The sequence below is a fragment of the Bacillus cereus group sp. MYBK195-1 genome (assembly GCF_051916605.1).
GTDB classification, from domain to species: domain Bacteria; phylum Bacillota; class Bacilli; order Bacillales; family Bacillaceae_G; genus Bacillus_A; species Bacillus_A cereus.
Genome location: NZ_JBQAGZ010000002.1, coordinates 1 through 57671 on the forward strand (window position 1 = coordinate 1; position 57671 = coordinate 57671).

Consider the following 57671-nt stretch of genomic DNA (forward strand, 5'->3'; position numbering starts at 1 on the left):
ATGGGCAGTAAAAGGTATGGGGAAAAGCTTGAAACGGGTAATAGAAAACATATTCAATTAAATTCTATTCTTTCATAATTTCCTCATACGATCGATAATTTCCAATAAATTCGTTTTATATAATGGAGTGTGAATACAACAGTTGATACAGCAATGGCTATAATACCTATATGTGCGTAAAAATTGAAGTAATCATATTTCTGGAAGAAAAATTCAAGGACAGGAAATAAAAGAGTAAGACTAGCAATTAATATTAATTGTTCTTTTTTCATTATCATGCCTCCTTCTTTGTATAATTCAGCATTGATAGAAACAATTTCTATATGAATATCCTATACATGATCAGTTAACATAACGTCCTATTATCGGTAGCAAGGAAAAAGGAGGAACCCTACTCTCACAAGGGAACCTTCTTTTTTTGTTCTATCAATCTATGCAATTTTTTATACATTCCTATTCTGGTGCGGTTTTAGGGTTCTTGTCTGTTATTGGATTAACGAAAAAACTGTATAAAATCTCGCATACTCTTAGCGTGTTTTTTTCAAAAATGCTGGCGATATCTCACATCCATCAACTTATGAATTTTATAATGTCCTCAAACCAAGAATTTCTCGTGTTTTTAGTCCAAAATGTTATTTAATAAAAAAATATCTCGAATTTGAGATAAATTACTTGCTTTTTAATCACTTGAGTTGTAAAGTGATAGTAACGAAAGCGATTGAGTCATATGAAAAACATATACTCAGTTGCTTTCGATTAAAAAACGAAGTAACTTATTTAGTAAAAACTAAGATGAATTTACAAAAACATAATGAGAATAAATTGAACAGCTAAAAAGCATATTATTTTTTTATCATCACTTGACTAGTAAAACGAAGCGGAGGAATTAAAAATGTATAAAATTAAAGGGCATCATCACATTTCAATGGTTACGAAAAATGCAAATGAAAATAATCACTTTTATAAAAATGTGCTTGGATTACGTCGTGTGAAAATGACAGTGAACCAAGATGATCCGTCAATGTACCATTTATTTTACGGAGATAAAACAGGAAGTCCGGGTACAGAGTTATCATTTTTTGAAATTCCTTTAGTAGGAAGAACATATCGCGGTACAAATGCGATTACTCGAATTGGATTACTCGTTCCTTCAGAGGAAAGCTTACATTACTGGAAAGAACGATTTGAGAAATTTGATGTGAAACATAGTGAGATGACAACATATGCAAATCGTCCTGCTTTACAATTTGAGGATGCTGAAGGTCTTCGCTTAGTACTACTCGTTTCAAACGGAGAAAAAGTAGAGCACTGGGAAACTTGGGAGAAATCAGAAGTTCCTGCAAAGCATCAAATTCAAGGAATGGGTTCTGTAGAAATGACAGTTCGTAGACTTGATAAAATGGCGAGTACACTTACAGAGATGTTTGGTTATACAGAGGTTAGCCGCAGCGAAGAGGAAGCAATTTTTCAGTCCATTAAAGGAGAGGCTTTTGGAGAAATCGTTGTGAAATATTTAGATGGTCCTACTGAAAAACCAGGTCGCGGTAGCATTCACCACTTAGCAATTCGTGTGAAAAACGATGCAGAGCTTGCCTATTGGGAAGAACAAGTGAAACAAAGAGGCTTCCATTCTTCAGGAATCATTGACCGTTTCTACTTTAAAAGCTTATATTTCCGTGAATCAAACGGAATCCTTTTTGAAATTGCGACAGATGGACCAGGGTTTACAGTTGATGGAGATGTAGAACATTTAGGAGAAAAACTTGATTTACCACCGTTCTTAGAAAATCAGCGTGCAGAGATTGAAGCAAATTTAGCACCTATTGAAGAGAAAATATAAAATTTAAAACCATTGGAGGAATATAAAATGAACCAATTAAAAGGAATTCACCACGTTACAGCGATTACAAGTAGTGCAGAAAAAAACTATGAGTTTTTCACTCACGTTTTAGGAATGCGTTTAGTTAAAAAAACAGTAAACCAAGATGACATTCAAACGTATCATTTATTCTTTGCAGATGATAAAGGTAGTGCAGGAACAGATATGACATTCTTTGACTTCCCAGGTATTCCAAAAGGAGTACACGGTACGAATGAAATTTCAAAAACTTCATTCCGTGTTCCAACTGATGCAGCATTAGAGTATTGGGTGAAACGCTTTGACCGTCTTGAAGTAGAACATACAGGAATTAAAGAGCAATTTGGTAAGAAAACTCTTTCTTTCGTTGACTTTGATGACCAACACTATCAATTAATCTCAGATGAACTTGATAAAGGGATCGAATCAGGTACACCATGGCAAAACGGGCCAGTTCCATTAGAATATGCAATTACTGGTTTAGGCCCTGTATTCATCCGTATTGCAAACTTTAGTTTCTTCAAAGAAGTGTTAGAAAAAGTTTTATTATTTAAAGAGGTTGCGCAAGAAGGAGAATTCTATTTATTTGAAGTGAATAAAGGTGGAAACGGTGCTTCTGTCATTGTAGAACATAATACAGTTCTTCCTGAAGCACAACAAGGTTTTGGTACAGTGCACCATGCGGCATTCCGCGTAGAAGATCGCGCTGTATTAGAAGAATGGATTGAGAGAATCAGTAGCGTTGGACTTCCTTCATCTGGCTATGTAAACCGTCACTTCTTCGAATCATTATACGCAAGAGTTGCACCACAAATCTTATTTGAATTTGCAACAGACGGCCCAGGGTTTATGGGAGATGAGCCATACGAAACACTTGGCGAAAAATTATCTTTACCTCCATTCCTAGAGCCAAAACGTGAAGAAATTGAAAAATTAGTTCGTCCAATTGATACAGTGAGAAGTACGAAGGAATTTATTAAAGAGTAAAAATAGAGATAGTAAGTAGGAGAGCAGGTAGTTTTAGCGGAGTGCTGGAACTGCTTGCTTTTTATTTGTCCTGTTAAGTTTCTGACAATTGTTTCTCAAGTTATTAAAAAGGAAAAGTTTGGTATAATTAATTAAAATATTTAATTTTCTGATAATTATTTTTCAATACATAGAAAAGGAGTGGTAATATACAATTTTGATAATTGTATAAAAATCCTAATTTTGTAATTTTGGAGAAAAGGGGATGCGAGTGTATGGGAGCAGATGTAGTAACGCGGGAGCAAATGAGACACTTATTGGATGATTGGTATCATTCAATGTTAAAACAAGATGTGGTTAAAGCGAAAGTACTAAATGAGGAAATAGAGTCCAAGGTTATTTATATTAAAGAAGATCAGTATGCGGCATTTTATCACGCATTATTAAAATTCCGTTATCATGTGCTAATTGATAGTTTGAGTATTACAGAGAATAGTTTTGATGAAATTAATACCTTTATAATTCCTGATGACGCACTTTTAACACATTATTATCACTTATTTAAAGGTATTCATGCAATGTATATATCAAATTACATTGAGTCAAAAAATCACTTTGAAGAGGCTGGGAAATTACTTAAATATATAACATCTTCGTTGGAACATGCTGAATTCAATTATAGATTTGCATATTTGTCTTATCAAACGTATAAACCATTGATGGCGATTGATCAAATACGTTTAGCAAAAGATGAATATGAAAAACATCCTGGCTATGAAGTTTGTATTGCTTTGTGTGAGAATATTTTTGCAATGGCTTGTATTGATTTAAAGCAATACAAGCCGAAGAGAAGTTGAATTTGGCATTAGATGTATTTCAAAAGATAGATAATGAAAGATTTATTACAATGGTTCGTCATAATTTAGCATGGTTATATGCAAGTCAAAACCTTTCGAGTTTAGCAATTCGACATTTAGTAGAAGTAATAAAAAGTAATCCCAAACATTTCAAAGCAATGTTTGTATTAGCACGTGAATATTACAAAATTGGAAAAATCGATACTGCCGCTGAATTAATTGAAAAAGGATTAGATATATGTAATAAGATACAAAATAAAGAATTTCAGCACCGTTTTGTAATTTTAAAGGAAATGAATCAAAAGACGTCTAGTGTATTATTAGAATCCACTATTTTAAATGGGATTTTATATTTTGAGAAAGAAGGTTTGTTGGATTGTATTCAAGAATATACTGAGATTTTAGCTATGCAATTTTATAAAGAAGAAAACCATGTAAAGGCAAGTAAATATTTTTATATAAATAATCAAGCACAGAAAAAACATTTAGAAAAAGGGGCGTTGAAATAATGAAAAAAGTAGGCGTAATAGCAAAAGGATTAATTTTTGTAGGGATTCTTTCATTGGGACTTAATTTTTCTTCTACTACACAGCAAGCAGTTAATATTGGTGACGGAGGAGCACCAGCAAGACCAGACTACGTTAACATTGGAGACACAGGAGGAGCACCAGCAGATAATAAAGGCGACGGCGGAGTAAGCCAACTATAATAACAAAGAAAGGGACTTCAACATGAAGTCCCTTTTTCTATTTTCAGGTCATTTTTTCTATTTTCAGGTCATGTAGAGAAAAGAATTGACTTACTTTAAATATGTAACTATAATGGTTACAGAATAACCATTAGTAACAGAAATGAGTTATATTTTTTTAGTATAATTGTAACTGTTTTAGTTACAATTAAAAAGAGAACATAAAATAACCAAAAAATGTAAAAACTTTAAATAACAACAAGAGAAAGGAGACGGGAATGTTGAAACGGTTTAAGTTTTATTTGATTAGCGGTATTGTGCTTATTTTGCTTATCGTATGTAACTTCGTTGATAAGCCGATTGCGAAGGTTGAAGAAGTGAAAGATACTGTTATGATGAAGCTGAATACGAAAGAGAGTATGGCACAAATTGATGGGCAGACGATTTATTTTAAGCAAATTGGTGAGGGAAAACCGCCGTTACTCATGTTGCATGGGTTTGGTGGTTCTTCTGATGGGTTTAGTGATATTTATCCGGAACTAGCGCGAGACCATACGATTATTGCGGTTGATATTTTAGGGTTCGGGCGTTCTTCTAAGCCGGTTGATTTTCAGTATTCGTTTCCTGCGCAAGTGAATTTATATTATAAGTTAATGAAGAAGCTCGGATACGATCAGTTTGCGGTGCTCGGCCATTCAATGGGCGGAGAGATGTCCCTCAATTTAGCGTATTTATATCCGGATGCAGTGACGCATCTCATCTTGGCGGATGCTACAGGGATAGAGTCTTTCCAGCAAAAAGAAAGTTATGAAGTACCACCGCTATCGACGGACTTACAAACTGTAACCGAGATTACGAAGTATAATAAAAATGAAGTGAAAAATAGTCGTGATGATAAAGAGCATTATGATCAGCTTACGAAAATGAGAGAGCGCCGCATCGCGATGGAAGCCGATAAGATTAAGGTGCCGACTTTAATTATATGGGGACGACACGATAAGAGCGTTTCTTGGAAAAATGGTGAACTGTATCATGGGCTATTTGCAAATAGTACGTTTCATATTATTGAAAAAGGATACCACGCACCGTTTCGTCAAGAACCAATTGAGTTTATGGAATATGTACAAGCATTTTTCGCGAAGCATCCACAATAAAAATTTTAAGCATAAATCCACTTCTTTCCTCATAAAGTGAAACTAATAAGGCTTGTCTAAGGAAAGGAATGAAGTGATTTGGAAACTTTACCATGGTGGGTGTATCTTGTAATTGTCGGGATTGTACTAAGTGGCTACATGGTTTTATATACTTCGAAAAAAGAGCAAGATATGGATAATGAGTTTATCGAAAAAGAAGGCGAAGTATATATGAAGCGTTTAGAAGAAGAGCGTGAGAAACGTAATCAGGAAAGTGATAAAGATTCGGTATTGCTTTGATAGAAATTTTGAAAGGTTACCACCTAGTAGGATTTTACATCTCGGTGGTAGCTTTTTTCTTCTGCGGGAGCAGTATATGTTCATCAAGCTAAGTTTATATTAGTTTAATTTTACATGTATAAGAGAGTCATCATAAACTTTTATTGATGGTATTTATATATATTTTTACTCATAAGAATGGAACTAGTGGGGATTTTACTGGGGGGGGATTAACAATGCATAGGGATGAAACTTCATTACATCCGGATACAGGTGTTACATCTGTAATGTTTGTTGAGCGTTCATTAAATGAAATTCGTTTTTGGTCTAGAATCATGAAGGAGCATTCTTTTTTTCTTCGTTTAGGATTTAGGTGCGAGGATACTCAACTAATCGAAGAGGCGAATCAATTTTATCGATTGTTTGAACATATTGAACAAATAGCGCATTCCTATACAAATGAAACAGATCCTGAGCAAATAAAAAGATTTAATGCAGAAGTACAACAAGCCGCAACTAATATTTGGGGATTTAAACGAAAAATTTTAGGGTTAATTCTCACATGTAAATTGCCAGGACAAAATAACTTTCCACTTTTAGTTGACCATACAAGTAGGGAAGCTGATTATTTTAGAAAACGTTTAATACAATTAAATGAAGGTAAATTAGATGCTCTTCCTGATGCTATTATTAAAGAAAATGTTTTCTTTTTACGGATTATGGCAGACCATGCTAAATTTATTGGCCATCTTCTTGATCCATCGGAAAGAAAGCTTGTAGATACAGCACGGAATTTTAGCAATGATTTTGATGAATTGATGTATCAAGCAATTGACTTAGAATCTATGAAACCACAATCCCAAACAGCCCCTCTTTTAGATCAATTTTTAGATCAAAATCGTGTGTCGGTTGCATCTCTTCGGGATTTTAAGAAAACAGCACGTGATTTAATTGAGCAATGTAAAATAAAGAGTATCATTCATCCGTTATTAGCAGACCATGTTTTCCGTGAAGCTGATAGATTTCTTGAAATCATTGATATGTATGATGTTCATCTTACAAATATTCAATCACAACCTAGATATTAGAAGATAAGGAAAGATAGTATTTTACTTTCGATTGAGAAGTTAACAATTTATTGTTAGCTTCTTTTCTTTGGGATTAAAATTTTCTTTTAAGGACTACATAAATCCCTTTGACCAAATATGTAATTCTTTGTAAAATGATATATATGGAAAGATTATGAATATACAGGAAATCTATGGATAGTAGATTTTAATAAATTATTCGGGGGAAATTTATTAGTTAAGTATATTAACTTGTTTGCACTACATTTTACAAATAAAGGGGTATTAGTAATCATGAAAGCAAAGAAATTAGTAAGTTTAGCGTTACCAGTTATGTTATTGAGTGGTTGTATTACAATTGAAACTGATGGTAAGAAAGCTGAGCCAAAGAAAGAAGAAACGCAAAAGGTAGAGAAAGAGAATAAGACTTCTGAAAAAGAGAGTAAGTCAACTGATAGCAAGAAAGAGGATAGCTTATCTGTAGCGAAAGGTGAAGGTACAAACAGTAGTTCATCAAGTAGTCAATCAAGTTCTTCTTCAAATAATTCAACTTCTTCTAGTTCTTCAACTGGTAAGGTAACTGGTTCAGATGTTGAAAGGTACAAGGCAGATATCATAAATAGTGCTACTCAAATTGAAGATACAATGAAATTAATTGAAGGAATAGCAGATTCAGACGTAAAATCATACAAACAAAAGAAAAGTGAAGTACAACTGAGTTTAGGTGGAGCAAAGGCAACTGCAACGAAACTGAAGAATCTACAAGCGCCTCCTGAGTTACAGGGAGAACAGGCGAAGATAAAGCAGTCGATGGAACTGTATGCGGATTGTTTTCAACTTCTATTTGATGCATTGGACCAAGAAGACGAAAGTAAAATGCATCAATCATTAAGTAAAGCACAAGAAGGTTCGAAACTGTTTGAAGAGGCAGCGAAGAGTATCGGTAGTAAAACCAACTGAGAATAAATTATTTTAAGGGGTACTTGTGGGTGCAGTTGGTGCAAGTGAAGAGTTAGGAATTAGTTATGGAAACACATTACAAATTTATCAAATGGACGATAATGTTCGTATTCGATATGTAAAACAATAAATAATTGGTGAAAAACTCTGTAATAAATTTTACAGGGTTTTTTATTTGATGGGGAATATTGAATTTCCGATAAAAAATAACAATAGTAGACGCGTTTTTTCACGGTTTAAACCATAGTAACTGTAACCATCCAAAGCCCAATTCATACACTATGATGGAGGTTTTTTACTTACTAATCGGATGAAAAAGGAGTGTAATCATGAAGAAACGTACTGTTAATGAAGCGGGAGGGAATGTGCCACAACCAATCCGCAGTGACGGAGCAGGTGCGATTGATTCTGGACCTCGTAATGTTATGCGGGATATTCAAAATCCGAATATGCTTGTTCCGCCTATAACGGATGCAGGGTTAGTTCCTAACTTGAAGTTTTCATTCTCGGACACTTCTATGATTTTGAAACAAGGCGGGTGGTCTCGGGAGATTACTGCTCGGGAACTACCGGTTTCGACGACGATTGCGGGAGTAAATATGAGTTTAACGGCCGGTGGAGTACGAGAACTACATTGGCATAAAGAAGCGGAATGGGCGTATATGCTTTTAGGACGGGCGCGCATAACGGCTGTTGATCAAAATGGGCGTAATTTTATTGCTGATGTTGGGCCAGGTGATCTTTGGTATTTTCCTCCTGGTATTCCGCATTCCATTCAAGGATTGGAACATTGTGAATTTCTACTCGTTTTCGATGATGGGCATTTTTCTGATTTATCTACTTTAGCTATTTCTGATTGGTTTGCGCATACGCCAAAAGAAGTGTTGTCGGCTAATTTCGGAGTACCTGAGAGTGCTTTTCGTTCTATTCCTTCAGATCAAGTTTATATTTATCAAGGAGAGGTGCCAGGTTCGCTTGAAAGTCAGGAAATTCAATCGCCGAAAGGAGAAGTTCCTTTAACATTTAAACATGAATTGTTAAAACAACAGCCGATTAAGACGCCTGGTGGTAGCGTTCGAATTGTAGATTCTACAAATTTCCCTATTTCCAAAACAATCGCAGCAGCGCTCGTTGAGGTTGAGCCTGGCGGAATGAGAGAACTTCATTGGCACCCGAATAATGATGAATGGCAATATTATTTGACAGGGGAAGCGAGAATGACTGTGTTTCTTGGAAATGGTACCGCTCGTACATTTGATTATAGAGCTGGCGATGTCGGGTATGTACCGTTTGCGACAGGGCATTATATTCAAAATACAGGTACCGAAACATTATGGTTTTTAGAGATGTTCAGAAGCAATCGTTTTGAAGATGTATCGTTAAATCAATGGATGGCACTGACTCCTAAAGAAATAGTGGAGAGTAATATACATGTTGGCCCGCAAGTAATGGATTCCCTGCGCAAGGAGAAGTGGCCTGTTGTGAAATATCCGGGGTTTTCATATAGTCCGAAAAATGATGAGTAAAAATTGAAAATTTGCGTTATTCTTTCTGGAGACTGATAAGAAGGGATGGCGTATTTTTTATGCCTAATCTAGTCTTAACTAGTATCTGTTCGTTGTATTATTGTTCGGGAAATTATTATAGAAGAAAAATATATGAAATCGACATACTACATAGCTTTATTTTCAGGTGTAACGCACAAGTTGCACAGCTAACGCAACGACAACTCGCTTTACTCTTCATTATGTATTTGTCCATACTAGACGTAGAGAGGTGATATACACAGTATGATTTTTAGCGAACGTTTAAAAGAAGAACGAGAAAAACGAAATTGGTCGCAACATGATTTGGCTGAAAAAATTCATGTAAGTAGGCAGTCGGTTTCGAAATGGGAGACGGGAAAGAACTATCCGAGCATTGAAATTATTATTCATTTAAGCGATTTATTCAGTATTACGATTGATGAATTGTTAAGGAGTGACGAAGAGTTGACGCAAAAAGTAATTGAAGATAGTAAACAATTAGCATATCCAAAATGGAAGGTGTTTTTCGATAGTCTATTCACGCTTGGAGTATTTTTGTTTCTTATCAAAATCGTTGTATGGATGCTAAATAAGTTTGCAGGAGCAAGTATTACAATTGTAGCAGATGCGCCATATGTAATGAATCTTTTGCCCCTTGCATTCATGATTATAGGTGGTATGGGATCGGATAAGTTGAAGAAAATATATAGATAGAGGAAAGATTTGAAAGAAATCCCCAACACTAGCTGTTCTTTTCACTTAAATTGTGTACTATAAAGGATAGGATGACATAAAGAAGGGGACATATAGAATGGAATTTCATGAACAGAAGATTTTGCCGGCAGTGAGGCAAATTAAAGATTTGGAAAAGCTATTACATAGTTCGTATGAATATATCGTTATTTTAGATATTCATGTCGGTCAATTGAAAAGTGTTATATCACTTGCGAAGCAATATTGTAAAAAGGTGTTTTTACATGTGGATTTAATTCATGGTTTGCAGAGTGATGGGCATGCGACGGAATATTTATGTCAGGAGTTTAGACCGTACGGGTTACTTTCAACAAAGGCGAGCGTTATTATGAAGGCGAAGCAAAAAGGTGTTGTGGCAATACAACGCATCTTTTTAATCGATTCGAGTGCGATGGAGAAGAGCTGCAATCTTTTAGATAAGACGAAACCGGATTATATTGAGGTACTTCCTGGAGCATTAACGGATGTTATTGCTGAAGTGAAAGAGCGTACTGGTGTACCGATTTTAGCGGGTGGTTTTATTCGTACTGTAGAAGATGTGGAAAGAGCTTTAAACGCTGGTGCGACAGCAATTACGACATCAAAACGCGAACTATGGAAACATTACCAAAAAAAGTGACGAAAATGTGAATTTTTTCGTTGACACCGCTTTCATTTACGGTTAACATTATAGACAAGTTAATAAACGTGACGGAGAAAAGTAGAGATCCACATTTCATTGTTTCTATATAAATTTATATAGAAGCGTGCAAGCTGTGGGTCTTTTTCTTTTTACAAAAACGAATGGCCATTCATTTTACCTCTATCACATTTGGAAGCGTTTAAATTGATTGTGGAGGGATACTATGTCAGCATTTTTAGGAGAGTTAATAGGGACTGCGTTGTTAATCGTACTTGGTGGCGGCGTTTGTGCTGGTGTAAGTTTAAAGAAGTCGTTTGCGAAAGATTCTGGTTGGATTGTTATTACAATGGGCTGGGGCTTAGCAGTAGCGGTAGCAGCGTATGCGGTTGGATCAATTAGTGGGGCACATTTGAATCCAGCTTTAACAATAGGATTAGCATTTAAGGGAGCGTTCCCATGGAGTGACGTACCTGGTTATATCGCAGCACAAATGATTGGGGCAATTATCGGGGCAGTTATCGTATATTTACATTACTTACCACACTGGAAAGAAACAGAAGATCCAGGAACAAAGTTAGGTGTATTTGCAACAGGTCCAGCAATTCCGAACACATTTGCAAACCTTTTAAGTGAAATGATTGGAACATTCGTTTTAGTATTTGGTATATTAGCAATTGGTGCAAATAAATTTGCAGATGGATTAAATCCATTTATCGTAGGTTTCTTAATTGTAAGTATTGGTTTATCATTAGGTGGGACAACAGGATACGCAATTAACCCAGCACGTGATTTAGGTCCGCGTATCGCACACTTCTTCCTTCCGATTGCAGGAAAAGGCAGTTCAAACTGGAAGTATGCATGGATTCCAGTAGTTGGTCCAATTTTAGGTGGATCACTTGCAGGTTTATTCCATCAAGTTGTATTTGAAGGAAAACAAAATTCAGCACTTATTTATGTGATTATCGCAACTGTGATTGTACTAGCAATCTCTTATATGACAAGTAAAAAAAGCGGAAGCAATACAAATAGTAGAAAAGTAGCATAAGGGGGAAACCGATATGAAAAAATATATTCTTTCATTAGACCAAGGAACAACAAGCTCACGCGCAATTCTTTTCAATAAAAAAGGTGAAATTGTTCATTCAGCTCAAAAAGAGTTTACACAACATTTTCCAAAGCCGGGCTGGGTAGAGCATAATGCGCAAGAAATTTGGGGATCTATTTTAGCAGTTATCGCAACTTGCTTAAGCGAAGCAGATGTAAAACCAGAACAAATCGCAGGTATCGGTATTACGAACCAACGTGAAACAACGGTTGTCTGGGATAAAACAACTAGTAAACCAATTTACAACGCAATCGTATGGCAATCTCGCCAAACAGCTGAAATTTGTGATGAGTTAAAAGAAAAAGGTTATAGCGAAATGGTTCGCGAAAAAACAGGTCTTTTAATTGATGCATACTTCTCTGGTACGAAAGTAAAGTGGATTTTAGATAACGTTGAAGGTGCAAGAGAGAAAGCAGAAAACGGCGATCTATTATTCGGAACAATTGATTCGTGGCTTGTATGGAAACTATCTGGTGGTAAAGCACACGTAACAGATTATTCAAATGCATCACGTACGTTAATGTTTAATATTCACGACTTACAGTGGGATGATGAGCTTCTAGAAATGTTAACAGTACCAAAGAGCATGCTTCCAGAAGTACGTCCATCATCTGAAATTTACGGAGAAACAATTGATTACCACTTCTTCGGTCAAAATGTACCGATTGCAGGTGTAGCTGGTGACCAACAAGCAGCATTATTTGGACAAGCTTGTTTCGGTGAAGGTATGGCGAAAAATACTTACGGAACTGGTTGCTTCATGTTAATGAACACAGGTGAAAAAGCAGTAGCTTCTGAGCACGGTCTATTAACAACAATTGCATGGGGAATAGATGGTAAAGTAAACTACGCATTAGAAGGAAGTATTTTCGTAGCAGGTTCTGCAATTCAGTGGTTACGTGACGGAATGCGCATGTTTAAAGATGCAAGTGAGAGTGAAGTGTATGCGAGTCGCGTTGAATCAACTGATGGTGTATACGTTGTACCAGCATTCGTTGGACTAGGAACACCTTATTGGGATAGTGAAGTACGCGGCGCTATGTTTGGTGTAACACGCGGTACGACGAAAGAGCACTTCATTCGTGCAACGCTAGAATCTTTAGCTTACCAAACGAAAGATGTATTATGCGCAATGGAAGCAGATTCAGGTATTGAACTGAAAACATTACGCGTTGATGGCGGAGCGGTTAAAAATAACTTCTTAATGAAGTTCCAAAGTGATATTTTAGATGTTCCTGTAGAGCGTCCAGTGATCAACGAAACAACGGCTCTAGGTGCAGCATACTTAGCTGGTCTTGCGGTTGGATATTGGAAAAACCAAGATGAAATTAAAGAACAGTGGCATATGGACAAACGCTTTGAACCAACGATGGAAGCGAAAACAAGCGAAGAGCTATATGCTGGATGGAAAAAAGCAATTGAAGCAACAAAAGCTTTCAAATAATCATAAACAGTGTTATAATGGTGACAAGTTAATAATTCGGTAGGAGATTTGGAGAGACCACAACGCGCTATAGAGGTGAAATCTATAGCGGAGTTTGTGGTCTCTTTTTTCGTTATCAAAGGGAGGAATTACCATGAAATTTTCAAGTAAACAACGTAAAGACGTATTAAACGGAGTAAATAAACAAGAGTTAGATGTGATCGTAATTGGTGGAGGTATTACTGGTTCTGGTATTGCATTAGATGGAGCAACACGCGGGTTATCAACAATTGTTTTTGAAATGCAGGACTTTGCAGCAGGTACATCAAGTCGTTCAACGAAGCTTGTACACGGTGGTCTACGTTATTTAAAACAACTTGAAGTGAAAATGGTAGCAGAGGTGGGTAAAGAGCGTGCGATCGTATATGAGAACGGTCCCCATGTAACAACACCAGAGTGGATGTTACTTCCGTTCCATACAGGCGGTACGTTCGGATCATTTAGTACATCAATTGGTCTTCGTGTATACGACTTCTTAGCAGGTGTAAAACGAAGCGAGCGCAGAAAGATGTTTAACCGTGAAGAAACATTAAACAAAGAGCCTCTTGTAAAAAAAGAAGGATTAAAAGGCGGCGGTTACTACGTAGAATATCGTACAGATGATGCGCGTCTTACAATTGAAGTAATGAAAGAAGCAATTGAGCACGGCGCAAAAGCGGTTAACTATGCAAAAGTAGACAGTTTCTTATATAAAGATGGAAAAGTATGCGGTGTACGTGTAATCGATTTACTAGACGGTGAAGTATATGAAGTGTACGGTAAGAAAATTGTAAACGCAGCTGGCCCTTGGGTAGATACACTTCGTGAAAAAGATAACTCGAAAAAAGGAAAAGTACTTCAGTTATCAAAAGGTGTTCACTTAGTAATTGATCAAAAACGTTTCCCATTAGGTCAAGCGATTTACTTCGATACACCAGATAAACGTATGGTGTTCGCGATTCCTCGCGGCGGAAAAACATACGTAGGTACAACAGATACGTTCTATGATAAAGACGCAGCTGTACCACAAATGACAACAGAAGATCGCACATACATCATTAATGCGATTAACTACATGTTCCCAAGCGTGAAAATTACAGAGAAAGACATTGAATCAAGCTGGGCTGGTGTACGTCCGTTAATTTATGAAGAAGGTAAGAGTGCATCTGAAATTTCTCGTAAAGACGAAATTTGGACTTCTGAATCTGGTTTAATTACAATCGCAGGTGGTAAATTAACAGGATACCGCAAAATGGCTGAAATGGTAGTAGACTACGTAACGAACTTACTACAAAAAGAAGGTCATAGCGCATATCCGAAGAGCGACACGAAACATATGCCAATCTCTGGTGGACATGTAGATGGTTCACACGGATTCCCAGCATTCGTTGCGAAAAAAGCTGGCGAAGGTACGAAATATGGTTTAACAACAGCACAAGCAGAAGAATTCGCGAAATTCTATGGTTCTAACGTTGACGTACTATTTGACTTAGCGAAAAAACATAAAGACGAAGCGAAAGAATACAACATGCCGCTTGACGTTCTAATCCCGCTTGTATATGCAATGGATTACGAAATGACAGCAAAACCAGTTGACTTCTTCGTACGCCGCAGAGGCGCTGTATTCTTCAACATCCACTGGGTATACGAGTGGAAAGAAGCAGTAATCAACTACATGGCTGCGAAACTAGGCTGGAGCAAAGAAGAACAAATGAAATATACAGCAGAACTAGAAAAAGCATTAACAGACGCTGTAATTCCTGTAGATCAACAAGAACAGGCAGCTGCGTTAGCGTAAAATAGATATGTTTTTGGAAGAAAGAATTGTGTAGGTATAAAAATACACAATTCTTTCTTTATTGTAGGGGATAAATTATGAGTATTTGGTGTTAAAAAGACTCTTATCATTAATGGAGAGAGTCTTTTTATTTTGCGTGCCCAGCTAAGCTGGGCACTGCTTGCTGGTGAAAGTCCAGCCTAGGTAAGAGCCAAGTCGTCTAGTAGCTAACAGGCAACTGGTGGAGAAATCCTAAGGTTGAAGCTCTGTGACAAAGTGACTTCTATTTAGAAGTGCGAGCGAATCAACAAACCGTAACATAAAGTGAACCTTGCCGCCTCGTTAAAAGAAACCTAGCAATAGGACAAAGGGAAGTTGAGCCTGATGAATATAGGAGAAAACCATGGAAGACGTGAAGAACTTGGAAATACAGCATCGAAGAATCCTTCGGGGTACGGAGGATGGTATGTTGAGAAAGTAGTGTCTGGAACTAGGGAGACCCTCCTTTGCCCTTTCTTTCAGAAAGGAGAGAGAAAGCCTATAAGCATATGCGAAATGGTGGACTGTAAAGAGGGAGTCGGAGGAGATCATAGTACTGAATATCATAACCACAACACAACGTTATGTAGGGAAGGACCTCTACTTTGTTCATAAGTTGGAAGGAGGTACGAGTGAGTGAATACTGGAAAACTTGCTAACTACACTGATGTAAAAGCTCAAGAACTTTGGAAGACTTTATATCTTTGTGCCAAAGAAAATTCAAGCCGAAGATTTCATGCGTTGTATGATAAGATTTATCGCCCCGATATACTAGCTGAAGCATGGCGAAGAGTAAAACGGAATAGAGGAAGGGAAGGAGTGGATGGACAAAGAATTGAGGGAATTGTTCACCAATATGGAGAACGTAACTTTCTAAATGAGTTGTACAAGGAACTCAAAAGTAAGCCATATCATCCACAAGCTGTGAGAAGAACCCATATTCCAAAGGGGGATGGAAAACAAAGATTACTTGGAATTCCTACGATCAAAGATAGAGTTGTACAAATAGCAACAAAATTAGTCATTGAACCAATCTTTGAAGCTGAAACAGAAAAGAGATGGTGAAGCCATCCCTAAAGAAATTTAATCTGTTTCAGTTTTCTACTTTACGAGAATATATTGGGGGATATTTCGAGTGTGACTATCTCTTGCTGATGAACCAAGAGATGGATTTTCCGGTAAGAATTTTATCATTTTACATTTATTTCAATTAAATTCATTTGGTGAATAGGTTACTAAATGAAATGTTTATCTAAACTCAGTATCAGTATAACAAGAAAAAATAGTAAAAAACAGTATTGTTTTGGTTATATATGTATATTAGAATTTATTTAATGTTAGGAGGGGATAGTGATTAAGAAGAAAATTTTGTATTCTTTGATTTTTTTAGTTTGTGTTTTTGCAATTTGCACTGTCTATTTCTTTTTCTTTCAACGTACGAGTTTGGTTAAAATAAATCAATCAGACAACCTTGCTTTACTAGAAAAAAGCAAAAAGGAGCAAGTAAGATCATGGGCACTTTCGAATTTAAATTCAGAATATTGGGAATTCGAATCCAAAAGTAAGATTAAGGTTGCGATATTAGACAGTGGAATAGAAAAACAACATGATGATTTAAAAAATCTTGTAATTAAAGAATACAACGTAATTGAGCCGCAACATCCAGTAATTGATGTTTTAGGCCATGGAATGAATGTGGCAGGTATTATCGCAGCAAATAATAACAAAATTGGAATCACTGGCGTTGCAGCATCGCTAGTGGAACTCTATGATGTTAAAGTTCTTAATGATGATGGAAAAGGGAAGATTGATAATTTAGTTCAAGGTATTAATTGGTCCGTTGAAAAAAATGTTGATGTGTTAAACATTAGCTTTGGTATGTCTTCTAACCATCCTGAACTTGAAAGGGTGATTGAGAAGGCGATTCAAAAAGGGATAATTGTTATTGCAGCTGCAGGTAATAATTATGGCGGAAAAGTTGAATATCCAGCTAATTATAAAGATGTTATTTCAGTAACAGCAGTAAATCACGCTTATAAAGCTGCAAGGAATGGGAAAATTGATTTTGCAGCCCCAGGTGTGAACGTAATAACCACTACAACTTCTAATGGTTATTCGATTGAAAATGGAACATCTCTAGCAACGGCTCACGTAACAGGAATTGTATCTTTAATTCTTGCGAATAAGGAAACATTTAAACTGCCATCTAGCAAAGTAAAGTTCCCTCAAGAAGTGTATAAAATTTTAGAAAAAAATACAGTGGACATTGGTGGCAGTAATCAAATTGGCAATGGTTTTATAAAATTATAGTAGGGTGGAGAATTATGATTAAAAAGATAGTATCATTAATGTTAATCTTTGTTTTAAGCATTGGAATCATTCCAAATGGTAAAGTTTTAGCTGAAGGTTGGGTTCAAGACGAGAATATTGAAGTACTTGAGAATAATAGTGAGAAAGTAGAAGTACAAACAGAAGTTGAAACGGTAGAAGGTGATGCAACAGTTTCAGCGGCTTGGGATAAAACAGATAACACATTTACAGTGAAATCAATGGAAAAAGATGCAAACGGAAATGAAGTTGAAAAAGAATATAGAGTTGACGTTGAAGAGGCTACTGACGAAGTGTTTAAAGCGACATTTACCGATATAAAAACAAACGAATCTTTTGAAGTAGATTCTATGGAAGCGCATGCTTCTGTAGTGTTCTTATTACCGCTGGCAGGTGTAATTGGTCAAGGGCTTGTTTCGCATTTAATCGCGATTGGTGCTGCTGTAATTATTGCAGGTGCTACATATACGGTAGTGGGGAAAGTTGCAGCAGAATTACGAAAGAAAAAATATGATCACTATGCTGCTGTTTTAACAAAAGGTGATTTATATATTGGCGGACCAATTTCTAAAGCAACTGCAGTTTCAAGAATGAAATCAAGTGATAAAAAGAATAACAATGTTTGGTCAAAAACTTATGCTTTAGCGGCAACTGTTGCAAAAGATGCTGGAAACGGGAGAACACCAATTGGCCCTGAGCGTGACAAAGGAAAAACGTCAGCAGAAGGTTATTATTTCCACTTCCATATCCATAATAGAACAGGTGGTCATTCATTCTATTAAAAAGGAGTAGTGTATGATAAATAAACTTTATGAAAAATACAAAATGCGAAACATCCCAAATAAATTTTCGATAGACGAAATTGATACAATTTTGAAAAGTGAGTATAGAGCTACAGAAATCAAAAAAAATAAAATTGGTTCCATTTATCTAGATACAAATATCGAATTTAAAGAAATAGTAAAGTGTTATAAGATCGAGGAAAAGGCTGTTTTGATGGGGTTGTTTAGTGATGCGGAAAAAAAAAATTTTGCTGAAATGATACAACTTAATCAATCTGAACAAAATACAGATTTCAATGAGCAAGATCTTTTCAATAAAGAAATTCAAGAAGGCAAATTAATTGTTATTTTTTTAGCAAGTGCGGATGGCACATACATTAATTACTTCAACCTATTAGGTCATTCAGAGATGATGTACAATAAACTTACAGTTCTTATGGGCTTAGAAAAAGAAGAATGTAATATTGAAAATCCCTTGTTTCAAGAATACTTACAGGCACTAGCTGCGATTGGGTATTTAGAAGAATAAAGTGAAAATCACAGTGATTTGAAGTGAGCCATGAAAATGGAACACACGTTAAAAAAACTAAACCATCTATTTCCTATATACTTTAGGGGATAGATGGTTTAATTTTTAAAAATTTGTATACTTATTATGCAAATTCAAGAGGTGTTTTTTCTCTTGACTAAAAATAAATAAAATGTGTTACAATGATGATAGAGTATGTAGTGTGAATTTTGCATAAAATAAAAAAGACAGAAGCCTGAGAAACTTCTGCCTTGTGTAACCTAACTTGCTATTGTGGTGGTAGTAGGTGCGGTTATAAGACAATTACATTAACGTTTTAGCAGAGAACCGCCCTTACCTTTTCCACGAAGCAGGGTGGTTCTCGCTTTTTTGTATACAGAAATTAGCCACGGACCGACGTATCTTCTACCGATGACAACGCCAGCTCTGGTTAGGATACCATACACTAATTTAATTACAAACATCGCGATTATATTATCACCTCCCCCTTTTTTCAAAATGGAAGAGATGATTGCCACACCTACTAGTTATAGCTTATTAAGTTACGTATTCATTGTATTATGTTTTAAAATAGGGAACAAGATATATGGATGAAAATTCCTAGTTTTAAATGGTGGTTGTGTAAATTGTAGTTTATCATGTATAACCTGTTTATGAATTTCCTACAAGTTAAGGTTTTCATGCAATTGCGTTATGTATAGAAGTTTAAATACTACACTTGTATGAAGAATGTATTAGTTTTGATATTATCGATTCATCTTTGTATGGCCATGATATATTAGATTCTTTAAGTGAGCGTTAGAAAGAAGGGGGACTCGATTAAATCGGTTCTCTTTTTAATTTAGCGATGAGGGGAATCTTGATGATATAAAACTAAGACAAAATCCTTATTGTAAACTTAAAGAGCGCCTTGGGAGAAAGACGCTCTTTAGGTGAATGCATTGTAACGACTATTCGGTTTATTATATGTAATTTACTGAGGAAGTGCTTTATAAAAAATGTGATTGCCGATCGTATTTTTTTATACATTTATAAAACTTTTCCATACAGTGCTTCGTCTAATATATGGGAAGGAGGAAATGATGTGGATGAATTAACGATAGAAGCGTTTGAAATAGAAGATAAGGAGGACCTTATCGACGAAATAATGAACAAGTATGGACAAGAAGTCCTGCAGCTTGTGTATTCGTATGTGAATAATAAAGAGGTTGCGGAGGATGTAACGCAAGATATATTCGTGAAATGCTATAAATCTCTTCATACATATAAAGGGAATTCGAATGTGAAAACATGGTTATGGAGAATTGCAATCAATCAATGTAAGGACTATATAAAAAGTTGGTATAACAAAAAAGTTATCGTTACAGAGGATGACTTTACGTATATGGAGAGTCAAAAAGAAAGTGTCGAACAAACAGTTATTCAAAATGCTGAGGATAGTAGGTTGGCTTCTGCGGTAATGAATTTACCGATAAAATATCGAGAAGTCATTTATCTATTTTATTATGAGGAATTATCAATTAAAGAGATTGCTACAGTAATAGAAGTAAAGGAAAACACGATAAAAACGAGACTGAAAAAAGCGAAGGAGCTTTTGAAGGAAGGATTGGAGGAATAATCGAATGGAAGGTCGATTAAAAGGCTTGCGAAAATCAATGGAGAACACAACGTTTAAACATTTGAGTTTTTCTGATCGGCACCAAAAGCGGGTGCACGAAAAAATCAATCAATCGTCCGAAAAGGAAGAAGACATCCTTTTAGCAGTGTTGCAACTTCTTATGAATGAAAAAACAGGTTATGAATTGATGCAGTTACTGCGGGGGAGAGGAATTCAAAAATTCGAAGGTGATGAAGGATCTCTATACACTTTATTGCATCGTCTAGAACAGAATCGCTTTATCCAATCTAGCTGGGATCATGCGGGAGCTAAATATTATCAATTAAATGATAAAGGAAACAAGATGCTGCGAAAGGCAGAGAAGAATGCTACGAAGGCACGATTTATATTAAAAGGATTAGTACAGGAGTGAGGCGGAATTGAACAAAAAAGGGGAGCGTTTTGTAAGCGAAGTTACGAATCATATTAAATCAAAAGAAGCGAAGAGCTTTGTAGCAACGGAACTAGATTTTCACCTAAAACAGGCGAAGAACACATGGATAGAAAAAGGTTTGAGTGAGGAAGTCGCTGAAAATAAAGCGGTGGAACAAATGGGAAGTCCGATTAAACTAGGGCAAGAACTTAATAAACTTCATAAGCCAAAGGTGGATTGGTTTTTACTTATTTTATTAGTGGCTGCTATGGGGTTAGGTTTTTTACCGGTTTTTGTTTTTGAATATACGAATGAAGTAATGATAAATAAGGTGATATTTATTATTCTCGGTGTTGTAACAGCGATTGGGATGATGTTACTTGATTATCGGAAATTAGAGAGAATGGGATGGTTGTTTTATATAATCGGAGTAGTTGTCCTGTTAATACTATACTGTTTTTCAAACGCTTCAATGATTGGAGAACCGTTAATACAAATCGGTCCAATTGCAATTGACTGTCTAATGGCAGTGCCTTTCTTTTTTCTAGCTTGGGCTTCTTTTTTTAATAATAGTAGGTTAAAGATTATACATCTTGTGGTTTTATGTTTATTTTCTTTGTACTTATTTTTGATTGTATCCACCCTTTCGTCAATTTTTATCTATATTACGATGGTATTCGTTATGCTTTGGTGGAGTAAGCTAGGAAAGAAAACGTCGTTGATTATTACGGTTGTACCTATTTGTTTATTTATTATTAAGGTATCCGTATCATGGTCTTCAGGATACCACTTAGATAGACTTTTAGGGTATTTAAATCCTGAGAGTGATGCAGGTGGCGCAGGATTTATGTATATACGATTAAAAGAGGTAATGTCATCAGCAGGTTGGTTTGGTACATATGGAGATATGAAATTCATCCCTGCTCCGGATACTGATTTTGTATTTGCAAGTTTGACTTACTATTATGGGTATTGGCTTGCATTAATTCTTGTCTTCGTTCTTTCTCTTTTTGTAGCAAGATTAATAGTCATCTCTTATAAAATAAATGATCGGTACGGTAAATTGCTACTCGTTGGTGGATTGACTCTTTTTGTATTCCAGTTCATTTATAATGTTGGAATGATACTAGGATTATTGCCGCTTGCTGCTATATCCTTACCTTTTATTAGTTACGGATTAACGCCGACTGTATTTCATGCGCTTATAATGGGGATTGTGCTGAGTGTATATAGGCGTAAGGGTATTTCATTCAGGATTAGAAAGACACCTTGATACTTATATAAGTTGCATATAAAAGAATTCATTATTATGATCAAGTAAAAACGTAAATAGATAGTAGAAGAGGGGTATGATAAATACTCCTCTTTTCGTGTTTAAATAAGTGTACTCTCTTTAACAGAAATACATAATTCAGAACGAGATATCGATTCAGTTAGTTGTTGTAAATAGGAGTATTCTTCCGCATCTTTTTCGGAAGTGTTAGGATTTAATAAAGGTGAAGATAGAAGTACATCAAGTGTAAGAATGTCTGCATCATGAGAAGCGATACGATAACCTGCAAATACAGGGCGTTTTATGAAATTTAAGTAAGTGCGTGTTTGCATGCGTATCACTATTTTATGTACAATAAAAGAAAAGCCTCTTATGAGATGGGGAGAGAAAATTTCATGTCCAGCCAACAATTAGTGAATTTACGCATTGATTTTGCTTTTAAACAATTATTTGGCACAAGTGGAAATGAAGATATTTTAATTGCTTTTTTAAATGCGATGTTACAGGATTCTTTAGAATCACCCATTGTTTCGTTACAATTTGCAGATCCACATTTACACAGGGAACATGAAGAAGATAAGTTATCTATCTTAGATATTTCAGCTACATTAGACACAGGAACAAAAGTCAATGTAGAAATACAACTCAATAATAATCATGATATGATTAAACGCAGTTTATATTATTGGGGAAGGCTATACACAGCTCAACTTCAAAAGGGAATGCCATACAGCTCTCTTCATAAAACAATTACAATCAATTTGTTAAATTTCGTTATGTTTCCTGAATACGAGGCATTCCATACAACAGGAGTTTTATGGAATCGACAACAACATAAAATATTGAGTAGTGATATCGAAGTTCACATCGTAGAGATTTCGAAACTTATGCAACAGTGGCGGAATGAACAAGTAAATCCTTGGGAAGATTTGTTTGTTCGTTGGTTATTATTACTTCCGGCAAACGAGGATGAACAACTAACCCAAACATTGGAGGACATTGCGATGAACCAAGATCCGATTTTACAAAAAGCGATGAATAAATGGGAGCGTATGAGTCAAGATTCTTCTTTCCGACAAGCATATGAGGCAAGAGAGAAAGCTTTGATGGATGAAGCCGCAAAGTTCGCTCATGCTCGTAATGAAGGAAAGAAAGAGGGAATTGAAGAAGGTAAGATTCAATTAATTCGTGGAATGCATAAAAATGGAATGCCAATCGAAGATATTGCAAAGTTTACAAATTTACGTTTAGAAGAAATACGAAGCATTTTACAAGTCTAAATGATAAAAAGAACACCTCCATTGAATTTGCATACTTAGTATGCGAATTCGGGAGGTGTTTTAATATGTGTCCCGTTTTCGGGGGTCACTTCCATCATTAAGGTGTTTTCATTATAAGCTCAAAACTCTCCGAATCAGCTCCAAGTATAAAAGGACTAACCTCGCCAACGCTATAAAGTTGTAATTCATGCATTGCGCGTGTACAAGCAGTGTAGAACAATCGACGAACGCTCTCATCGTTGTATACATCTTTAGACGCATCGTAAATAATAACGGCATCAAATTCGATACCCTTCGCTAAGTAAGCTGGGATCACGACAATGCCTTGCTCATACTCGGCTGAGTTACTCTTCACGAGTTTAATATTCTCGATAGGACTAAGTGCCTCATAGGCAGCGGCGCTTTCAGCTGCAGATTTACATATAATTGCGATCGTGTTGTGATTTTGTTTTTGTAATTCAGCAACTTTGGCAGTAATACGTTCGTGCAGTTCGCTCTCATTCGCTACTTTCGTCACTGTAGGTTTCTCACCGTCACGTTCAAAGGCGTGAATGTTCTTCCCTTCCGGTACGAGAGCACGTGTAAATTCAATAATTGGTTTTGTTGAGCGATAGCTACGAGTTAAGTTGATACCGTTCGTTTCATCTGGACCGTATAAGCTAGTAAGTGTATTGAAATTCACTGTTTCACTCGCATGAGCAAATATTGCTTGGTTAAAGTCTCCAAGTACCGTCATTCTTGCGGCAGGGAAGAGACGTTTTAAAAACTCAAACTGGAACGGCGAATAATCTTGTGCTTCGTCTACGAGTACGTGTTTAATCGATCTGTTCGTTTGGAAGCCTTCAATTAATTCTTTTAAAAGTAAGAATGGAGTCGCATCCTCATAATATAGTTTTCCTTCATCAAGCATGTTTACTGTTAAGGAGCAAATGTCATCCCACTCTTTCGGTTTTTTCTCAGTAACCCATGATGCATCTGTGAAGAGTTGTTTATATATGCCTGTGAAATTGATAAAGCGTAATGTTTGAACACCTTTACGAAGGGGCTTCAATTTTTTACGGACAATCATACGTCCAAGTACTCTCGTTTCTTTTTCAAAATCATTAAAGGAGTTGTCGTCAAACTCTCCTTTTTTCTGCAAATATTTATAAGCTTTTTGGTATTCATCTTTACTAAGTAATTCAATTTCTTCTTCTACCCAAGGCTTTTTCAGTTCTGCTTTTTCAAGTGCATCTATTTGCTTATTTAGCCAATCCGTTAACTTCTCAATTCGACTATGGAAGCGGAGGGAGGAGTCGGTATTGTAAAATTGTTCTGTAATTTCTTTCGCAGAAACAATCAGTTTTCCTCTAAATTTCATTCCTCTAAATAGCATGCCTGAAGATTCAAGAGATTGTCTGTACGCTCTAATCATCTCGAAAAATTGAGTGGATGCTTTAAATCGGATGCTCGCATTTCTCGTTTTATAGGTAGGGCTATTCGTTTCAGTTAACATATATTCTAATTGCTCATAAGGATCTTCAACTTCAAATGACTTACTTAGTCTATGATTCAAATATTCTTGGAATGTAACTTGCTGCATATTTTCTTCACCAAGTTCAGGTAGTACGTTAGAAACGTAGCTATTGAACATAGAGTTAGGAGAGAAGAGAATAATTTGATCTGCTTTTAGCCATTCGCGATATTTATATAGTAAGTAGGCGATTCGCTGCAGAGCAGCTGATGTTTTACCGCTACCAGCAGCTCCTTGAACGATAAGGAGTCGGCCTTCATCGTGGCGGATAATTTCATTTTGCTCGCGCTGAATCGTAGCAACAATGCTCTGCATATGTTTGTTCGTACCTTTTCCGAGCGCTTGTTGCAAGATTTCATCACCAATTGTGAGGCTCGTATCGAACATAGAATCAATCTCGCCATTTTGAATAATGTATTGTAATTTTTTCTCCACATTACCGTGGATTACGCCGCCTGGTGTACTGTATTCAGCAGGTCCTGGTGGATAATCATAGTACACACTCGAAATAGGTGCGCGCCAGTCATATATAAGGAAGTTTTCTCCGCTTGCATCAGTAAGTGTAGCGACGCCGATATAAATTTGATCCGCGGCAGATTCTCCTTCTTCTTTGAAATCAATTCGTCCGAAATAAGGTGCTTTATGCATACGTCTTAATGCGGCAAGTCGATTAAAGGTGTGCTTATGGGTAATTTGTGTGACAGCTAGTGACTGAGCTTGTTGTCTCAAGTTGATAACTGTTTCAAGATAATCATCGAAAGTATCAGTATTAACTTTCACGTCATCCCAAAAGTGTTTACGAATATTGATTACTTCTGCCCGGCGTCTACCAGTTTCGTTTTCCAGTTTATCAATTTGCTCCGTAATTGTTTCAATTACGGTATCTAATCGTTTTTGCTCTAAATCAAGGTTTTTGTTCATACGGTAAGCACTCCTTTAAAAGTGAAAAATAGAGGTTGACTGAAGATGTGTTTTGGTGTACAATTAAGATACGGATAAATACGTTCTTTGTATTTTGTAAAACGTGTTTCTGTACTAATTTAACATAGTTTTTGAATTTAATCAATGATAATAAGATAAACCTTGGTTCTACGTGGCGTGGATCAAGGTTTTTTTTGTGTTTGAAGAGGGAGTCACGCTTGTTGTCGTTTTTTGTCGGTAAGTCGATATATTTCGAAAATCGCTGATATAATTGGAGTTGCGCTGATATATTTTGAAAATCGCCGATATAATTTCATTTACCGAATCTAGATATAACTACCGGGAGAAGAGGGGATAAAAAAGCTTGGGCCGAAGCCCAAGCTTTTTTTACTTCATTATTTCTTTTCGTCTTTCTTAGCGTCAGCTTTTTTCTCTTCGAAAAGATCTTTTAAATCTTTATCGTCAACTTTTACGTCAGCTTTTTTGATTTCTTTCATCATAAGATCGTTCATAAATTGAGCATCTTGTGTTTTTTCTTGAACTAGTGATTTTTTAATATCAGCTTTTGCTTTATCGAAATTTGCATCTGCGTGATTATCAGTTACTTTGATGATATGGTAACCGAATTGTGTTTTTACAGGTTCGCTTACTTCACCTTTTTTCAACTTTTGAGCTGCTTCTTCAAATTCTTTTACCATTTTCCCTGGTCCGAAGAATCCTAAGTCGCCACCTTTTTCTTTTGAGCCTGTATCTTCAGAGTATTGTTTTGCTAATTCTTCGAAAGATTTACCTTGAGCAAGTTCATCTTTTACCTTTTTAGCAGTTTCTTCATCTTTTACAAGGATATGACTTGCTTTAATTTCTTTTTTATAATCCTCGAATTTTGCTTTTACATCTTTATCAGTAATCGATTGTTCAACCGCTTTTTCTTGAGCTAATTGAGCACGCACACTATTTTTAATAGTTTCTTCTTTAATACCTTGTTGTTTCATTAGTGTATCGAATTGATCACCGTATTGTTTTTTCATTTCATCGAACTTTTTGTCTACATCTTTGTCTTCAACTTTGTAGTTTTTAATAAGTACTTTTTCCATAACCATGTTGTTTAGTACTTGTTTACCAGCTTGTGTCTTCATTTGATCGTAGAATTCTTCTTTTGTAATGTCACCAGCTTTAGATGTAACAATTTTGTCTGATGATGATGTTCCACATGCTGATAATGCGATTACACTTGTTGCGGCTAAGGCAAGCATAGCTTTCTTCATTCAATAAACACTCCTACTATTATGTATTTTTAATTTATCCTACACCGATGAATTTTAGTTCATAAGAGCCCGATTAAGTCTCACTGATACTTTTGCTTTTTTATATTGGTAAAGCGCGCTTAACAGGGCTTACCGTGGCTGAGGATAAAGTTTTGATGAATGTTTTGTTCTATAGTATAAGCAATATGTACAAAATTTAATATATCATATTTCGAACCGTTTTCATATTGATAAAGAAAAATTAACCAGCACGTGTCAGATTTTGAAAGTGTGCCATATTGGGCGCATGCCGCATATACAGAATAGAGGAGGGGATGGGGATGAATTCTCAACTTATTTTATTACTTGTACTGTTTATTTTATTGGTTATTGTAGGTATAATTTGCTTATAGAGGAAAAAAGTGAGGAAGGGGCTTTCCTTCCTCACTTTCCATGAAATATAATTTCTATATAACTAGAAATTAATAAAATTGTTATACATACATTAATAACCCGAAAGACACCGGGCTGGCGGCTCGCAGCTATTTGTTTTCGTTCACACAGTGTATGTGTCATGAAATTCGTGTAAAATATAACAAGAAGTGCGAATGCGACAAAAACAACTGTTATAAGTGTCATGAGGCGAGACCTCCTTTTGGCTAAAATACATATACATATATTGTATCACACGATATTTTGTTCGTGTTACAAAATTCAGAAATAGAAGACTTTGTGTTAGAAAGTGAGGGAGAAAATGGACGTTGTTAGAAGATTAGAACAAGCTGAATACTATGTAGACCTATTATTTAAAATGATTGATGAAGAGAAGTGTCCATTTTATTCTTTGATCATAAAGAAAAAAGCTCGTAAAAAAGATATTGAACGTATACTAAATCTTTGTGAAAAACTGAACGAGCAATATGTAGTGGAGAAAGCAGAAGGGCTTCTTTTGTTCGATGCGCTGTTAGATCAATTTGAAAAAGCGCTTCCACATCAGCTCGAAGTACACGAAACTGCGGAAGCGCTAGCAAAACAAGGTTTATTTAAGCCGCTTATGAATGAATTCTTAAGCATGATTGCGAAAAAATAAATAGATTATTTCTTAACTAACTTTTGATCGGATTCTGTAAAGTTCTCTTCAATATCTTCTAATGATTTCTCAAAAATATCGATAAAGTCTTGTCCGTAAATATTACGCAGGATTGCAATCAGTTCGATATTTTCTGGGAACTTCCCATAAAAATTACGAAGTGCAAGAGCCCCATTAAACACTGAATTATTTTCAGGATCATACTCTTCCATTAAGCGAAGTAGTAATTCTTCCCCTTTGTCTGTAATTTCAATGTACGTATTTCGTTTATCATCTTCCTTTTTTGAGAATACAAGATAGCCGCGTTCTTCCAGCTTTTTCGAGAAGTTAAACGCTGTTGATACGTGCATAACTCCAAACTTAGCAATCTCAGAAATAGAAGCCCCTTTTAAATGATAAGCGATTGTTAAAATATGATGTTCATTAATATTTAAATCGTAAGGTTTAATCCACTGCTGCCAATCTTTCTCTACACATTTCCATAACGCTTTCGATAATTGAGCAATGCGTTGGCTGAAAATCATCGCTTCTTTTACCGAGTAATCTTTTTCTCCACTTTTCATTTACTCACCCACTTTAACATTCTTTTTTCATTACTATCTATTATGCCAGTAAAATAAAAATTAATAAAGTCTTTTTGTGAGAATTGTGAAAATTTTTCGGAAAAATGACATTCTATACAAATCATGCATAACTATGGAAGCGTTTTATGAGTCGTGAATACATACGTTGTCCTTACATGTTAAGTGATAACATATATTGTAAATGCATAAAAACACGGCATATCTATACGATATGCCGTGTCAAGGTCAATTTATATAAAAAATATTTGTTATATGCAAAAAACTAAGCAGGAATTTGTTTACGCTTTTTCTGGAACAGCTTCTTGTAGTTTCTCAATTGACTTTTGGATGTCCAAAATTTCTTTCTCAATATGGCGCTTGTTTTGAGAAATATCTTGCTTCCAGTTAGAAAGCGTGTCTTGCATGTCATCTTTTAATTCTTGAAACACTTCTTTACCTTCTGAAGCAGTTTCAATAATTTGACGCTTTAATAATTTCGTATCAGCTGTAATATCAGCTAAAGTCTTTTTAATATCATTTCCTTTTTCTTTTAACTTGCCTCGCATGTCTTTACCAGAAGAAGGAGTTGAGAAAAGAACAGCTAGTCCAGCAACTGCTCCGCCGCAAATAACACCTGTAATAAAGGATTTAGCTTTTGACATAAAAGGAGACCTCCTTATTTTTTGTTCGTATTCATGATGGGAAAAATATGCATATCTTTCTTATATGTGCTATGCACAAACAATCATCCCTGAGCATTTTAAGTAAAGAAACAAGCCATGCGGAATTTGATGACTTCAGGGAAGTGGCTTGTTATGTATTACGCCTTCTTATAGTGTCATTATTTCACACTATTTGCAATTGTACTTGCGATGTTTTGTAAATTTTCCATAGTGTATTCATTTTGATGTGATTTCCAAACAGCACCGAAACCATCTTTTTCACCGTAGCGTGGAATTAAATGAAGGTGGAAGTGGAACACAGTTTGTCCAGCTTTTTCACCGTTATTGTTAAGTAGGTTAAAGCCAACTGGATTAAACTCTGCTTTAATCGCATTTGCGATTTTTGGAACGACAGAAAAAATGTGTGATGCGATTTCTGGCGTTAACGCAAAAATGTCTTGTTTGTGAACTTTCGGAATAACAAGAGTATGTCCTTTTGTTACTTGACTAATATCTAAAAATGCAAGCACATGTTCATCTTCGTATACTTTTGAGCAAGGGATTTGCCCGTCAATGATTTTACAAAAAATACAATTGTCTGCTGTATGATTCATTGATCTCATCCTTTCAAATATCCTTAGCCGTATTTTACCATAATTACATAAGAGAACAAACACGAAAAACAGGAAGCTGACTCAGCTTCCTGTTTTCTGAAGAGGGATTGAAAAAGCATTATCGTAATTTACGTTTCGCAGACACCTCATTTATTTAAGAAATGCACGGTAAATCGGCTAAAGTTTCTGCCGTAGACACCCCATTTTCAAGTGAAATGAATTGCAATCTTTTTTAAAATGAAATTGTTTATTTTTTAAAACAGTATATGCTCTTTCAGAGACACCCCGTTTCGAAAATGAAACAAATGATCTGGTTATGTGTAAAGTTCATTGTCCAACTTGGACACCCCATTTCATGATGACTTCACTATGTTGTTGTACTCATCAATAGGTGGTTGCTTTTTCAATGTGTTCCTTCTTCAATAATTATGATGTCCGCTTTCGGAAAAATATATGCTAATAAATTTAAAAATTTTTTTTGAGTACATGGATACTATGTAGTACAGCATAATTTTTGGTAAGATGAATATAGAATGAATACTAATGAAGAAAGTGGTGTCGTATGAGCGAGTTATTGCGTGTAGAAAATGTTACAGGAGGATATACGAAACGACCTGTATTAAAAGACGTTTCGTTCTCTGTTAATAAAGGCGAACTTGTCGGCTTAATCGGTTTAAATGGAGCTGGTAAAAGTACGACGATTAAACATATTATCGGTTTAATGGAACCGAAAAAAGGAACTGTCACAATTAATGGGAAAACAATTCGTGATGATATGACAGCGTACCGTTCTAGCTTTTCATTCATTCCGGAAACGCCGGTATTATATGATGAATTAACGTTAGAAGAGCATTTGAAATTAACAGCTATGGCGTATGGCGTTGATGAAAAACAATATGAAGAACGTGTAGGACAACTACTACAAGAGTTTCGTATGAAAAATCGTTTAAAATGGTTTCCATCTCATTTCTCAAAAGGAATGAAACAAAAAGTAATGATTATGAGCGCATTTTTAGTGGAGCCATCTCTTTACATAGTAGATGAACCTTTCGTTGGATTAGATCCGTTAGCGATTCAATCCCTTCTTCAAATGATGGACCAAATGAAAAAGAGTGGTGCCGGTATTTTAATGAGCACACATATTTTAGCGACGGCAGAGCGTTATTGTGATTCGTTCATTATTTTGCATCAAGGTGAAGTAAGAGCGAAGGGAACATTATCTGAACTGCAATCACAGTTTAATATGCCAGGTGCAACGTTAGATGATATTTACATCGCGCTAACAAAGGAAGAAGATTATGAATAGCACAGCGTTATGGAAAGAACGATTTCGTCACTTTCTAAAAGAAGTTCGTACATATAGTAAATACGTATTTAATGATCATTTGAAATTTATTTTCGTGTTCATCATTGGTGCGGGAGCGTATTATTACCAGCAATGGTTACAAACGATAACACCTTCGTTTCCGGCGGCGCTCGTAATGGCAGTATTAATTGGACTCGTGTTAACGGCTGGATCCATTCAAACATTATTAAAAGAAGCGGATCTCGTTTACTTACTGCCAGTTGAAGAAAAGTTAAAACCTTACTTCACAAAGGCATTTCTTTTTACATTTATGATCCAGTTATACATAATCGCAATCGTAGCGGCAGCGCTTGCCCCGTTATACTTCCAGCAAATGAAGCAAACAGGAGCGGCTTACATATGGATCGTACTTGCATTTGTCATTGTAAAAGCGTGGAATTTATTTGTAGCGTGGGAAAAGTCATTTTTAACAGATCAAAATATACAAAGAGCGGATTGGTTCATTCGTTTTATCCTAAACGGTTTATTTGTATATTTCCTTGTAGAACGTACTTCAGTTCTTTTCATTGGTGGAATCGTCCTTCTCATGGTGTTATACCTTGCTATCATGCATCAAATGGTAAAGGGAAAGCCACTAAACTGGGAGTATTTAATTTCTGAAGAAGGTAAGAAGATGATGCTGCTGTACCGCATCGCGAACATGTTCGTTGATGTACCAGCATTAAAAGAAAGAGTAGCACGCAGAAAATGGCTCGATTTCATTCTTTCGATGATTGGTGAAAAGCGTACATATTTATACTTATATACGAGAACGTTTTTAAGATCAGGTAACTATTTTGGATTATATGTGCGTTTGCTCGCTCTTGGAGGAGTTATTTTGTACTTCATTCCGTTTTTATATGGACGATTTATCGTAAGCCTTATTTTCCTATACTTAATCGGTTATCAGCTCTTAACTTTATGGAAACATCACCGCATGAAGATTTGGCTTGATTTGTATCCGGTAGGGGGAGAAGAGAAGAAGAAAGACTTTCTTACTTTATTAAACGCGATTCTAATCATAGGGAGCGTAATCTTTACAGTTATATTTGCACTAGCAACGAAAGATTTCATGATGACAGGAATTTTACTTATCGTAAGCATATTATTTAGTATCGGTTTTGTTTACCAATACGGGGCGAAGCGCATTGAGCGTTTAAATTGAAAGGAATGAACCCATGATTACATACGAAGAGAAGGTTATAAAAGAATTGGAGCAGTGGAAAGCTACATTCATGAAAGATTCTTCTATGATGACACGGTTCTCCAAAAAAGTGCAGACGAAAGTGCAACAGCTCATTCCGGCGAAAGTACAAAAGGTACTAACAGAGACGATTCGTATGATGGTGCAAACGATCAGCGCCGGGTCAAACTTTATAAAGCCGAAGCTAAAAGAGACGACATGGTCATTGCAAAGACGAGACGATGAAGTACGTAAAAAAATGGATGAGTACAAAAAAATAGCAGCGGCAGAAGGAGCAGGGACGGGGGCTGGCGGTATTCTCCTCGGTCTTGCTGACTTTCCGCTTCTACTTACAATTAAAATTAAATTTTTATTCGATGCAGCAACGTTGTACGGATTTGATACGAGTAAACAAGAAGAGCGTCTTTTTATCCTTCACGTTTTCCAGCTCGCCTTTTCAAGTGACAATCACAGAAAAGAAATATGGAAAGCAATTGAAACGTGGGATACAGAAAAAGAAAATCATATGGACTGGGAAAAGTTCCAAACAGAATACCGAGACTATATCGATTTAGCAAAAATGCTTCAGCTCGTCCCGGTAATCGGTGCCCCAGTCGGCGCATATGCGAACTATCAATTGCTGCAAAGACTTGGAGAAGTGACGATGAATTGTTATCGTATGCGATTGCTGAATAGGGATTAAAAAGAAGGCGTCCTACATGTGTAACGTAGGACGCCTTTTCTTAGAAGCCAAGTCCGATATAGCTAACTCCAACTATAATCAATACGATAAAAAGTACAATGATTAATGAAAATCCGCTCTTACCAGCTTGTCCTGCTTCACCGCCGCCATTACCACCACTACCGCCATTACCACCAAGTCCCATATGATATCCTCCTTATTGTTATATGTTGCTTTTACTTTATAACTTTCTGTAATTTCCAATAAACACCTTCTAGAACGCTAACTAAATTGAAAATCATTTCGTTTTATTTTATAATTTACTTACCGACCGGTAAGTAAAAACAAGTGAGGTACAGTATGACGAAGAATTTACAAACATCGCAAAACATTGTAGAGGCATCATTTAAACTTATGGCAGAACACGGCATTGAGAAGATGAGTCTTTCCATGATTGCGAAAGAGGTAGGTATTTCAAAACCGGCTATTTATTATCATTTTTCTTCTAAAGAAGCGTTAATCGATTTTTTATTTGAAGAAATTTTCTCTGGATATCATTTCGTGAGTTATTTCGATAAAGAGCAATATACGAAAGAAAACTTTGCAGAAAAGTTAATTGCTGATGGTTTACATATGCTCTCTGAATATGAAGGGCAAGAAGGGATATTACGCGTTATCAACGAATTTATCGTAACTGCATCGCGAAATGAAAAGTATCAGAAACGCTTATTTGAAATACAAGAAGATTTCTTAAATGGTTTCCACGATTTATTGAAGAAAGGCGTAGAACTTGACGTAGTGTCACAACATGAAACGGAAGAAAATGCTCATACGCTAGCACTCGTGATCGATAATATGAGCAACTATATGCTCATGGGATTCCAGTTAAAGTATAAAGAAATTTGGATTCGAAATGTGAAAAACGTCATGAAGGAGGAGTAAAAATGAAAATGCAAAAAAACTGGTGGCTCGGTTTTCTTGGATTTATTGGGGTTTATAAAATACCAGGTATGATTGAAGCTTTTCAAGCGGATGGAAATTGGATGAAGTTAATCGGTTTCATTTGGCTACTTTGGTTCGGATATTTTATTCCTGAGAAGAAAGAAGATTAAATTTCAATTTTCTGTAAAGTTACGTAAAATATAGATTGAGAGAATTCATATATTAGATTACTAGATTTGGAGTGGTTACATGGATCCATTGAAAAATGAAATTCACCCTGACATGGTCAAGGTGTGGAAAGTTCGTGCTGTAATTGAAGAAGGGATCGGTATACTCGTTATTTTAGCTTACCTTTTCCTCATGATAAAGTTTGATTGGTGGGCGTGGATTTTGTATGTGATGATTGGGCTAACAGTTGTGTTCGCACCATTTGCGTACTTCTTATTCCCGAAACTACGTCAACGTTATTACAGCTACCAACTAAATGAAGAAGAACTTGAAATTCAGCATGGTCTTTTTGTCGTAAAGCGCGTATTAGTACCGATGATTCGTGTGCAGCACGTAACGATTGAACAAGGACCAATTATGAGAAAATATGGCTTAGCAGAATTACACATTTCAACGGCAGCAACTTCTCACAGCATCCCAGGCTTAACGATGTATGAAGCAGAAATGTTGAAAACGAAAATCGCAGAATTAGCGAAAGTGAGTGATGAGGATGTATAAGAGGCAGCATCCAATCACGATGTTATTAGAATTAAAAATAACAGATTTTATACCACTCATTATTTTCATGTTTAGCTTAAACGGAAAATTCCCGTTTTGGTATTTAATTCCTGCAGCATTTGGTTTACTCACCGTTTTTTCAGCATTTGAAAAATGGTATTACACAACATATTGGGTTGAAAATAACGTATTACATGTGAAAAAAGGTCTCTTCGTGAAAAAGGAAAGCTACTTAAATAAAGAACGTGTTCAAACGATTAATACAAGTTCTAACGTACTATATCAAATGCTCGGTTTGAAAAAAATTCAGATTGAAACAGCTGGTGGGGGCGATGAAGCAGAAGTTAGCTTAGCTGGTATTACGGCAGAAGAAGCGGCGGAGCTTATTGCTTTGCTAAATGAGCCAACTCCAGAAGTGAAAGCAGAAGGAACGTTAGACGAAGCAACAGAAAATGTAGTAGAAAAAGCAATTGTTACAGAGGAAAAACAAACGACAGAATATAAATTAACTTGGAAAGAGATTTTATTAGCATCTGTTACATCTGGTCAATTTGGACTATTATTCTCTTTAATCTTTTTCGTTTATCACCAAGTAGATAAGTACATTCCGAAATGGATAGAGAATGGCGTAAAGTCGTATGTAATGGAACATGATATATATGGCTGGATTTTCATGGTAGCCATTTTACTCGTTCTTTCTTGGATTATATCTACAATCGGTTACGCGTTAAAACATGGCGATTTCACAGTGAATCGAAGAAATGACGAAGTTCGCATTTCACAAGGATTACTTGAGAAAAAAGAGCTCGTACTAAAATTGCATCGTATTCAAGGTATTACGATAAAAGAAAGTATTTTACGCCAACCATTCGGTTATTGTGCTGTGCAAGTAGAAGTCATTCAAAGTAAAGGAATGGGTGACGAAAAAGAAAAGGTTACACTGCACCCAATCATTCGAAAAGATCGAGTACAACAGTTACTCGCCCATTTACAATTACCATACGAACTGAATGCAAACATTATTGCATTACCAAAAGCAGCATTGCGCCGCTATCTCATTGATAGTTTTATCTTCTTCGCAATGCTAGCAATCCCGCTTCTTGGAATAAGTATATACTCTGAAAAGCACTTCATCATGTGGGCATTAATTCCGCTCGCAATCCTTATCTTTACACTTGGATACGCAACATTTAAAACAAATGGTTACAGTGTTAACGGAGAACAAATTACACTTGTCTATCGTAGCGTCGGAAAATATACAGGACTTATTAGAAGAAGACATGTCCAATCAATGGAGAAGACACAATCATATTTTCAGCGCCGTGCGGATTTATGTACGTATAAGTTTTCGAGTGCATCATCTAGTTACAAAATAGAGCATACGAGAGTAGAAGATGCGGAGAGAATGCAGGATTGGTATAAGAAGAAGTTAAGTGAGAATTAACCAGAGAAAGCTTGCCTATTATGAAGGGCAAGCTTTTTTGTTATAGGGAAAAGAGTGGTTTAATCCATATATTAGTACAACTACAGTATATGAAAAAAGTAATTTGCTTCCATTTAATGAAAATCTATGGGGTTTTTGATATAAATGGTATACTAAAATATAAATAGTATTAGGAGGTTATATATGATAAGTCAGTTGAAAAGAGAAGCACTTGATGCATTAAAAGGAAGATGGGGATTAGCGGTAGGGGCAACCTTATTAATCGGGATCCTTATTGGAGCAGTTGAAATGCTAACCACAGGTATTTTTTCGATATTTTGGGGTTGGGAAGAAGCAAGTGATTCACTTACAGTAAGTATTATTGTAATGCTTGTTATTGGTCCATTAACAATAGGTGCCTATTATCTTGTTTTAAATGCAATTCGTGGGACTGATGCTCGCATTGGTCATATATTTAGATGGTTTAGCGATGGAAGTAAGTTGATGAAGTCGTTTTTAACATATTTACTAATGTATGTATACTTGACTCTATGGACATTACTTCTTATTATTCCAGGTATTATTAAATCATTTTCTTATTCTATGACATATTTTATTTTGAATGATCATCCAGAATATACAGCGAATCAAGCAATTACTGAGAGTCGTCATATGATGAATGGACATAAAATGGATTACTTTTTACTATGCTTAAGTTTCTTAGGCTGGTTCATATTAAGTATTCTTACTATAGGAATCGGTTTCTTATGGTTAGCACCTTATTTCTACGCGACATCAGCCGCATTTTATGAAGAGATTTCAAAAGAATATTATAAAAAAGAAGGCACTACTTTCTAATAAAACATATAAACTATCTACCCTAAAGAATGTAGGGAGCAGATAGCAGATGGTTTAGGTGTTTTGATATTTGTCCTATTTTCGGGATTCACTTCAGGATAAGGTATAGATTTTTATATAGAAATGCTTCCCTCTATGTTTTATCATAGAGGGTTATTTTTTTATGTGAAAATGATAGGAAATAATGAATAATATATGTAAAGAAAAAAGCGAGGTGAATGAGAGTGAGCAAATTTTTAATACCGTATTCATTTTCTATATTAAGTTTCTTTATTTCAGCAACAGCACTTGATTTATATGATAGGATGGGAAACAATAGTGAGCTGGTTTCGCCGAACATAATTGGAAAGATAATTCAATCTACTGCGCAAATGGGAGTCCTTACATTGTATTTCGGAGTACCTATTATTTTAGGTGGCTGTCTACTTGGTGAGCTATTGTTTAGAGGTATCATTTTACGATTTAAACTAAGCTATATTATATCTTTATTATTATATCTATTTTTAGCTTTTAGTATTGTTTTCGTAACGGTAGGCATTCCAACTACATATGAAGATTCTAATACATTTTTCATGGGGATAACTATGATTTGTGCTGTTACATTCTTTGTGAGTCGGAATATATGGGAAAACAAGTTAATAATGGAGTGACAAAATGAAATACACCTGTCCATGTTGCGGATATAAAGTTTCACTTTATTGGATCAGTTAGAAAACCGACTAGTGAAGATGTGAAGGATGCTAGTTGGCAGCGAATTTGTTAAGTAAAATGTTATTACTCAATTCAATGGGAGTAATAACATTTTTTATTTAGTGCTGAAAGAATTACTGCCGTCTTATAAAGTAATAAGAAGGACTAAATCGGTAAATTTTATTAATGGATATATTAGGAATGAATATGAAAGTATAGATGTATAGTCAATGTTGTGTATTTGATGTTATCATATTGAATGATATGGAAATTTTTAATAGAATAAGTAACTAAAAATTCAAAGGTAATGAAGCTTTTGTTGTATAAAGAAAATATTTAGTAGTAATCAACAATATTAAAAATAAGATTCGTATTTATATAAATTTAGTAGAAATGGGGTTTTAAAAAGGAATGAGTATAAGCATAACGCGGCAAAAGATTTTGGCGGCCGCTTCTCAAATTGTACAATGTAAAGGGGTTGCTAAATTAACTTTAGAAGCAGTGGCAAAAGAGGCGGGTTTAAGCAAAGGTGGATTATTGTATCACTTTTCAAATAAAGAAGCTTTAATAGAAGGTATGATAGTCCGAGGGGTAGAGGATTATGAAGGGGCCATTTACAATAAAGTAGCGGAAGACTCAGAGAGGAAAGGGAGATGGGTTCGCTCTTTTGTAGAGGAAAGATTAAGTAATGAGAGAAGAACAGAAGAGTTGTCTAGCAGTATGATGGCAGCACTCATGTTAAAACCTGAATTACTTGAGCCATTACAACAATCATTTCAGCAACTGCAAAAAAATATAGAAAATGATGAGATAGATTCAGTTTGTGCAACAATTATTAGATTAGCAGCAGATGGATTATGGTATTCGGAATATTTAGGGGTTGGAAGACTAAGCCCCGAGTTAAGAGAAAAAGTGATTCAAGCTCTTATTAGTAATTCATATAAATAGAATATACGAACTATATAATTTTAAAATGATTCACCATTGCTTCTTTAATGTAGTGGTGAATTATTTTTTTTATTAGAAAAATAGAACAATTTTATAGAGTATTGAATTATAACCGTCCAGACGGTATAGTAATATTTGGTTTAAGAGGAAAATGAAACAAAAAAAGAATAAAAGATATTTTTAGCACACTATTCGAAAGGATAGGCCGCAAAGCTTAGAGTCTACGGTAATACATATTGGTTACTAAGATCGTCTGGTTGCACATTTTTGATGCAACCGGACGGTCTTTTTTGTTATATAAATATAAAAAAATAGGAGGGAACTATGCAAATGAAAAGTACTAAAACACATATTTCAATGGTTTCATTAGTTTTTCTAGTATTATTTTCAGTGCTGAATGTGTGGGCTCCAGTTATTCAAGCTGCTGTGATGAAAAGTCCAGTGGACGAAATTAATATTTCCCGTACTGATGGCACGACATCTGAACCATATCAAGCCTCAGATGGTATGAAAGTAGAAGTGAAGTGGTCAGCTAAAGAAAAAATAAAAAGTGGAGATCAATTCACAATTGATATGCCAAAAGAGTTTCGAAAAGACCTTATGAATATGAGTTTTCCTTTAAAAGATGCTGAAGGAAAAACAGTTGGTACATGTGAGATGAAAAAGGGTCTATTAACGTGTACTATGGGTGATTACGTAGAAGGAAAGAATAACATTAAAGGTTCTTTATTCGTAGAATTCTACTTTGGTCTAGAAGCATATGATGGTGTTAAAGAAATTCCATTAGAATTTAACGTTGATGGTCAAATCGTAAATAAAGAAGTAAATGTAAGTAATACTACAGAGAGACCGAAGCCACAGCCCAATACAGATAATCTATTGAAATGGGGTTCTTATAATCAAGAAGATCCGTCCATTGCTGATTGGCTTGTATATGTAAATGCGACTGGAACAGAAATGCAAGATCTTAAATTAACAGATACATTAGGACCTGGGCATGAGTTAATTACAGACAGCGTAGTATTAGAAGAGGCTGTATTTGAAGATGGTTATGCACCAACAAATATTAAGCCAGCAGATTTATCTAACATTAAAATAAATGCAACAAAGGCTGGATTTACAATTGAATTTCCAGACAGTTCAAAAGGTTATATTTTAAGATATAAAACAAAGATTACTAATCCTGCTGCAAAGCCTCATAAAAATACTGTGAAATTAGAAGGTAAAAATATTAAAACTGAGGAAAAAGTAGGACAAGTATTTGTAAGTGGTGGAGGGGGAACCGGTTCAGGTGACGATAATCCACCTAGCATTGAAAAAAATATAGTTGATGAGAATGGCAAGCTTGTAGAGAATGAGCAGCTAACACAAATGAATCAAGTTATTCAATATCAAGTTGGTACACATATACCAAACGATCCTCCTAAATACACATCAATGGTAATTAGTGATGATTTAGAAGATGTTTTAGAAGTATTAGAGGCAAAAGTGTATGATCAAAATGGCCAAGATATTACTTCTAAAGGAACGCTAAAGATAGATAAACAAAGAAGTGAAGTAACATTTACGTTTGATGAGAATTTTGACTATAAGTCATATGAAGACCAGATAATTAATCTTAGTATCAAGGCGAAAATTAAAAATAATGCAGACTTATCTTCTTACGTAGATAAGAAGATTCCTAATAAAGCGGAATTACATTTTGATGATAAAACATTAACATCAAAAGAAGTAACTATTACACCGCCTGAAGCTCCAAAAGATGGTACAGTATCGCTTCATAAAATAGATTCTGAGAATCCGAACAAAGGGTTAAAAGGTGCCGAATTTGAAGTTCGAAATAGTGCAAATGAAGTTGTTGCAAAACTGACAACGGACGAAAAAGGTTTTTCAGTACCTCAAACTTTAGCTCCGGGGACGTATAAAGTTTATGAAACAGTAGCACCAGAAGGATATCAAAAATTAACAAGCCCAGTAGAGGTTACACTTCAAGCTGGAGAAACAAAAACAATTGAAATTAAAAATACTGTGCAAAAGGGTCAAATTGAAATAAAGAAAATTGATTCGGAAAATGGTGAAAAACCATTAGCAAATGCAGAGTTTGATATAGTAAAAGACGGTGTAGTAGTCGAACATATTGTTACAGATAAAGATGGTAAGGCAACCTCTAAACCGTTAGCACTAGGAAAATATATTTTAAAAGAAACGAAAGCACCTGAAGGATACCAATTAAAAGAAACAGAGTTCGAAGTAAATGTAACAGGGGACGGCATATTCCCAATACAAGTGGAAAATGCAATGGTTGACAAAGGTAATATAGAAATCACAAAAGTGGACAAAGAAAACGGGGCAGTATTAGCAGGTGTCGAATTTGAAGTCCAAGATGAGAAAGATGGAGTAGTAAGAAAAGTAGTAACAGATAAAGATGGAAAAGCAAACGTTTCAGATCTATCAGTAGGAAAGTACAAATTAGTAGAGACGAAAAGCTTACCAGGTTATAAAAAGCTAACAGAACCAGTGCCATTTGAAATTACAAAAGGTATGACAAAAGCTTTAGCAATAAAAGTAGAAAATGAGCAGTTAGACAAAGGCTCAGTAGAAATTACAAAAATAGATAAAGATAGCCAAAAAGTATTAGAAGGCGTAGTCTTCGAAGTGCAAGATGAGCAAGGCAAAGTAGTAACAGAAGTAAAAACAGATAAAGATGGTAAAGCAAAAATCTCTGATTTATCAGTAGGGAAGTACAAATTAGTAGAGACGAAAAGTTTACCTGGCTACAAAAAGCTAACAGAACCAGTATCATTCGAAATTACAAAAGGTATGACAACAGTCCTATCATTGAAAGTAGAAAATGAACAGTTAGATAAAGGTTCAGTAGAAATTACAAAAGTAGATAAAGACAACAAAAAAGCATTAAAAGGCGTAGTCTTTGAAGTGCAAGATGAAGCTGGAACAGTAGTAAAGGAAGTAAAAACAGATAAAGATGGTAAAGCAAAAATCTCAGATCTATCAGTAGGAAAGTACAAATTAGTAGAGAAAGAAAGTTTACCAGGCTATAAGAAACTAACAGATCCAGTATTATTTGAAATCAAAAAAGGCATGACTGAAGTTCTATCATTAAAAATAGAAAATGAAATGGTAGATACGGGAAATGTAGAGATAACAAAGATAGATAAAGATAATAAAGCACCGTTAGCGGGAGTAACATTCATCGTCCAAGATGAAAAGGGTAATGAAGTTACAAAAGTAACGACAGATAAAGATGGAAAAGCAAATGTTTCAGATTTACCTGTAGGAAAGTATGAATTAGTAGAGGTAGAAAGTTTACCTGGTTATAAAAAGCTAGAAAAACCAGTATCATTTGAAATCAAAAAAGGCATGACCGAGGTTCTATCATTAAAAGTAGAAAATGAAATGGTGGATACAGGGAATGTAGAGATAACAAAAATAGATAAAGATAGTAAAGCTCCATTAGAAAATGTTGTATTTGAAGTACGTGATTTAAAAGGAAAAGTAGTTGCAAAAGTAACGACGGATAAAGAAGGAAAAGCAAACGTTTCAGATTTATCTATCGGGAAGTATGAGTTGGTGGAAGTAGAAACACCGGCAGGATACAAACCACTAGAAAAGCCAATTTCATTCGAAATTGAAAAGGGTAGAGTAACAGCGCTAAAGCTAACAGTAGAAAATGAATTAGTGGATACAGGAAATGTAGAAATTACAAAAGTAGATAAAGAAAATAAAGATGCTTTAGCTGATGCAGTCTTTGAAATTCAAGATGAAGCAGGACAAGTAGTCGCTAAAATAACGACAGATAAAAAAGGACAAGCACAAGTTACTAATTTATCAGTCGGCACATACAAGTTAGTAGAAGTAAAAGCACCAAAAGGATATAAACAATTAGTAGATCCGATTACTTTCCAAATTGAAAAAGGCATGACAAAATCTCTTGCTTTAACAGTAGAAAACGAAATGTTAGACAAGGGAAATGTAGAAATCACAAAAGTAGATAAAGAGAGTCAAAAAGTATTAGAAGGCGTAGTCTTCGAAGTACAAGACGAACAAGGAAAAGTAGTAACGGAAGTAAAAACAGATAAAAATGGTAAAGCAAAAATCTCAGACTTATCTGTAGGAAAGTACAAATTAGTAGAGAAAGAAAGCTTACCAGGCTACAAACAATTAACAGAACCAGTATCGTTTGAAATCAAAAAGGGTATGACAAAAGTTTTATCATTGAAAGTAGAGAACGAACTGTTAGATAAAGGTTCAGTAGAGATTACAAAAGTAGACAAAGAAAGTGGCGCAGTATTAGCGGGCGTAACATTCGAAGTGCAAGATGAAAAAGATAAAGTAGTAACAAAAGTAACGACAGATAAAGAAGGAAAAGCAAAGATTGCTGATTTATCAGTAGGAAAATATAAGCTAGTAGAAGTAGAGAGCTTACCGGGATATAAAAAACTAGCGAAACCAGTATCATTTGAAATCAAAAAAGGTATGACAGAAGTCTTATCACTAAAAGTAGAGAATGAACTAGTAGATAAAGGTTCAGTAGAAATTACAAAAGTAGATAAAGATAGTCAAAAAGTATTAGAAGACGTAGTCTTCGAAGTGCAAGACGAACAAGGAAAAGTAGTAACGGAAGTAAAAACAGATAAAAATGGTAAAGCAAAAATCTCAGACTTATCTGTAGGAAAGTACAAATTAGTAGAGAAAGAAAGCTTACCAGGCTACAAAAAACTAACAGAGCCAGTATCATTCGAAATTAAAAAGGGTATGACAGAAGTCTTATCATTAAAAGTAGAGAATGAACAGTTAGACAAAGGTTCAGTAGAAATCACAAAAGTAGATAAAGATAGTCAAAAAGTATTAGAAGACGTAGTCTTCGAAGTGCAAGACGAACAAGGAAAAGTAGTAACGGAAGTAAAAACAGATAAAAATGGTAAAGCAAAAATCTCAGACTTATCTGTAGGAAAGTACAAATTAGTAGAGAAAGAAAGCTTACCAGGCTACAAAAAACTAACAGAGCCAGTATCATTCGAAATTAAAAAGGGTATGACAGAAATTCTATCATTAAACATAGAAAATGAAATGGTAGATACGGGAAATGTAGAAATTACAAAAATAGATAAAGATAATAAGGAACCGTTAGCAGGTGTAGTCTTTGAAGTTCAAGACGACAAAGGCAAGGTAGTAACGAAAGTAACGACAGATAAAGCTGGAAAAGCAACAGTTTCAGATTTATCAGTAGGAAAGTACAAGTTAGTAGAAGTAGAGAGTTTACCAGGCTACAAAAAATTAGAAAAGCCTGTACCATTTGAAATTAAAAAAGGTATGACAAAATCTTTAACGTTCACTGTAGAAAATGAAATGGTAGATACGGGGAATGTAGAAATCACAAAAATAGATAAAGACAGTAAAGCACCATTAGAAAATGTTGTATTTGAAGTACGTGACTCAAAAGGAAAAGTAGTTGCAAAAGTAACAACGGATAAAGAAGGAAAAGCAAACGTTTCAGATTTATCTATTGGAAAGTATGAGTTAGTAGAAGTAGAAACACCAGCAGGCTACAAACCACTAGAAAAGCCAGTTTCATTCGAAATTACAAAAGGTATGATGAAAGTCTTATCATTGCAAGTAGAGAATAAACAGTTAGACAAAGGTTCAGTGGAGATTACAAAAATGGCCGCTGAAAGCAAGGAAGTCTTATCAGGAGCTGTGTTTGAGGTTCATGATGAAAAGGGAAAAGTAGTAGTGAAAGTAACAACAGATAAAGATGGAAAGGCAAAAATCACAGATCTATCTGTAGGTAACTACACACTAGTAGAAGTAGAAGCACCAAAAGGATATGAAAAATTAACTAATCCAATTCCATTTGAAATTACAAATGGAATGATAAATGCAGTTCAATTAGAAGTATTAAACAAATTGAATCATTTAGCGCCACCAGGCCCAGAAACACCAGATCCAGAAAAACCTGGAACACCAGATCCAGAAAAACCTGGAACACCAGATCCAGAAAAACCTGGAACACCAGATCCAGAAAAGCCTGGAACACCAGATCCAGAAAAGCCTGGAACACCGAATCCAGAGAAACTTGAAAAAGAATTACCGAAGACAGGGCAGAAAATGCCTGTGGAACCATATATGGGAGCACTTCTTGTAATGATGAGTTTTGGATTACTCATATTAGGTAGAAAACAGCAGAGATAATAAAGGTGAAAAGGTATCCTCAAAGTATTTGAGGATACCTTTTTTAGCATAAAAAAAAGCATCTAGCAAAAGTACTAGATGCAAATAAAAACACAAGGGAAGACAAAATTCTTCCCTTTTCCCGTATGTAATTATATCAAAAAATTTATAAAAAACTAGCTATATTTAAAATATAATTTTTAAAAAAGTTATATACATAAATAATTGCAATACGCGCAGTTTTATCTTTCTGAAAAATCTATTTCTTTATTTTTGAATATTAAGACTAATGTTGATAAATCTTCAGATAATTAGAAAAAATACCCGAAAGGATATATAATATTGCTTAATAAATAATTTTAATGAGTTGCGTATATTTCATTTGATGTATTAATTGAATATCATAATTTAAAATTTTATTAAGCAAGAATCTCGGTTACGTATTGCATTTCTAACATAGGGTGAGAAAGAAAAATACAATAGTGTGGAGGTTTTTATAATGACGTTTGTTCTTAGTAAAATGAGTGGCTTTAGCATAGAAGAAAAGGTACATGAATTTGAATCTAAAGGATTCCTTGAAATCTCAAATGAAATCTTTTTACAAGAGGAAGAGAATCATAGTTTATTAACACAAGCACAGTTAGATTATTATAATTTGGCAGATGATGCATACGGTGAATGTCGTGCTAGATCTTATTCAAGGTATATAAAGTATGTTGATTCACCAGATTATATTTTAGATAATAGTAATGATTACTTCCAATCTAAAGAATATAACTATGATGATGGCGGGAAAGTTAGACAGTTCAATAGCATAAATGATAGCTTTTTATGTAATCCTTTAATTCAAAATATCGTGCGCTTCGATACTGAATTTGCATTTAAAACAAATATAATAGATACAAGTAAAGACTTAATTATAGGTTTACATCAAGTAAGATATAAAGCTACTAAAGAAAGACCATCTTTTAGTTCACCTATTTGGTTACATAAAGATGATGAACCAGTAGTGTTTTTACACCTTATGAATTTAAGTAATACAGCTATTGGTGGAGATAATTTAATAGCTAATTCTCCTCGGGAAATTAATCAGTTTATAAGTTTGAAGGAGCCTTTAGAAACTTTAGTATTTGGACAAAAGGTCTTCCATGCCGTAACGCCACTTGGAACAGAATGTAGTACGGAGGCTTTTCGTGATATTTTATTAGTAACATTTTCTTATAAGGAGACAAAATGAGAGAGAATAAAATAATTATGATTTCTGGAGCCAATAGCGGTATAGGTCATGCTTGTATAAAATACTTTTTAGAAAAATCATTTCATGTAATAGCGCTTGATATTAATAATAATAACTTAATAGATTATATGAAAACAGATATGCCTTTGAAAGTAGTGCAAATTGATTTAAGTAATAGCGAAGCGATTCATAATCTTTTTACTCAATTAGATTTAGAAAAGCTTTCTCCTGATATATTAATAAATGCAGCTGGTATTCGAGAGATAACACCTGTTTTACATTTATCCGATGATATGTTTAAAAAAGTAATTGATGTAAATTTAGTAGCCCCATTTATCCTTTCTAGGGAAGTAGCTAAGCGATGGTGTGAATCGAAAATAAAAGGTTGTATTGTGAATATAGCATCGGTTTCTGGATTAATGGCTGAACCAGAGCGAGCTGCTTATGTTGCATCAAAGCATGCTTTAATCGGATTGACTAAACAGATGGCTATGGAATTTGGAAAGCAAAATATAAGGGTAAATAGCATTTCTCCCGGTGTTATTAGAACTGAACTTACAGAAGAATACTTTAGTAATACAGCCTTGATGTCTATGATAAAAAGTAATCAATCTTTAGATACTTGGGGGGTGCCGCAGGATATTGTTTCATGTATTGAGTACTTGATTTCTGATCAGGCCCGCTTTATTACTGGTTCTAATTTTGTAATTGATGGTGGTTGGACTGCTGGGAAAAATTTATAATTGAGTGTTTTTGAGGAAAAGCACCTGTCCTTTTTTAGGCTGGTGTTTTTCTCACTATAAACCGAGTTTTTATTGGAGGGGGATTAATTTGCTTCAAAAAAGTTTTAAGCAAGAGAAAACGGTACCGGCTTTAAAGATGATAGCATCAATGGTTATCTTTGGATCAGTTGGATTTTTTTCAGTTCAAACAAACTTACCTTCGTTTGAATTAGTGTTTGTAAGGTGTATTTTTGCGACAATATTTTTAAGTGTATGCTGGTTGCTTACAGGGCAATATAAACAAGATAAATGGGAACGAAAAGAAGTTATTCAAGTTTTAATATGTGGCTTTTTCTTAGTATTTAATTGGGTTTTCTTATTTAAAGCCTTTGAAAATATGTCAGTTACAATTGCTATCTCGGTTTATCATCTTGCACCAGTAATTGTACTGTTAATTGGAAGTATCGTCTTTAAAGAAAAATTAACATTAATATCTATCATTTCAATAGTTGTGTGTTTTGCAGGAGCTTTATTAATTGCTGGTATCGATGGAAGTTTCTCCGTCGGTTCATTAATGTCTTCAGGTATGATATGGGGATTTCTTGCAGCTCTCTTTTATGCATTTACAACTTTATTTGGTAAAGGGATTAACAAAATGAGTGCGTATGCAATGACATTTTTACAAACATTCCTGGGGATATTTCTTTTAATACCATTTATAGATTTAGATGCTTTTAGTGGCCTCACTCAAAGTAATTGGACATATATTATAGCTACTGGTTTTATTCACACAGGGATAGTATATTATCTGTTTTTTGATAGTTTACGCTATTTATCTACAAAAACAATCTCAATATTAGTTTTTTTGGATCCGGCAGTGGCAATATTATTAGATACTGTACTTACTGGATTCCGTCCAACTTTAATGCAAATAACAGGAATTCTTTTTATTTTTATTGGTATGACTTTAACATTAAAAAAATCTAAAGATAAAAAACTGAGCCAAAAAGAAAAGCGAATTGAAAGCGATGCTAGTATATCTCAACAATGATGAAATATATTGTGTATAAAACGATAAACCTTGCATGAATCATGTAAGGTTTATTTTAGTTCAATATAATTCATATGTATAATATATAATTTTCAAAACTGAGGTGTGTGTTTCTTTAATATGCTTTTAATTCATATATTTTTATTTGACTATAAATTTACAAAAATGTATATAAAATCTTATTTTTTGATAATATATAAGTAATAAATTTATAGAATTGGAGTGATGAGATGCAGCCATTAGAAAGGGAGATTCATTCTAATATGCTGAAAGTGTGGCGAATGCACGCTTTAATTGGGACGGCAGTTATACTAACAGTCGTAATTGCGTATTTCTTTTTTATGATTAACTTTAACTGGTGGGGCTGGTTGTTTGGACTATTAGTAACAGGAGCTATTACATTTATTCCCCTTGATTATTTTGTGTTTCCAAATTTACGTCAGCGCTATTATAGTTACAGATTAAATGAAGAAGAGATTGAGATTCAAAAGGGAATGTTCGTTGTAAAACGCGTACTTATTCCGATGATCCGTGTGCAACACGTAACGATTGAGCAAGGGCCGATCATGAGAAAGTATAATTTAGCAGAATTACACATTTCAACAGCCGCAACTTCTCATAGTATTCCAGGTTTAACGAAAGAAGAAGCAGAACAGCTAAAAAGACAAATTGGAGAACTTGCGAAAGTGAGTGATAAGGATGTATAAGAGGCAACATCCGATTACGATATTGTTAGGTATTAGAGTTGCGAGTTTGTTGCCTCTTATCATTCTTGTTTTATTTAAACCTGATGAACAAGTGGAACCTTGGTATTTATTTTATCTTTTTCTTCTGGTTGTTTTATTCATCATGGCTATTTTTTCAGCAATTAAATGGTATTTTAAAGTGTACTGGATTGAGAATAATATTTTACATATAAAGCACGGTGTTTTTGTAAAGAAGGAAAGTTATTTAAATAAAGAACGTGTGCAAAATGTTAGTACGTCTTCTAACGTCATTTATCAGATGCTTGGGCTTATGAAGTTAAATATAGAAGTAGCGGGTGGTGGTAGTGAACCAGAAGTGATGTTGGCTGGTATTAAAGAAGACGAGGCAAAACATTTAATCTCTTTATTACATAAGAAAGAAACTACTGTAAAAGAAGAAATAGAAGAGGAAGAAAGCAAGACGGTTTATCAGTTAACAGCGAAAGAGGTTTTAGCAGCAGCGATTACATCTGGTCGGTTCGGACTAGTGTTTTCTGGACTGGTACTTCTTTACACAAAGTTTGATTTTGTTCTTCCTGAAGGATTCACAAGTAAAGTAGAAGCGTATGTGATGGGAAACGGTGTTTATAAACTAATTGTAATAGCATTAATTTTAATGGCAATTTCATGGATTATTTCCACGGCTGGATATGTGTTGAAATATGCAAACTTTAAAATTGAGCGAAAAGGGGAAGAAATTCGTATCGTTCAAGGGTTATTTGAAAAGAAAGAGTTTGTCTTAAAATTGCACCGAATTCAAGCGATTACTGTAAAAGAATGTATGCTTCGCCAGCCATTTGGTTATTGCGCTGTTGAAGTGGAAGCAATTCACAGTATTGGAGCAGCAAGTAATGAAGTGATGCTGCATCCTTTTATGAAGAAAAAAGATGTACAGCACCTGCTCACATATTTAGAGTTACCTTATGAAATTGAAGCGGAGATCGCTCACTTACCAAAAACAGCGTTGCGTCGTTATTTCATTATGGGCTGGTTAATAAGTATCATACTCACAGTTCTAATTGCTAGCGTGAGTATATATTTAAAACAATATATTGCGTTTTTTTATTTTACCGTTATTTATCGTGTTTTCGTTACTTGCGTATGCTAGATATAAAAGTGGCGGTTATGAATTAAGAGAAAATCAACTAACGGTTGTATATCGTAATTTTTCGAAATATACAGGAATAATGCGAAGAAGACATGTTCAAGCAGTAGGTTATAATCAATCGTATTTTCAAAGAAAGGATGAATTATGTACAACTCTTGTAGCGATAGCTGGGCGAGGTTATGAAGTAAAGCATATGAGAAAAAAAGATTCACTTCGTATATATAATTGGTACAAAGAAAAAGGAAACACCGGTGTGTAATGGTGTTTCCTTTTTGTGTCATGATTTGTCGATAAGTCGATATATTCGAAGAATCGCTGATATAATTCGAGTTGCGCTGATATATTCAGAAAAACGCTGATATAATTCGAGTTGCGCTGATATATTCGAAAAATCGCCGATATAATTTCACATACCGCGGTTTCCGAACTCCAAACTCAAAAAAATTAAACTAATACATCAAAAGTAGTCACAAAAGAAGGGCGAGAGAAAATACTTTTCTGCTGTTCCGCATGTGGATGCGCCTGAGCCTGAGCTTGTCCTTCTGCTTGTGCAGGGCGTTTTTTATGAGCGTTTTCGAATGAACGTGATTCTGTCCAATCTTTAAAGTTTTGCTCTGTTTCCCACATCGTTAAGATGACATATGTATCGTTACTTAATGGGCGTAGAACGCGGATTGCTTGGAATCCTGGTTCGTTTTCGATAAGGCCTGCGCGGTTTTTAAAACGGTTTTCAAATACTGGGCGACCTTCGTCTGTTACAGAAATGTTGTTACAAACGATGTAGCCAGGTTGTCCTTTAAATTCTCCAACAGCGTCTAGTACGTCATATTGAAGTGCTGATTCTACTGATTCTTCTGTATTTTCTTTATAAAACATATCTTTTTCATTATTTTTTGCAGTGAAATGTGCTTGTTCTAGAGGTGTTTCGTATGAAATAATAGCCTTCATTTTAATGCCCCCTTACTAGTTTGTTTCTATTATATCAACTCTCTTAAAAAACTTCGAAGATTATATACATAAAGATACTTCTTTTTCAAATAATAAATGTACCATCATTTGGAAAGAAGGACGATGTATGAAGAAAGTAAAGTGGACTTTATTAGGCGGCGTCGCAACGTTCGTAATAGCGATTGTACTCTATAAACTTATCGTGTTAGCTGGTGGCTATATGATGGATGAAAAGCAGCTCGTTTTCCACTCTTCATCACGTATTGTTGACCAGAAAGGGAAAGAGATTACGAAATTATATGTAGAAAATAGAGATCTCGTACCGATCGAGCAAATTCCGAAGTATGTGCAGCAGGCGTTTGTTGCGGTGGAAGATTCTCGTTTTTATGAGCATCAAGGGATTGATTATCCGTCTATATTCCGTGCTCTTTATAAAGATACGTTAGCTAGAGAGAAGGTAGAGGGCGGTAGTACCATTACGCAGCAACTCGCTAAAAACGTCTTTTTAACTCGTGAAAAAACATTTACGCGCAAATTGAAGGAAGTCGCAATTTCTCTTCAATTAGAGCAAAAATATACGAAGCAACAAATTCTTGAAATGTATATGAATCATATTTATTTTGGTCATGGGGCTTACGGTATTCAAGCGGCAGCAAAGTTATATTTTAATAAAAATGTTGAGGATTTAACAGTAGAGGAAGGGGCAATGCTTGCAGGCCTTCCGAAGTCACCAAACGGATATTCACCGTACTATTCTGCAGAGAAGAGTAAGGAACGCCGCGATCTAGTATTGTCACTTATGCATAAACAAGGCTATTTGACTGCCGAAGATAGCGTTCGTTATCAAGGAAAGACGATTGCTTTATATAAAAACTTAGACGAAAATGAGCTTGCATATATGCCGTATATTGATATGGTCATAGATGAAGCCGCTCGTTTATACGGGTTGTCTCATCAAGAAGTACTTCGCGGAGGATATACGTTTGTCGTACCTATGGATGAAAAGATTCAAAAGGTAGCATATAACCAGTTTCAAGATGCAAGGAATTTTCCTGGGAAAGAAGAAGGGGCGCAAGGTGCTTTCTTATTAATGGATAATCGTACGGGAGGGATTAAAGCGGCGATTGGGGGAAGAAAGTACGTCCCGAGAGGATTTAATCGTGTTTTTGCCAAAAGGCAGCCCGGATCTGTTTTAAAACCACTTCTCGTTTATGCACCAGCACTAGAAACGAAAAAGTATAATCCGTATTCTTTATTAACAAATGAAAGAAATTCTTTTGAAGGGTATGAACCTCGAAATTATAATCATGAGTATTCAAAAGAAATGACGATGTATGATGCGATTTTAGAGTCGGCAAACGTACCGGCAGTTTCTTTATTAAATGAGTTAGGGGTAGAAGAAGGAAAGCAATATTTAGAAAAAGGAAATGTCCATATTGCAGATGCTGGTTTAAGTACAGCGCTTGGGGGACTAAAAAATGGCGTTTCAACATTTGATCTTGTAAAAATGTATCGTTCATTTTTAGCAAATGGAAATATTATTGAGCCGCACGTTATTGATAAAGTATTAAACAGACACGGTGCAGTCATTGGGGAATCTCCAAAAGTAGAGACGAAAATCTTCTCGAAGCAGACAGCATGGTATATGACGAAAATGTTAGAAGGAGTTGTGAAGGAAGGAACAGCGAGAGCTGGTGTATATAACGGTGCGTTAGCTGGAAAAACGGGTACAACTTCATTGCCAAATGACGATAAGGGAGCAAGAGATATGTGGTTCGTCGGCTATACACCTAACTTAGTAGGCGCTGTTTGGATTGGTTATGATCGTACGGATAAGGAGCATCAGTTGCAAGGAGAAAGTGCATCTGCGACAAAATTGTTTAAGAAAATTTTAACGAAGGCTAATGTAGAACATAAAGAGAAGTTTATGAAGCCTGAAGGTGTGGAAACAATCGGCGCTCCGATTCGACTGCGCAAAATTGAAGATGTAAAAATGAAACTATCATTTAGCCCTTTCGGTTTATTTAAAGCAAAATTAAGTTGGACGCCACTTCCAGATAACAGAATTATGTACCGAATCTATAGAGTGGAGAACGGAATTCATACACATGTTAGCACTGTAAATGGTGCTGGGGAATATGAGGAAAAGTTCGTTAACATATTTTCAAAACCGAGCTTTTACGTTGTACCATATAATACACAAACGAATCGTGAAGGAGAAAAGTCAAAAGTAGCTAAACCATAGTTTTTCTCTGTGTTATAATAAGAATGTTGTGAAAATAGTAAGCGTTTTTAAGAATGTTTGTGTCAATTTAATGAACAACGTACATAATATTATGCATTTTGTTTTTACAAGCTGTATAGTAAAAAAAGATAAATATCGAACGTATTCGAAGCATTGGTAAGGAAGGGAGCAAGGGTCTTGGTAAGAACTATAAATGAGACATTTTTAAAAGCATGTAGGGGGGAACGTACCGATTATGTACCAGCATGGTATATGCGTCAAGCAGGTCGTTCACAGCCGGAATATAGAAAGATTAAAGAAAAGTATTCTTTATTTGAAATTACACATAATCCAGAGTTATGTGCTTACGTTACAAAATTGCCGGTTGATCAGTATAACGTAGACGCAGCAATTCTTTATAAAGATATTATGTCACCACTACCTGCAATTGGTGTGGATGTAGAAATTAAATCAGGTATTGGCCCAGTTATTGATAATCCAATCCGTTCTTTACAAGACGTAGAAAAACTAGGGGAAATCAATCCAGAAGATGACGTACCGTACATACTAGATACAATTCGTTTGTTAACGACAGAAATGTTAGACGTACCGTTAATCGGTTTTTCAGGAGCTCCATTTACATTAGCGAGCTATATGATTGAAGGCGGTCCATCTCGTAACTACCATAATACGAAAGCGTTCATGTATGCAGAGCCAAAAGCTTGGTTCGCTTTAATGGATAAACTAGCAGATATGGTTATTACATATTTAAAAGCGCAAATAAACGCAGGAGCAAAAGCAGTTCAAATTTTCGATTCTTGGGTTGGAACAGTAAATGTAGCAGATTATCGCGTATTTATTAAACCAGCAATGGAGCGTATTTTTGCAGAAGTTCGTAAGATGGGTGTACCGATGATTATGCACGGCGTAGGAGCTGCACACTTAGTGAATGAGTGGCACGACTTATCGCTTGATGTAGTCGGCTTAGACTGGCGCTTACCGATTGAAGAAGCACGTGCACGTGGCGTTCATAAGGCGGTACAAGGTAATATGGACCCTTCATTCTTACTTGCGCCATGGTCTGTTATTGAAGAACATGTAAAAGGTATTTTAGATCAAGGGATGAAACAGCCGGGTTATATCTTTAACTTAGGTCACGGTGTATTCCCAGAAGTAAATCCGGATACATTAAAACGTTTAACTACATTTATTCATGAATACTCTAAAGGGCAGTTAGCGAAGTAAAGGAGAATTGCTGTATGAAAAAGAAAATTGGTTTGCTTGTAATGGCATACGGAACGCCATATAAAGAAGAAGATATTGAACGTTACTATACACATATTCGCAGAGGAAGAAAGCCAAGTCCTGAAATGCTAGAAGATTTAACAGAGCGTTACCGTGCAATTGGTGGTATTTCTCCTTTAGCTACTATTACATTAGAGCAAGCTAAGAAGTTAGAGAAGCGTTTAAATGAAGTACAAGATGAAGTAGAGTACCATATGTATCTTGGCTTAAAACATATTGAACCGTTTATTGAAGATGCGGTCAAAGATATGCATAACGACGGAATACAAGATGCAATCGCACTTGTTCTTGCACCTCACTATTCTACGTTTAGCGTGAAATCATACGTTGGACGAGCACAAGAAGAAGCTGAGAAACTTGGAAACTTAACAATTCACGGCATTGATAGCTGGTATAAAGAGCCGAAATTCATCCAGTACTGGGTTGATGCAGTGAAAGGTATATATAACGGTATGTCAGATGCAGAGCGTGAAAAAGCAGTATTAATCGTATCTGCACATAGTTTACCAGAGAAAATTATTGCAATGGGCGATCCATATCCAGATCAATTAAATGAAACAGCGGATTATATCGCGCGCGGAGCGGAAGTAGCAAACTATGCAGTAGGCTGGCAAAGTGCAGGGAACACACCAGATCCTTGGATTGGTCCAGATGTACAAGATTTAACGAGAGAACTAAATGAAAAGCACGGTTATACTTCATTCATATATGCACCAGTTGGATTTGTTGCGGAACATTTAGAAGTTTTATATGATAACGACTTTGAGTGTAAAGTTGTAACGGATGAAATTGGTGCGAAATATTATCGTCCAGAAATGCCAAATGCATCGGACGCATTTATTGATTGTTTAACAGATGTTGTATTAAAGAAAAAAGAATCTGTACTGTAAGAAGAAAGGGGGAGCCTGCTTGAGGAAAAAAGTTGTGATCGTCGGCGGAGGCATCACTGGATTAACAGCAATGTATAACTTACAAAAAAATATTCATGAAAAAAACTTGCCGATTGATACATTACTTATAGAAGCATCGGGTAAACTTGGCGGAAAAATTCAAACCGTTCGAAAAGATGGTTTTACAATTGAGCGCGGACCGGATTCTTTCTTAGCAAGAAAAGAAAGTGCAGCTAGATTAGCGAGAGAATTAGGTCTTGGCGATGAAATTGTAGAAAATACGACTGGTCAATCATTTATCCTCGTAAAAAATCGGTTACATAAAATGCCGAGCGGATCAATGATGGGAATTCCAACGCAAATTACTCCGTTTCTATTTTCCGGGTTATTCTCCCCAATTGGTAAATTAAGAGCTGGTTTTGATCTGTTAATGCCGAGATCAAAGCCAGTATCTGACCAATCACTCGGACAATTTTTCAGACATCGTCTTGGAAACGAAGTGGTTGAAAACTTAATAGAACCGTTACTATCGGGTATTTATGCAGGGGATATTGATGAAATGAGCTTAATGTCAACATTCCCGCAAATGTATCAGATTGAGCAGAAACATCGTAGTATTTCGCTCGGTATGCGTACGCTCGCTCCGAAAAAAGAGAAAGCTGAACCGAAAAAGGGAATCTTCCAAACAGTGAAAACAGGTTTAGAATCTATCGTAAAATCTCTCGAAGTAAAGATGCATGAAGGTACGATAATAAAGGGAACTCGCATTGAAAAAGTTGCAAAACAGGGTGATGGTTATACGATTACTCTTAGTAACGGAAAAGAAATAGAAGCGGACGCCATCGTAGTGGCAACTTCGCATAAAGTATTGCCGTCCATGTTTGCTCAGTACAAGCAGTTTCGTTTCTTCCGTAATATTCCATCCACATCCGTTGCCAATGTCGCACTTGCTTTCCCAAAATCCGCAATCCAGCGTGATATTAATGGTACAGGATTTGTCGTATCACGAAATAGCGATTACACGATTACAGCATGTACGTGGACGCATAAAAAATGGCCGCATACAACGCCAGAAGGAAAAACACTCCTTCGCTGTTACGTTGGGCGTGCTGGTGATGAAGCGGTTGTAGAACAAACTGAAGAAGAACTCGTTCAGCTCGTACTAGAAGATTTACGAAAGACGATGGATATTACAGAGGATCCAGAGTTTACAATCGTAAGTCGCTGGAAAGAAGCGATGCCTCAATATACAGTAGGCCATAACGAGCGAATGAAACAGCTCACAACATTTATGGAGAAAGAGTTGCCAGGTATATACTTGGCAGGTAGCTCCTATGCTGGCGCTGGACTTCCAGACTGTATTAATCAAGGTGAGGAAGCTGCAAAGCGTGTATTATCTCATTTGGAGAAAGTAATAGATGCTGAATTAATCGCACAATAAACGAAACGCCTTCAATCATATTGAAGGCGTTTCGTTTGTTATATAAAATACTTATTCGCCAATAAACATATATAAGTTATTTGGCTTTATAACAGCATCTCCTGCATAAATAACCCACTCTGTTAAGTTATCAAAATCTAAATGATAACTATTTCCTTCACTCATATCTTTTATAAAATATGGTTCATTAATAAGTATTCCTTGAATGAAATCTTCCGTAACGTTTTGCATTTCAAACCACATATGTTCACTTTTTCCTTCTTCGTAGGAGACACCAAACTTAGCAAGGAAACGAAAATCTTCATTTGATTGTTCAATGTGAAAAATGTTGCTGAAATACCCGAAAGTATTTTTCGCATTGTAAGCCATACGATCGGTTTCACTATTTGTTTTATAGAACATGAGCCCTGTAGCTTCCTCGTGTTCTTTGAAAAAACTTTCAATATATTCTTCTGAAGTATTAAATTTGAATAAGAGAACGGATGGAGATTGATGGTATTCATCTCGGGCATCCATTCCGCCTAAGAATGTATTTTGTGCATCTATTGGTTGTAGTTTCACTTCTTCATCCTCGATTGAAGATAATTGGTCCATACTCGTTTTATGCCCTATATAAGATAATCCTTTTTCCCACGGAACAGCGACTGTATGTATAGAACCTTGCTGACTATGTGCGATAACGATAGGCTCATTCATAGGGACTTGTCCATTCTCAACGGCATTATTAGCAAATGTTTGAAAGAGATCGCTAATGCCGTAGTAGGAAGAAATGCGATTTGGAATAATTAACTCTATTTCAGTTACGCCTGCTCTTAAAAGACCATGTGTATGAAACCAATATTGCGTAGGCTCACCGTCTTTATCGTCTTCATAAACGGAATGAATAACGTATAAGTCAGGAATGTCAGGTAATAATTCATTTTCAACGTGATATTCAATATAGCTTCTAGATATCACTTTCATTGCTGCACTTGAATCGATTACAAATAACAAATCTGGGGCGAGATTCCATAAGAACTGTAACTGCTGGAAAAAGCAGTCCAGTACATCGCCTACAAATAGCGTACGATTGAAAATTTCAGTGCCGAAAGC

Annotated in this window: 51 protein-coding genes, 3 pseudogenes and 1 riboswitch (1 of these 55 running past the window's edge); of the genes and pseudogenes, 43 read left to right on the forward strand and 11 right to left on the reverse strand. The window is 35.4% G+C overall.

The window, feature by feature from the left end; all coding sequences use genetic code 11:
• Positions 1-83 precede the first annotated feature (83 nt).
• A complete protein-coding gene (locus ACTFRY_RS09640) occupies positions 84-272 on the reverse strand; it encodes a hypothetical protein (RefSeq protein ID WP_016117365.1) in 189 nt (62 codons plus the stop codon).
• 620 nt (positions 273-892) lie between these two features.
• On the opposite strand from ACTFRY_RS09640, the gene ACTFRY_RS09645 reads away from it, so the two are divergent.
• The 21 genes and pseudogenes from ACTFRY_RS09645 (at position 893) to ACTFRY_RS09745 (ending at position 22034) form a co-directional block, all read left to right on the forward strand.
• Entirely contained in the window at positions 893-1840 is a 948-nt protein-coding gene (locus tag ACTFRY_RS09645) for a ring-cleaving dioxygenase (RefSeq protein ID WP_048568213.1), read from the forward strand.
• Between the two features lie 27 nt (positions 1841-1867).
• Positions 1868-2845 carry a ring-cleaving dioxygenase gene (locus ACTFRY_RS09650; protein WP_098138432.1) on the forward strand — a complete coding sequence of 326 codons (978 nt, stop codon included), beginning with the start codon at positions 1868-1870 and terminating at the stop codon, positions 2843-2845.
• A 254-nt stretch (positions 2846-3099) separates the two neighbouring features.
• Positions 3100-4190 (forward strand): annotated as a pseudogene (locus ACTFRY_RS09655) (hypothetical protein).
• A complete protein-coding gene (locus ACTFRY_RS09660; RefSeq protein WP_098616911.1) occupies positions 4190-4390 on the forward strand; it encodes a Phr family secreted Rap phosphatase inhibitor in 201 nt (66 codons plus the stop codon). Before ACTFRY_RS09655 ends, ACTFRY_RS09660 begins: the two are co-directional and overlap by 1 nt.
• Positions 4391-4647: 257 nt before the next feature.
• Positions 4648-5523: an alpha/beta fold hydrolase gene (locus tag ACTFRY_RS09665; RefSeq protein WP_098616910.1), complete on the forward strand. Its 876-nt coding sequence runs from the start codon at positions 4648-4650 to the stop codon at positions 5521-5523.
• Between the two features lie 78 nt (positions 5524-5601).
• Entirely contained in the window at positions 5602-5802 is a 201-nt protein-coding gene (locus ACTFRY_RS09670; protein WP_000449225.1) for a sporulation YhaL family protein, read from the forward strand.
• Positions 5803-6017: 215 nt separating this feature from the next.
• Positions 6018-6869: a DUF2935 domain-containing protein gene (locus tag ACTFRY_RS09675; protein WP_000554479.1), complete on the forward strand. Its 852-nt coding sequence runs from the start codon at positions 6018-6020 to the stop codon at positions 6867-6869.
• A gap of 273 nt (positions 6870-7142) precedes the next feature.
• The gene (locus ACTFRY_RS09680) at positions 7143-7808 is read left to right on the forward strand and encodes a DUF7018 domain-containing (lipo)protein (protein ID WP_098616909.1); all 666 of its coding nucleotides are present in this window, start codon (positions 7143-7145) and stop codon (positions 7806-7808) included.
• Between the two features lie 329 nt (positions 7809-8137).
• On the forward strand, positions 8138-9334 hold the full coding sequence (locus ACTFRY_RS09685) for an oxalate decarboxylase family bicupin (protein ID WP_098616908.1): 1197 nt from the start codon (positions 8138-8140) through the stop codon (positions 9332-9334).
• Positions 9335-9598: 264 nt separating this feature from the next.
• A complete protein-coding gene (locus tag ACTFRY_RS09690; RefSeq protein WP_098616907.1) occupies positions 9599-10048 on the forward strand; it encodes a helix-turn-helix domain-containing protein in 450 nt (149 codons plus the stop codon).
• Between the two features lie 97 nt (positions 10049-10145).
• Positions 10146-10706, forward strand: coding sequence for a glycerol uptake operon antiterminator GlpP (glpP, locus tag ACTFRY_RS09695; protein ID WP_000394285.1), 561 nt, complete (start codon positions 10146-10148; stop codon positions 10704-10706).
• A gap of 226 nt (positions 10707-10932) precedes the next feature.
• On the forward strand, positions 10933-11754 hold the full coding sequence (gene glpF / locus ACTFRY_RS09700; protein ID WP_086409443.1) for a glycerol uptake facilitator protein GlpF: 822 nt from the start codon (positions 10933-10935) through the stop codon (positions 11752-11754).
• 13 nt (positions 11755-11767) lie between these two features.
• Positions 11768-13258, forward strand: a complete 1491-nt coding sequence (gene glpK, locus ACTFRY_RS09705) for a glycerol kinase GlpK (protein ID WP_000760011.1) — start codon at positions 11768-11770, stop codon at positions 13256-13258.
• A gap of 133 nt (positions 13259-13391) precedes the next feature.
• A complete protein-coding gene (gene glpD / locus ACTFRY_RS09710) occupies positions 13392-15074 on the forward strand; it encodes an aerobic glycerol-3-phosphate dehydrogenase (RefSeq protein ID WP_000672831.1) in 1683 nt (560 codons plus the stop codon).
• Positions 15075-15728: 654 nt separating this feature from the next.
• A complete protein-coding gene (locus ACTFRY_RS09715) occupies positions 15729-16157 on the forward strand; it encodes a hypothetical protein (protein ID WP_229172679.1) in 429 nt (142 codons plus the stop codon).
• 378 nt (positions 16158-16535) lie between these two features.
• Positions 16536-17402, forward strand: coding sequence for a S8 family serine peptidase (locus ACTFRY_RS09720; protein WP_255285167.1), 867 nt, complete (start codon positions 16536-16538; stop codon positions 17400-17402).
• Positions 17403-17416: 14 nt separating this feature from the next.
• Positions 17417-18202 carry an SAR2788 family putative toxin gene (locus ACTFRY_RS09725; RefSeq protein WP_016117370.1) on the forward strand — a complete coding sequence of 262 codons (786 nt, stop codon included), beginning with the start codon at positions 17417-17419 and terminating at the stop codon, positions 18200-18202.
• Positions 18203-18215: 13 nt separating this feature from the next.
• A complete protein-coding gene (locus ACTFRY_RS09730) occupies positions 18216-18731 on the forward strand; it encodes a hypothetical protein (RefSeq protein WP_016117371.1) in 516 nt (171 codons plus the stop codon).
• Between the two features lie 1084 nt (positions 18732-19815).
• Positions 19816-20349, forward strand: a complete 534-nt coding sequence (locus tag ACTFRY_RS09735) for a sigma-70 family RNA polymerase sigma factor (RefSeq protein WP_000344007.1) — start codon at positions 19816-19818, stop codon at positions 20347-20349.
• A 4-nt stretch (positions 20350-20353) separates the two neighbouring features.
• Complete coding sequence (locus tag ACTFRY_RS09740) at positions 20354-20761, forward strand: PadR family transcriptional regulator (protein WP_000399088.1); 408 nt, start codon at positions 20354-20356, stop codon at positions 20759-20761.
• Positions 20762-20768: 7 nt separating this feature from the next.
• The gene (locus ACTFRY_RS09745) at positions 20769-22034 is read left to right on the forward strand and encodes an FtsW/RodA/SpoVE family cell cycle protein (RefSeq protein ID WP_098616904.1); all 1266 of its coding nucleotides are present in this window, start codon (positions 20769-20771) and stop codon (positions 22032-22034) included.
• Positions 22035-22135: 101 nt separating this feature from the next.
• Here the strand turns inward: ACTFRY_RS09745 and ACTFRY_RS09750 are convergent.
• A pseudogene (locus tag ACTFRY_RS09750) lies at positions 22136-22339 on the reverse strand (hypothetical protein); the annotation flags it as partial.
• A gap of 90 nt (positions 22340-22429) precedes the next feature.
• Between ACTFRY_RS09750 and ACTFRY_RS09755 the strand changes: the two are divergent.
• Positions 22430-23314 (forward strand): Rpn family recombination-promoting nuclease/putative transposase, encoded by an 885-nt coding sequence (locus ACTFRY_RS09755; protein ID WP_000098344.1) that lies wholly within the window; start codon positions 22430-22432, stop codon positions 23312-23314.
• 97 nt (positions 23315-23411) lie between these two features.
• Here ACTFRY_RS09755 and helD read toward each other — a convergent pair whose 3' ends face one another.
• The 3 genes from helD to ACTFRY_RS09770 form a co-directional block, all read right to left on the reverse strand.
• Complete coding sequence (helD, locus tag ACTFRY_RS09760; protein WP_086392097.1) at positions 23412-25748, reverse strand: RNA polymerase recycling motor HelD; 2337 nt, start codon at positions 25746-25748, stop codon at positions 23412-23414.
• A 395-nt stretch (positions 25749-26143) separates the two neighbouring features.
• Positions 26144-27013: a peptidylprolyl isomerase PrsA gene (gene prsA, locus ACTFRY_RS09765; protein WP_000710063.1), complete on the reverse strand. Its 870-nt coding sequence runs from the start codon at positions 27011-27013 to the stop codon at positions 26144-26146.
• 423 nt (positions 27014-27436) lie between these two features.
• Positions 27437-27631, reverse strand: coding sequence for a hypothetical protein (locus ACTFRY_RS09770; RefSeq protein ID WP_000172690.1), 195 nt, complete (start codon positions 27629-27631; stop codon positions 27437-27439).
• Between the two features lie 115 nt (positions 27632-27746).
• On the opposite strand from ACTFRY_RS09770, the gene ACTFRY_RS09775 reads away from it, so the two are divergent.
• Positions 27747-28082 (forward strand): DUF1878 family protein, encoded by a 336-nt coding sequence (locus ACTFRY_RS09775; RefSeq protein WP_000383655.1) that lies wholly within the window; start codon positions 27747-27749, stop codon positions 28080-28082.
• 5 nt (positions 28083-28087) lie between these two features.
• Here the strand turns inward: ACTFRY_RS09775 and ACTFRY_RS09780 are convergent, their stop codons facing one another.
• From ACTFRY_RS09780 to ACTFRY_RS09790, 3 genes are all read right to left on the reverse strand, one after another.
• Positions 28088-28645, reverse strand: a complete 558-nt coding sequence (locus tag ACTFRY_RS09780; protein WP_000834924.1) for an HTH-type transcriptional regulator Hpr — start codon at positions 28643-28645, stop codon at positions 28088-28090.
• Between the two features lie 299 nt (positions 28646-28944).
• Entirely contained in the window at positions 28945-29307 is a 363-nt protein-coding gene (locus ACTFRY_RS09785; protein ID WP_000030299.1) for a YtxH domain-containing protein, read from the reverse strand.
• Positions 29308-29486: 179 nt separating this feature from the next.
• Positions 29487-29921, reverse strand: a complete 435-nt coding sequence (locus ACTFRY_RS09790; RefSeq protein WP_001016835.1) for an HIT family protein — start codon at positions 29919-29921, stop codon at positions 29487-29489.
• A gap of 562 nt (positions 29922-30483) precedes the next feature.
• Between ACTFRY_RS09790 and ecsA the strand changes: the two genes are divergently transcribed.
• From ecsA to ecsC, 3 genes are read left to right on the forward strand one after another with little or no spacing between them, the layout of a single operon-like run.
• Complete coding sequence (ecsA, locus tag ACTFRY_RS09795) at positions 30484-31227, forward strand: ABC transporter ATP-binding protein EcsA (protein ID WP_001292603.1); 744 nt, start codon at positions 30484-30486, stop codon at positions 31225-31227.
• Entirely contained in the window at positions 31220-32431 is a 1212-nt protein-coding gene (gene ecsB / locus ACTFRY_RS09800; protein ID WP_001089099.1) for an ABC transporter permease EcsB, read from the forward strand. Before ecsA ends, ecsB begins: the two co-directional genes overlap by 8 nt.
• Before the next feature lie 13 nt (positions 32432-32444).
• On the forward strand, positions 32445-33152 hold the full coding sequence (gene ecsC / locus ACTFRY_RS09805) for an ecs operon protein EcsC (RefSeq protein ID WP_000634143.1): 708 nt from the start codon (positions 32445-32447) through the stop codon (positions 33150-33152).
• 40 nt (positions 33153-33192) lie between these two features.
• On the opposite strand, the gene ACTFRY_RS09810 is transcribed toward ecsC, so the two are convergent.
• On the reverse strand, positions 33193-33336 hold the full coding sequence (locus tag ACTFRY_RS09810) for a YjcZ family sporulation protein (RefSeq protein ID WP_000522760.1): 144 nt from the start codon (positions 33334-33336) through the stop codon (positions 33193-33195).
• A gap of 155 nt (positions 33337-33491) precedes the next feature.
• Between ACTFRY_RS09810 and ACTFRY_RS09815 the strand changes: the two genes are divergently transcribed.
• The 13 genes and pseudogenes from ACTFRY_RS09815 (at position 33492) to ACTFRY_RS09875 (ending at position 50030) form a co-directional block, all read left to right on the forward strand.
• The gene (locus tag ACTFRY_RS09815) at positions 33492-34073 is read left to right on the forward strand and encodes a TetR/AcrR family transcriptional regulator (protein WP_000164831.1); all 582 of its coding nucleotides are present in this window, start codon (positions 33492-33494) and stop codon (positions 34071-34073) included.
• 2 nt (positions 34074-34075) lie between these two features.
• A complete protein-coding gene (locus ACTFRY_RS09820; RefSeq protein ID WP_000783813.1) occupies positions 34076-34243 on the forward strand; it encodes a hypothetical protein in 168 nt (55 codons plus the stop codon).
• A gap of 79 nt (positions 34244-34322) precedes the next feature.
• Positions 34323-34799 carry a PH domain-containing protein gene (locus ACTFRY_RS09825; protein ID WP_000371357.1) on the forward strand — a complete coding sequence of 159 codons (477 nt, stop codon included), beginning with the start codon at positions 34323-34325 and terminating at the stop codon, positions 34797-34799.
• Positions 34792-36243 carry a PH domain-containing protein gene (locus tag ACTFRY_RS09830; protein WP_098389533.1) on the forward strand — a complete coding sequence of 484 codons (1452 nt, stop codon included), beginning with the start codon at positions 34792-34794 and terminating at the stop codon, positions 36241-36243. Before ACTFRY_RS09825 ends, ACTFRY_RS09830 begins: the two co-directional genes overlap by 8 nt.
• 183 nt (positions 36244-36426) lie before the next feature.
• Positions 36427-37080 carry a DUF975 family protein gene (locus ACTFRY_RS09835; protein ID WP_000625399.1) on the forward strand — a complete coding sequence of 218 codons (654 nt, stop codon included), beginning with the start codon at positions 36427-36429 and terminating at the stop codon, positions 37078-37080.
• Between the two features lie 224 nt (positions 37081-37304).
• Entirely contained in the window at positions 37305-37730 is a 426-nt protein-coding gene (locus ACTFRY_RS09840; protein ID WP_170968652.1) for a hypothetical protein, read from the forward strand.
• Positions 37731-38181: 451 nt separating this feature from the next.
• Entirely contained in the window at positions 38182-38718 is a 537-nt protein-coding gene (locus ACTFRY_RS09845; RefSeq protein ID WP_000028010.1) for a TetR/AcrR family transcriptional regulator, read from the forward strand.
• Between the two features lie 172 nt (positions 38719-38890).
• A riboswitch (cyclic di-GMP riboswitch) is annotated at positions 38891-38983 on the forward strand.
• A 59-nt stretch (positions 38984-39042) separates the two neighbouring features.
• Complete coding sequence (locus tag ACTFRY_RS09850) at positions 39043-44928, forward strand: SpaA isopeptide-forming pilin-related protein (protein WP_350369309.1); 5886 nt, start codon at positions 39043-39045, stop codon at positions 44926-44928.
• A gap of 478 nt (positions 44929-45406) precedes the next feature.
• Positions 45407-46144, forward strand: coding sequence for a 2OG-Fe dioxygenase family protein (locus tag ACTFRY_RS09855; RefSeq protein ID WP_136986555.1), 738 nt, complete (start codon positions 45407-45409; stop codon positions 46142-46144).
• Complete coding sequence (locus tag ACTFRY_RS09860; protein ID WP_001208942.1) at positions 46141-46887, forward strand: SDR family NAD(P)-dependent oxidoreductase; 747 nt, start codon at positions 46141-46143, stop codon at positions 46885-46887. The genes ACTFRY_RS09855 and ACTFRY_RS09860 overlap by 4 nt, the downstream gene beginning before the upstream one ends.
• Before the next feature lie 88 nt (positions 46888-46975).
• On the forward strand, positions 46976-47917 hold the full coding sequence (locus tag ACTFRY_RS09865) for a DMT family transporter (RefSeq protein WP_000939630.1): 942 nt from the start codon (positions 46976-46978) through the stop codon (positions 47915-47917).
• Positions 47918-48147: 230 nt separating this feature from the next.
• On the forward strand, positions 48148-48624 hold the full coding sequence (locus tag ACTFRY_RS09870) for a PH domain-containing protein (RefSeq protein ID WP_098616902.1): 477 nt from the start codon (positions 48148-48150) through the stop codon (positions 48622-48624).
• Positions 48617-50030: pseudogene (locus ACTFRY_RS09875) on the forward strand (PH domain-containing protein). The gene ACTFRY_RS09870 and the pseudogene ACTFRY_RS09875 overlap by 8 nt, the downstream one beginning before the upstream one ends.
• Positions 50031-50215: 185 nt before the next feature.
• On the opposite strand, the gene hmoB reads toward ACTFRY_RS09875, so the two are convergent.
• Positions 50216-50719: a heme-degrading monooxygenase HmoB gene (hmoB, locus tag ACTFRY_RS09880; RefSeq protein ID WP_000644084.1), complete on the reverse strand. Its 504-nt coding sequence runs from the start codon at positions 50717-50719 to the stop codon at positions 50216-50218.
• 127 nt (positions 50720-50846) lie between these two features.
• Here hmoB and ACTFRY_RS09885 point away from each other — a divergent pair, with 127 nt between their 5' ends.
• The 4 genes from ACTFRY_RS09885 (at position 50847) to hemY (ending at position 56579) form a co-directional block, all read left to right on the forward strand.
• A complete protein-coding gene (locus ACTFRY_RS09885; RefSeq protein ID WP_098616901.1) occupies positions 50847-52964 on the forward strand; it encodes a transglycosylase domain-containing protein in 2118 nt (705 codons plus the stop codon).
• A 177-nt stretch (positions 52965-53141) separates the two neighbouring features.
• A complete protein-coding gene (gene hemE / locus ACTFRY_RS09890) occupies positions 53142-54188 on the forward strand; it encodes a uroporphyrinogen decarboxylase (RefSeq protein WP_098616900.1) in 1047 nt (348 codons plus the stop codon).
• 14 nt (positions 54189-54202) lie between these two features.
• Positions 54203-55138 (forward strand): ferrochelatase, encoded by a 936-nt coding sequence (gene hemH, locus ACTFRY_RS09895; RefSeq protein ID WP_000726774.1) that lies wholly within the window; start codon positions 54203-54205, stop codon positions 55136-55138.
• A 19-nt stretch (positions 55139-55157) separates the two neighbouring features.
• A complete protein-coding gene (gene hemY, locus ACTFRY_RS09900) occupies positions 55158-56579 on the forward strand; it encodes a protoporphyrinogen oxidase (RefSeq protein WP_098616899.1) in 1422 nt (473 codons plus the stop codon).
• A 51-nt stretch (positions 56580-56630) separates the two neighbouring features.
• Here the strand turns inward: hemY and ACTFRY_RS09905 are convergent, their stop codons facing one another.
• Positions 56631-57671, reverse strand: the 3' portion of a protein-coding gene (locus tag ACTFRY_RS09905; protein ID WP_098616898.1) for a DUF4026 domain-containing protein. The gene runs 312 nt beyond the window's last position; only the last 1041 of its 1353 coding nucleotides appear in the window; its start codon lies beyond the right edge, outside the window; it ends in the stop codon at positions 56631-56633.

Coding starts and splice junctions, on each gene's coding strand:
- ACTFRY_RS09685 (WP_098616908.1), top strand. CDS start 8,138: ATGAAGAAACGTACTGTTAATGAAGCGGGAGGGAATGTGCCACAACCA.
- ecsA (WP_001292603.1), top strand. CDS start 30,484: ATGAGCGAGTTATTGCGTGTAGAAAATGTTACAGGAGGATATACGAAA.
- prsA (WP_000710063.1), bottom strand. CDS start 27,013: ATGAAGAAAGCTATGCTTGCCTTAGCCGCAACAAGTGTAATCGCATTA.
- ACTFRY_RS09815 (WP_000164831.1), top strand. CDS start 33,492: ATGACGAAGAATTTACAAACATCGCAAAACATTGTAGAGGCATCATTT.
- ACTFRY_RS09855 (WP_136986555.1), top strand. CDS start 45,407: ATGACGTTTGTTCTTAGTAAAATGAGTGGCTTTAGCATAGAAGAAAAG.
- ACTFRY_RS09665 (WP_098616910.1), top strand. CDS start 4,648: ATGTTGAAACGGTTTAAGTTTTATTTGATTAGCGGTATTGTGCTTATT.
- ACTFRY_RS09650 (WP_098138432.1), top strand. CDS start 1,868: ATGAACCAATTAAAAGGAATTCACCACGTTACAGCGATTACAAGTAGT.
- glpK (WP_000760011.1), top strand. CDS start 11,768: ATGAAAAAATATATTCTTTCATTAGACCAAGGAACAACAAGCTCACGC.
- ACTFRY_RS09835 (WP_000625399.1), top strand. CDS start 36,427: ATGATAAGTCAGTTGAAAAGAGAAGCACTTGATGCATTAAAAGGAAGA.
- glpF (WP_086409443.1), top strand. CDS start 10,933: ATGTCAGCATTTTTAGGAGAGTTAATAGGGACTGCGTTGTTAATCGTA.
- ACTFRY_RS09730 (WP_016117371.1), top strand. CDS start 18,216: ATGATAAATAAACTTTATGAAAAATACAAAATGCGAAACATCCCAAAT.
- helD (WP_086392097.1), bottom strand. CDS start 25,748: ATGAACAAAAACCTTGATTTAGAGCAAAAACGATTAGATACCGTAATT.
- ACTFRY_RS09755 (WP_000098344.1), top strand. CDS start 22,430: ATGTCCAGCCAACAATTAGTGAATTTACGCATTGATTTTGCTTTTAAA.
- ACTFRY_RS09660 (WP_098616911.1), top strand. CDS start 4,190: ATGAAAAAAGTAGGCGTAATAGCAAAAGGATTAATTTTTGTAGGGATT.
- ACTFRY_RS09740 (WP_000399088.1), top strand. CDS start 20,354: ATGGAAGGTCGATTAAAAGGCTTGCGAAAATCAATGGAGAACACAACG.
- ACTFRY_RS09780 (WP_000834924.1), bottom strand. CDS start 28,645: ATGAAAAGTGGAGAAAAAGATTACTCGGTAAAAGAAGCGATGATTTTC.
- ACTFRY_RS09645 (WP_048568213.1), top strand. CDS start 893: ATGTATAAAATTAAAGGGCATCATCACATTTCAATGGTTACGAAAAAT.
- ACTFRY_RS09640 (WP_016117365.1), bottom strand. CDS start 272: ATGAAAAAAGAACAATTAATATTAATTGCTAGTCTTACTCTTTTATTT.
- ACTFRY_RS09725 (WP_016117370.1), top strand. CDS start 17,417: ATGATTAAAAAGATAGTATCATTAATGTTAATCTTTGTTTTAAGCATT.
- hmoB (WP_000644084.1), bottom strand. CDS start 50,719: ATGAAGGCTATTATTTCATACGAAACACCTCTAGAACAAGCACATTTC.
- ACTFRY_RS09850 (WP_350369309.1), top strand. CDS start 39,043: ATGCAAATGAAAAGTACTAAAACACATATTTCAATGGTTTCATTAGTT.
- ACTFRY_RS09830 (WP_098389533.1), top strand. CDS start 34,792: ATGTATAAGAGGCAGCATCCAATCACGATGTTATTAGAATTAAAAATA.
- ecsB (WP_001089099.1), top strand. CDS start 31,220: ATGAATAGCACAGCGTTATGGAAAGAACGATTTCGTCACTTTCTAAAA.
- ACTFRY_RS09790 (WP_001016835.1), bottom strand. CDS start 29,921: ATGAATCATACAGCAGACAATTGTATTTTTTGTAAAATCATTGACGGG.
- ACTFRY_RS09690 (WP_098616907.1), top strand. CDS start 9,599: ATGATTTTTAGCGAACGTTTAAAAGAAGAACGAGAAAAACGAAATTGG.
- ACTFRY_RS09870 (WP_098616902.1), top strand. CDS start 48,148: ATGCAGCCATTAGAAAGGGAGATTCATTCTAATATGCTGAAAGTGTGG.
- ACTFRY_RS09825 (WP_000371357.1), top strand. CDS start 34,323: ATGGATCCATTGAAAAATGAAATTCACCCTGACATGGTCAAGGTGTGG.
- ACTFRY_RS09775 (WP_000383655.1), top strand. CDS start 27,747: ATGGACGTTGTTAGAAGATTAGAACAAGCTGAATACTATGTAGACCTA.
- ACTFRY_RS09810 (WP_000522760.1), bottom strand. CDS start 33,336: ATGGGACTTGGTGGTAATGGCGGTAGTGGTGGTAATGGCGGCGGTGAA.
- ACTFRY_RS09680 (WP_098616909.1), top strand. CDS start 7,143: ATGAAAGCAAAGAAATTAGTAAGTTTAGCGTTACCAGTTATGTTATTG.
- hemH (WP_000726774.1), top strand. CDS start 54,203: ATGAAAAAGAAAATTGGTTTGCTTGTAATGGCATACGGAACGCCATAT.
- glpD (WP_000672831.1), top strand. CDS start 13,392: ATGAAATTTTCAAGTAAACAACGTAAAGACGTATTAAACGGAGTAAAT.
- ACTFRY_RS09885 (WP_098616901.1), top strand. CDS start 50,847: ATGAAGAAAGTAAAGTGGACTTTATTAGGCGGCGTCGCAACGTTCGTA.
- ACTFRY_RS09675 (WP_000554479.1), top strand. CDS start 6,018: ATGCATAGGGATGAAACTTCATTACATCCGGATACAGGTGTTACATCT.
- ACTFRY_RS09845 (WP_000028010.1), top strand. CDS start 38,182: ATGAGTATAAGCATAACGCGGCAAAAGATTTTGGCGGCCGCTTCTCAA.
- ACTFRY_RS09785 (WP_000030299.1), bottom strand. CDS start 29,307: ATGTCAAAAGCTAAATCCTTTATTACAGGTGTTATTTGCGGCGGAGCA.
- ACTFRY_RS09860 (WP_001208942.1), top strand. CDS start 46,141: ATGAGAGAGAATAAAATAATTATGATTTCTGGAGCCAATAGCGGTATA.
- glpP (WP_000394285.1), top strand. CDS start 10,146: ATGGAATTTCATGAACAGAAGATTTTGCCGGCAGTGAGGCAAATTAAA.
- ACTFRY_RS09770 (WP_000172690.1), bottom strand. CDS start 27,631: ATGACACTTATAACAGTTGTTTTTGTCGCATTCGCACTTCTTGTTATA.
- ACTFRY_RS09820 (WP_000783813.1), top strand. CDS start 34,076: ATGAAAATGCAAAAAAACTGGTGGCTCGGTTTTCTTGGATTTATTGGG.
- ecsC (WP_000634143.1), top strand. CDS start 32,445: ATGATTACATACGAAGAGAAGGTTATAAAAGAATTGGAGCAGTGGAAA.